Raw genomic sequence first — 56,894 nt, 5'->3', positions numbered from 1 at the left:
CGTGTGCGATGCGCGGGCCGAGGTCACGAGCCGGGTTGATGGCGTAGCCGGTCGGACCACCGAGGCTGGCGCCGATGCCGATCACCAGGAGGGCGACGGGCAGTGCGCCGAGCGCGGCGAGCCCGGCCGCTGCTCCGGGCTGGTGGCCGAAGGCGATCACGACGAAGACCAGCACGAAGGTGCCGATGATCTCGGTGACCAGGTTCCAGGCGTAGCTGCGGATGGCAGGACCGGTGGAGAAGACGCCGAGCTTGTTGCCCGGGTCCGGCTCCTCGTCGAAGTGCTTCTTGTACGCCAGGAACGTCAGCACGGCGCCGATGATGGCACCGACCAGTTGAGCCAGAATGTACAGGATCACTGTCACGAAGTTGACCGGGACCAGTGTGTGCGCGGCAGCGCTGCCGAACGCCTTGGCCCCGTTCGCCACCAGACCGAGCGTCACCGCCGGGTTGAGGTGCGCACCGGAGTTGTAGGCGACCACCACGCCGGAGAACACCGCGATGCCCCAGCCGATGTTCACCATCAGGAACCCGCCGTTGAAGCCCTTGTTCTTGATGAGGGCGACGTTCGCGACCACACCAGTACCGAGAAGCACCAGCATTGCGGTTCCGCACAACTCTGACAGGAAATCAATACCGATATTGTCCACGTTGACCTTCCAATTGTTCAGTTGACCCGCACCCTGTTGTGCGTTGAGTGTCCTCACAGGGTGGGCCATTGAACGCTATTGCCGTAAGGCCCACCCGGGCAAGGACCGTGTTATGCACGTTCGTGCATTATCGGAGCGCCGCGGCTTCGCTCCCGTCCCCCGACTCCAGGTTCACCCGGTGGGCGGCTGCCAGTTCCGCTTGGAACGCATCTTCCTCCTCCGACCGACGATTTGGCGACCATCCGAGGGCGTTTGCGACGATTTCGCCGATCTCGTGGATCAGGGCGACCGAGATCGCACCGGTGAAGGCGAGGCTGGTGCGGCGCAGGAAGACGTCCGAGAGGTGGGCGACGTGCTCGGCGCGGACGAGGTGGTCGATCTCGGCACGGGAGTACGACGGTGCGGCCGCCAGCGGCGCGTCGTCGCCGTCCCAGCCCGCGATGGCGTCGATGACGAAGGTCGCCTTCGTGCCGTAGCGGTTCAGCAGCACAGCCGCCCGCTCGGCGCCGACATCTGCGCCGTATCGGGCGATCCAGTCGCGCTCGGCCTGCTGCGTCGTCGGGAAGCCGGCGCCGCCACCGATCGGGAGGCCGAGCGTCTGCACCGTGCGGGTCATGCCCAGCGCCTCCAGAGCCTCGTTCGCGAGGTGCTCGCTGAGGGCGCGGAACGTGGTCCACTTGCCGCCGACCAGGCTGAGCACGGTCGTGCTGCCGAGCCCGGGCACCGTGCCGGGCACGATACGGTAGTCACGCGATACGAAGCCGGGTGCGGTGTCGTCGTGGTGCGGCAGCGGACGGACGCCGGAGAAGCTGTAGACGATCTGCTCGCGGGTCACCGGGATCGTTGGGAAAACGTGCGAGACCAGTTCGATGAAATAGTCGATCTCGTCCTCGGTGATGACCGCGGGCACCGACATGTCGGCCTCGAGGTCGGTCGTGCCGACCATGACGCGGCCCTTGAGCGGGTAGATGAGGACGATGCGGCCGTCGTTGTTCTCGAAGAACATCTCGCGGCCGCGGCAGGCTTCGAGCAGTTCGGGATTGTCGAGCACGATGTGCGACCCCTTGGTGCCGCCCATGTAGCGGGTGGTCTCGCCGAGCGCGGCGTTGGTGAGATCGGTCCACGGCCCGGAGGCGTTGACCACGACATCGGCGGCGATGGTGAACTCCTCGCCGGTCTCGCGGTCGCGCACCAGCACGCCGCCGTCGCGGGCGCCGACGGCCTCCAGATAATTGGCGGCACGGGCGTGCGGGCCGGCGGCGAGGCCATCGGCGAGCACGTCGAGCGCGAGCCGCTCCGGGTCGTGCACGGAGGCGTCGAAGTAGGTGGCCGTGTACTTGAGGCCCGGGTTGAGCTGCGGCAGCTCCTCCAGCGAGCGCTTGCGCCCGTGGAAGCTGTGCCGCGGGACCGAGCCGCCGTCGCGCGAGAATGCGTCGTAGATCGTGAGGCCGGTCTTGATGAGGAAGGCGCCGCGCTCCTTCGGCTTGCCCTGCTTGTGGGTGAGGAAGCGCAACGGAGCGGCGAGGATGCCCGAGAAGGTCGAGTAGATCGGGATGGTGGTCTGCAGCGGCTTGACGTAGTGCGGCGCGATCTTCAGCAGGCCGTTGCGCTCGGTCACCGACTCCTTCACGAGACGGAACTCGCCGTTCTCGAGGTAGCGGATGCCGCCGTGGATCATGTGGCTGGAGGCGGCAGAGGCGCCGGAGACGAAGTCGCTGCGCTCGACGAGCACGACGTCGACGCCCTGCAGAGCGAGGTCGCGGAAGGTGCCGAGGCCGTTGATGCCGCCACCGACGATGACGACCTGGGCATTGGGGCGCTCGCGCAGCAGCTGGATCTCGGCGCGGGTGTTCGACTTCGTCGTCACTTCGGACTCCTGGTTTCTTCTGTACGGCTGTAGGTGCAGCTATAGTCTTCGATGCCGGTACAACTTCGATCAAGCCGAATGCACATACGTGCAGCGCCCTGTCATCCCAAAAGACGGAGTACCCGAGAAGGCGAGCACCCGATGCCCGAGTCAGACACCCAGAACCTCCCCGAGAAGGTCCGCGACGCGCTCAAGGCCGGGCACCTGTATTACATGCAGGACCTGACGATGGAGGCCATCGCGCACGAGATGCACACCTCGCGGTCCAGCGTCTCCCGGCTTCTCTCCTACGCCCGGGCCTCCGGGCTGGTCACGATCCAGATCGCCCAGCCCCACGAAGGCGCCACCCGCGTTCAGCAGGAGCTGCACTCCCGATACGGCATCGGCGCACACATCGTGCCCATGCCGACCGCCATCAGCGACGTCGACCGGCTCGAGCGAGTCGCCATCTCGGCTGCACGGATTCTCGACCGCTTCATCGACTCCAACACCACCGTGGGCATCGCCTGGGGGTCGACGATGAGCGCCCTGAGCCGCCACCTCATCCCCAAGGACCTGCACAACGTCGAGTTCGTGCAGCTCAACGGAGCGGGCAACACGTACACCACCGGCGTGCTCTACGCCTCCGAGATCCTGCGGCGGTTCGGCGACACCTACTCCGGGACCATCCAGGAGTTCCCCGTTCCCGCGCTCTTCGACGACCCGCAGACGAAGGTGGCGATGTGGCGCGAGCGCAGCACCCGCCGCATCCTCGACATCCAGGAGCGCATGGACGTCGCGATCTTCGGGCTCGGCTCCCCCTTCTCGGAGGTGCGCTCGCACGTGTACGCCGGCGGCTACCTCGACACGGCCGACTACGCCTCCCTGGACGAATCGGGTGTCGTCGGCGACGTCGCCACGGTGTTCTTCCGCGCGGACGGCAGCCACCACGGCATCCCGCTGAACGAGCGGGCCAGCGGGCCGGACATCGACCTGATCAAGCGGGTGCCGCGGCGCGTGTGCATCGTGTCGGGTCCGTCGAAGGTGCACAGTCTGCGCGGCGCCCTGGCCGCCGGGCTCATCACCGACCTGATCGTGGACGAGGGCACCGCGCGCGCCCTGGTCGACCTCGTCGAGCCGCAGGAGCCCGTGGCCGACGCCGCCTGATCGCCGAAGGCGTCACAGAGCGTCGGGAATAGAGCGCAGCAGTACGCGTTGATCTAGACTCGACAACAGAAAAACGTGCTCCGGGGTCGGTGAGAGTCCGAACCGGCGGTGAGAGTCCGCGAGCGGGAGGCCCAGCCTCCTGCTGAGCCGGTGGAATTCCGGCACCGACGGTAATGCGTGCAGGCGAGAGCCTGGGCGCTCAGTCCGGATGGGAGGCGCACGTCTTGCGGTCGGCGACGGCCGCGAGCGAATGCGAGCGTTCCGCTCCAGCGACCCCGGCATCACGTCTCACGGCATGAGAGACAGGACGACGCCCGGATGACCCGGACTGGAGAATGGGATGCGGCGATGCGCACGGCGCTCCGCCTCGCCGAGGGCGGCCCGGCCACGGGCGTGAACCCCCGGGTCGGATGCGTCATCCTCGACGCCGAGGGGCGCACGATCGCCGAGGGCTTCCACCGCGGAGCAGGCACGGCGCACGCCGAGGTCGACGCGCTCAGCGCCCTGCCCGAGGGCGCGGCCCACGGAGCAACCGCCGTCGTCACTCTCGAACCGTGCAACCACTGGGGGCTCACCGGCCCCTGCTCGGAGGCGCTCATCGCGGCGGGCGTCGCGCAGGTCGTCTACGCGGTCGCCGACCCCGGGCGTCACTCATCCGGCGGGGCCGACCGGCTCCGGGAGGCCGGCGTCGCCGTGACGGGAGGCGTGCTCGCCGACGAGGCCGAGGCGTTCCTCGACGACTGGCTCACCGCCGCGCGACTCGGCCGCCCCTACATCACCGTGAAGTGGGCGAGCACGCTCGACGGACGCGCTGCGGCCGCCGACGGCACCAGTCGCTGGATCACCGGCGCTGCCGCCCGCCAGCGTGTGCACGAGCAGCGGGAGGCCTCCGACGCGATCGTCGTCGGCACCGGCACCGTGCTCGCCGACGACCCCAGCCTGACCGCCCGCGGCGACGCCGGCGAACTGCTCGCGACGCAACCGACCCCCGTCGTCGTCGGCACGCGCGCCGTTCCCAACGACGCTGCGATCTTCCGCCACCCCAACCCCGTGATCTTCGAAGGCACGCACGACCTCCACGAGGTCGTCGCCGATCTGCGCCAGCGCGGCTTCCGTCGGGTGTACGTCGAGGGCGGCCCGACGCTCGTGAGCGCGTTCGTGGCGGCCGGCCTGGTCGACGAGTACGCCATCTACCTCGCCCCGTCGCTGCTCGGCGGCCCGCGCCTCGCGATCGGCGACATCGGCGTCGCGACCATCGGCGATCAGCGGCGGCTGCGCATCCTCGACGTCGAACGGCTCGGCGGCGACCTGTACCTGCGGGCCGTGCCCGTCCCGACCCCCACGACCGCTCACCAGAGCGGCACCACCCACCAGGAGGGCTGACCGTGTTCACCGGAATCATCGAAGAGCTGGGCGAGATCACCGGCGTCGAGCGTGTCGCGGACGCCGCGAGGATCACCGTCCGCGGGCCTCTCGCGGTCAGCGACGCCGCACACGGCGACTCCATCTCGGTCAGCGGCGTCTGCCTCACCGTGATCGGGCAGGACGCCGAGAGCTTCACCGCCGACGTGATGGCAGAGACGCTCGCGATGAGCACCCTCGACGACGTCCAGCCCGGACGCCGTGTGAACCTCGAGCGCGCAGCGCAGGTCGGCGACCGGCTCGGCGGCCACATCGTGCAGGGCCACATCGATGGCACCGCGACCGTTCTCTCGGTGGAGGACGGCAGCGCGTGGCGCGTCGTGCGGCTCAGCCTCGACCCGGAGCACGCGCCGCTGGTCGCGCGCAAGGGCTCGATCGCGATCGACGGCGTCTCGCTCACCGTCAGCGAGGTCGGCGGCGGACGCGAGGACGGCTGGTTCGAGGTGTCGCTCATCCCGGAGACGCTGACCGCCACCACGCTGGGCGACCGCGTCCCCGGCGACCGCGTGAACATCGAGACCGACATCCTGGCACGGCACGTCGAGCGGATGCTCGCCCTGGAGCCGTCGCTGACCGAACGGCAGACGCTGACAGAACGGAGTGCGTCATGACCCTCGCCACCATCCCAGAGGCCCTCACCGAGCTGCGAGCGGGGCGACCCGTCATCGTGGTCGACAACGAGAGCCGCGAGAACGAGGGCGACGTGGTCATCGCCGCCGAGCTCGCCAGCCAGGAGTGGATCGCCTGGACGGTCAAGAACTCGTCCGGCTTCATCTGTTCGCCGATGACGAACGAGATCGCCGACCGCCTCGAGCTCCCGGTGATGGTCGCGAACAACGAGGACGCCCGCGGAACGAATTACACGGTGAGCGTCGATGCGGCGAACCGGCTCTCGACGGGTATCAGCGCGGCCGACCGCGCCCACACGCTGCGGGTGCTCGCCGACGCAGAGTCCGTCCCGGCGAGCCTGCACCGGCCCGGTCACATCCTGCCGCTGCGCGCGGTGGACGGCGGGGTGCGCGAGCGCGACGGCCACACCGAGGCGGCGGTGGACCTCCTGAAGCTCGCCGGCCTCACCCCGGTCGGCGCGATCTCCGAGATCGTCGCCGACGACGGCGAGATGATGCGGCTCCCCGGGCTGCTCGAGCTCGGCGAGCGCGAGGGCGTCCTGGTGATCACCATCGAGGCGCTGATCGCGTACCTGCAGGAGTTCCACTGCGACCAGCAGCTCGCCTCCCCCGCGCCGATCCCCGAGTCGTCGCGCGTCATCTTCGAGGTGGAGACCACGGTGCCGACGGTCAACGGCTCATTCCGGATGCGCGCCTACCGCGACCGCATGACCGGCGCCGACCACGTCGCCATCGTCTCGGGCCACCCGAGCGCCGAGGGCACCCTCGTGCGCGTGCACTCCGAGTGCCTGACCGGTGAGGCGTTCGGCTCGCTGAAATGCGAGTGCGGGCCGCAGCTCGACGCGGCGCTGGCCACCATCCAGCGCGAGGGCGGCGTCGTCGTCTACCTGCGCGGCCACGAGGGCCGGGGCATCGGCCTGATCAACAAGCTGCGCGCCTACAAGCTGCAGGAGGACGGCCTCGACACTCTCGACGCCAACCTGGCACTCGGCCTGCCGATCGACGCCCGCGACTACGGTGCGGCAACGGCCATCCTGCAAGACCTGGGGATCGAGTCGGTGCGACTGCTGACCAACAACCCCGAGAAGGTGCGCCAGCTGGAGGAGCACGGCATCGCCGTCGACGAGCGGGTGCCGCTCGTCGTGGGTGTCGGCGTCTTCAACGAGGGCTACCTGGAGACCAAGCGCGACCGCATGGGTCACGTGATCGACGACATCGACCCGGACGACGGGTCGGACGGCACGGCTGCGGTGGCAGCGGAGAGGACAGCACGATGAGCGGAGCGGGAGCCCCGAAGACGACGGAGGCCGTGGACGGCCGCGGACTGAAGGTCGTGATCGTCGCGGGCGCCTGGCACGAGCTGATCGCCGACGGCCTGATCGCCGGGGCGACCAGGACGCTGGAGGCCGCGGGGGCGGACTACTCACTGGTGCGGGTTCCCGGCAGCTTCGAGCTCCCCGTCGTCAGCAAGGCGGCCCTCGAGGCCGGCGCCGACGCGGTGGTCGCCCTCGGCGTGATCATCCGCGGCGGAACCCCGCACTTCGAGTACGTGTCGGCGGCCGCGACCGACGGCCTGACCCGCGTCGCGCTCGACACCGGCAAGCCGGTGGGCTTCGGCGTGCTCACGCTCGACGACGAGGCCCAGGGCATCGACCGGGCCGGCCTCCCCGGCTCGAAGGAGGACAAGGGCGAGGAGGCCGCGCACGCGGCGCTCGCCACGGCCGTCGCGCTGCGCGAACTGCGCGGCTGAGGCCCGGCTGGTGGTCTGGAGGCTACGGCTTCCAGACCATCAGCACCACCACGGCGACCAGCAGCAGGCTGGCGACACCCGAGCCGGCGGCGATGGCGGGGTATTTCGAGGGCGCTGCCTCCGAGCCCTGGCCGCCGCGGATCGCCTCCGCGGCCCGGCGCATCGTCGGCACCACCAGGAACAGCGTCAGCGCGAGCGCGACGACATACAGGATGATCGACCACAGGATCCACGGCGTCGTGACCGACAGGTCGTATTTCTTGTCGGCCAGCCCCATCACGCCGAAGCCGAAGAACACCACGAGCAGCGACAGCAGCGAGATCAGGTTCGTCGACTTGGCCAGGACCTCGACCTGCCCGGCGTTGCCGGCGCGGACGGCGCGCATCGCCGTCATCGGGAGGATGGCCATCGGCCCGACGATGAACACGGCGGACACGACATGCAGCACGGCGAAGAGGGTTTCCATGCCCTCAGCCTAGCGATCGCCCGATTCGGCCGACTCACTGCGGGCGCATAGGGTGGAAGGGCGCCACAAGCGCCCCCGTCATTGCCACCGCCCGCGCGACGCCCGACCGACGCCCACGCTCTGCGGCTCTTCGTCACGTCACCGGAAGTTCTTCACGCATGTCCACGACGGCCTCCGTCATCCCCTCCGCCGCGCCCGCCAACACGCGCGGCCGTGTCATCCTCGCCAGCCTCATCGGCACCTCCATCGAGTTCTACGACTTCTACGTCTACGCCACCGCTGCGGTCCTGGTCTTCCCCGCACTGTTCTTCACCAACGAGGACCCGACCACCGCGCTGCTCTCGTCGTTCGCCGTATTCGGCGTCGCGTTCATCGCCCGTCCGGTCGGCTCGATCCTGTTCGGCCACTTCGGCGACCGCCTCGGCCGCAAGGGCACCCTCGTCGGCTCGCTGCTGACGATGGGCATCGCCACCGTCCTGATCGGCTGCCTCCCGACCGCGCAGGTGCCCGGCTGGGAGTTCTGGGCGCCCTTCCTCCTCGTCGTCATGCGCTTCTGCCAGGGCCTCGGCCTGGGCGGGGAGTGGAGCGGCGCCGCGCTGCTCGCCACCGAGAACGCGCCGAAGGGCAAGCGCGCGATCTACGGGACGTTCCCGCAGCTCGGCGCGCCGATCGGCTTCATCGTGGCGAACCTGCTGTTCCTCGTGCTGAGCCTCACGATCAGCGCCGACCAGTTCTCCGCCTGGGGCTGGAGGATCCCGTTCCTGCTGAGCGCGGTGCTGGTCATCGTGGGCCTCTACGTGCGGCTCAAGCTGGTGGAGACCCCGGCCTTCCAGAAGGTGGTCGACACCGGCGAGGTGGCCAAGCTGCCGATCGCGCGGGTGTTCCGCACCAGCTGGCGGCAGATCGTGCTCGGCACGTTCATCATGCTCGCGACCTACGTGCTGTTCTATCTGATGACCGCGTTCACGCTCACGTACGGCACCGCCGCCGCGACTCCGGAAGCCGCGCGGGCGGCGGCCGAGAAGGCCGGAAAGACCTTCGACCCCGGAGCGTTCGTCGCCGGTCTCGGCTACTCGCGCAACGCGTTCCTGGTGATGCTCATCGTCGGTGTCGTGTTCTTCGGCGTCTTCACGCTCGTCGCGGGTCCGCTCGCCGAGCGGTTCGGGAGGCGCAAGACGCTGATCTGGGTGACGATCGGGATCATCGTCTTCGGCCTCCTCTTCGTGCCGCTGTTCGCGGGCGGGACGGTCGGCGCGATGGCGCTCCTCATCGTCGGGTTCACCCTGATGGGCCTGACGTTCGGCCCCATGGGCGCGGAGCTGCCGGAGCTGTTCCCGACCAATGTGCGTTACACCGGCTCCGCGGTCGCCTACAACCTGTCGAGCGTGCTCGGCGCGGCGGTCGCGCCGACGATCGCGGTCTGGCTGTGGACGATCGGCGGGGGCAGCACGGTGTGGGTGGGCGTCTACCTGTCGCTCGCCGGCGTGCTCACGCTCATCGCCCTCCTGCTCTCGAAGGAGACGCGAGACGTCGACTTCGCCGACAACGTGAGCTGAGCAGGGTCAGCGCGTTCGCACCACGGACCGTCCGGCGGGCATGCCAACGAGCAGGTTACGGGTAAACCGACTCACGTCTTCGGCGACCGCCGGATGGGCTCGTGGATCGGGTTGATGTTCGGCGGCCGCGTCCGAGATCTCTTCAAGGGTCGATGCTATGAGCCGCTCAGCCGAAGCGAGACCCCACGAATCGACCTCGGCGACGAGATCGGCCGCAGTCAATTCCGCATGGAGGTAACGGTCGTTGATCGCAAGGGCCATCTCGCCGTCGTTGTTCTCGTGTGCCTGGGGAACCACATCGTAGGCGGGAGCCAACGACACCCGCCCGTCCGGGTGATGGACCATACTGATGTTCTTCGCATGAAGGTCGAGATTGCCCGTCGCCACCGAGAGGGTGACGAGGCGCGCTAGCCGGCTGAGAGAGTCGACATCCTGGCGCGAGCGGAAGAGTCGCGCGATTCGCGCGAACGTGACCTTGCCACCGAGCCGCTGATACTTCTGGTTACCCCGAGCTCCCAACGCTTGGTTCATGTCCTCCTGATGCAAGCGGCCGTCGGGGAGCGTCAGAACGCGGTCGTAGCGTTCGATCACGAGGGCGCTCACCCCTACGAAGTCGTGCAGTGCGACGTCGTATTCGAGTAGACCGAGCGCGCGGGCCAGGCCCGAACCATACGCCTCGTCGTAGATTGTCGTCGGGTGGCCGTCCGGTACCGGCTTGAGAATGTGGGTCGATGGGTATCCGTCCTCCACCCCGTTCCACCGACCGTCGACATATGCCAAGACCGCTTTCGGCTGGACACCGACCAGACTCGACTTGCCGCCCCCGGGGACGTTTCCGAGGGGCATCGCCCGCCGCTCGCGCAGGACGACGGCGACCCCGGTTTCATCGAGCGGTCGAAGACGCGGATTACGCGGCTCTCCCGGATCGTCGAGATCCCAGAGCTGCACTGCGCCCGCGACGTCGCGGCCGAACGCGGCCAGCAAGGACAGGTGCTGCCAGTTCCGCAGATTCGCTTCCGCGGCCAGCCAATCGAGGAGGTCCCCTTCTGGCAGGAGCTCGATGAAGTAGTTCTGCCGGCGTCGCCACCCAGTGCGGGACGTCACCGCATTCAGCGGCACGGACTCGGACAGCACAGTACTGCCGAGCCCGAATCGCTCGAGCGCAGATCGTTCAGGCTCGAAGTCGAAGCGCCGGTCATCTCCGGCGAGCGTACCGACTCGTTCGCCGTAGAGTTCGACGGCCAACCTCCTTGTCCCGCTCACCGGCCTTCGCCGCCCTCGTCGACCTCCGCGATGAGGGTCACGTTCAGGAGATCGGCGGCTTTCAGCAGTCGTTCGATGGCGATCGTCGAGTTGCCGTTCTCGAGCCCCCACACGTATCTCTGGTCGGTGGCGAGCAACTTCGCAAGTTCACGCTGCGACAGACCGCGCAGCAGTCGTGCCTGCTCGATCACTCGCCCCAGGGACTCGGGCGAGTCGATTCGTGCTTTCAGGGTCATCACCAGGCTCCTTGACGCATATATTCCCGTCAGGTTACCTGACGGGAATATTGCCGTCAAGCCAGTTGACGGGAATAATACCGTCACCCGGCTCGACGGGAATATCGCCGTCGAGAGAGGCGACGCTGGATGGAGTTGTCATCCCAGCGACCGCCAGCCTGCGTCAATCGAGAAAGAGCGCCCGAAGGCGGCGCGTGGTGAGGATCAGGCCGAGCACGATCATGACCGCGAAGTACAGCACATGCCACAGCATCCCGAGGTCGACCGCGCCGGTCGTGAGGCCGCGGACCAGCTCGACGCCGTGCCAGAGCGGCAGCGCCATGATGATCTTCTGGATCCAGTCCGGATAGACCGTGATCGGGTAGAACGTCGCCGAGAGGAGGAACATCGGCAGCAGGATGAAGTTGATCCAGTCCATCTGCTGAAAGGTCTTCATGTAACTGGTGATGCCCATCCCGAAGCTGGCGAAGCCGAACGCGATCAGCAGCACCGCCGGGAGGGCGAGGAGGGCCCACCACGACAGGTTCAGCCCCAGCACCTGCATGACGATCATGAAGCCGGCTGCATACAGCGCGCCGCGCAGCAGAGCCAGCAGGATCTCGCCGAGTGCGACGTCGAGCGGGCCGAGGGAGGTCGACAGCATCCCCTCGTACAGCTTGGCGAAGTGCATCTTGAAGAAGACGTTCCAGGTCGAGTCGTAGACCGCACCGTTCATCGCCGCTGTGGCGAGCAGGGCGGGCGCGATGAACGCGGCGTAGGGCACCTGATCGCCGCCGGCGGTGGTCAGGTCGCCGACGAGCTTGCCGAACCCGATGCCGAGCGAGAGCAGGTAGAAGATCGGCTCGAAGAAGCCCGAGACGATGACGAGCCAGTTCGTGCTGCGGGTCGCCGACCAGCCGCGTTGCATCACCGAGCGGGCGTTGCCCGCGTAGAGCGCGCGGAGCGGGCGCGCCCGGCTCACGGCGGCGACGAAGGGATCGCGCGTGGTGGTCACTTGTTCAACCTCCTCGCAGCGACCCGCCGGGCCCACAGCCAGAAGACGATGAACAGCGCGGCCAGGTAGACCACGTGCACGACCGTCAGCCAGAGCGGCTCGGCGTACCCGTACGCGAAGACGCGCGAGAGCTCGGTGGAGTGCCAGAGCGGCGAGATCCAGCCGATCCATTGCAGGTACAGCGGCATCGACGAGAGCGGGAAGAACGTGCCGGAGAACAGCGTCATCGGCAGCAGCACGAACCGCATCAGCATCGCGATCTGGCCGGTGTCCTGCTCCAGCGTCGCGACGTACGCCATCACCGGGGCGCCGAACGCGAGGCCGCCGAGCGTCGCGACCAGGATCGCGAGCCAGCCCCACGGGCTCGGAACCGCGCCGAACAGCAGCATGAAGGCGTAGTAGACGATGCTCGTGCCGAGCAGCCGGGCCACCACCGAGATGACGACGCCGTCGATGATCTGACCGGCCGAGATCGGGGAGGCGCTGATGCCGATGAAGGTCGGGTTCCACTTGAAGCCCAGCATCACCGGGTACGTGAACTCCTCGCTCGCAACGGTGACGCCGGCCGTGCAGAGCAGCGCGGGCGCGACGAACGCCAGGTAGCTCACGCCGTTGACCGCCGTCGGCCCCATGTTCGCGCTGACCAGGCTGCCGAGACCGACGCCCATCGCGAAAAGATAGAGGAACGGATTGCCGAAGCCCGTGACCAGCAGGGTCTGCAGGTACGCTCGCATGACCCGGAACCGGTGCTCGGCCACGTACCAGGCGCCGAACCGCCGCGGGCGCCCCGCACCCTCGAGGGCCGCTCTCGTGCCCTCGCCCGCCGCTGCGGTGGTGCTCATTCGATCAGGCTCCGACCGGTGAGCCGCAGGAACACGTCCTCCAGGCTCGACCGGCGCACGAGACTTGTGAGCGGGTGGAGGCCGCGCTCCGTCAGTCGCGCGAGTTCGGCCTCCCCGTCGTCGCTGTAGACCAGGATGCGGTCCGGGAGCACCTCGACCCGCTCCCCGATGCCGTCGAGACGCGGGGCGACCTCCGCGTTGCGGTCGGAGCCGAACCGGACCTCCAGCACCTCGCGCGTCGAGTACTCGCGGATCAGCGAGGCGGGGGTGCCCTCTGCCATGATCATGCCCTTGTCGACCACCACCAGGCGATCGCAGAGCTGCTCCGCCTCGTCCATGTAGTGGGTCGTCAGCAGCAAGGTGGTGCCCTGCTCTTTGAGCCGGAACAGCCGGTCCCAGAGGATGTGCCTGGCCTGCGGGTCGAGCCCCGTGGTCGGCTCGTCGAGCAGCAGGATGCGCGGGTCGTTGATGAGCGCCCGCGCGATGGTCAGCCGTCGCTTCATGCCGCCCGAGAGGTCGTCGACCTTCGCCTTGGACTTGTCCTCCAGCTGCGCGAACGCCAGCAGCTCGTCGGCGCGCTGTCGTACGTGCGCCGAGGGGAGGCCGAAGTAGCGCCCGTAGACGATGAGGTTGTCGCGGACACGCAACTCGGTGTCGAGGTTGTCGGATTGCGGCACGACACCGAGCTGCGACCGGATCTCCGGCCCGTGCTGGTCGGGGTCCAGCCCAAGGATGCTCAGCTCGCCGGCGGTACGCGTCGAGACGGCGCCGATCATGCGCATGGTCGTCGACTTGCCCGCGCCGTTCGGGCCGAGAAGACCGAACGACTCGCCCGCCTCGACCTCGAAGCTGATGCCGTCGACGGCCGGGAAGTCTTTGTACTTCTTGACCAGGTCGGTGGCGGTGATGACAGACGTCGGCATAGTTCAGCACTGTATCCCCGTCGACCGACATCGCCGGAGACCGGCCGCCGCCGGAGTTTCAGCAAACAGGCAGTCCACAGGAAGTACGGTCGAATCAGCACCCCGCCACCCTTTCGAAGGAACCCCCATGAGCACCCAGACCAGCGCGAGCACCGAGACCAGCGCTCCCCCGCGTCGTCGTTCGCCGTTCGCCCGTCGGGAGGCGGACTCCGGGCCGCGCGCCCGGTTCAGCCAGCTGCTCCCCTACCTCCTCGAGCATCGCGCGGTGCTATCGGTCGTCGTCGTGCTGAGCGTGCTGGGGGCGGCGGCGAGCCTGGCCCAGCCGCTGCTCGTCAGCCAGGTGATCACGCTGGTGGGCAACGGCGACCCGCTGAACGGCATCGTCTGGGGGCTCGTGGCCCTGGTCGTCGTCTCCGCGCTGATCTCGGGTTATCAGCACTACCTCCTGCAGCGCACGGGCGAGGGCGTCGTGCTGTCGTCGCGGCGCAAGCTGGTGGCCCGACTGCTGCGGCTGCCCATCAGCGAGTTCGACACCCGCCGCACGGGCGACCTGGTCTCGCGCGTCGGCTCGGACACCACGCTGCTGCGCGCAGTGCTCACCCAGGGGCTCGTGGAGGCCATCGGCGGCGCGCTCACCTTCATCGGCGCCCTCATCGCCATGCTCATCATCGACCCCGTGCTGCTGGGGCTGACCGTGCTCGTGGTGGCGGTCTCCATCGTCGTGGTGACGCTGCTGTCGGGGCGCATCCGCGTCGCCAGCCAGAAGGCGCAGACGAAGGTGGGCGACCTGGCCGCCGCGGTGGAGCGGGCGATCAGCTCGGTGCGCACGATCCGGGCCGCCAACGCCACCGACCGCGAGATCGCGGCCGTGGACGACGACGCGACCGGCGCCTGGAGGATGGGCATCCAGGTCGCGAAGATCTCGGCTCTGGTCGTCCCGGTCGCCGGGATCGCGATGCAGGTCTCGTTCCTCGTGGTGCTCGGCGTCGGAGGCTTCCGGGTCGCGAGCGGGGCGATCACCGTCGCGAACCTGGTCGCCTTCATCCTCTTCCTGTTCATGATGATCCTGCCCCTCGGCCAGGCCTTCGGCGCCATCACCGCCGTCAACTCGGCCCTGGGGGCGCTCGGCCGCATCCAGGAGATCCTCGATCTGCCCACGGAGGACCAGCACGACCGCGAGATCGCCCCGCTGGCACTGACCGTCGGCGTGGCCAACGAGGGCCTCGCGCCCGACGCCCCCGCGATCGAGTTCGTCGACGTGAAGTTCGCCTACCCGTCGGCACCGGAGCGCGACGAGACCGCTGTGCCGGCCGGCACGGCGCCGGGAACGGAGGGCATCGCCCTCGGCGCGCTCGGCGGCGTGGACGTCGTGGCCGAGGCGGAGGCCGCGGCCGGGCTCGGGGACGACGCACCGGCGTCGGCCCTCGGCGGCGTGCTGCACGGCGTCAGCTTCCGCGTGCCGCGGGGCAAGCGGACGGCGCTGGTCGGGCCGTCCGGCGCGGGCAAGTCCACGATCCTGGCGCTGATCGAACGCTTCTACGACCCGGAGAACGGTCAGGTGCGCTTCGGCGGCATGGATGTGCGCACGCTCGACCGGGTCGCCCTCCGCTCGAACATCGGCTACGTCGAGCAGGATGCGCCGGTGCTCGCCGGCTCGCTGCGCGACAACCTGCGCCTGGCGACGCCCGAGGCAACCGATGAGGAGTGCGTCGACGTCCTCCACGCGGTCAACCTCACGGAGGTGCTGGAGCGCAGCGACCTCGGGCTCGACGCCCCGGTCGGTGAGGACGGCATCATGCTCTCCGGCGGCGAGCGCCAGCGGCTCGCCATCGCCCGCGCGCTGCTCGCGGCCCCGCCGGTGCTGCTGCTCGACGAGTCGACGTCGAGCCTCGACGGCCGCAATGAGCAGCTGATGCGGGAGGCGATCGACGCCGTTGCGGAGGACCGCACCCTGCTGGTGATCGCCCACCGGCTGTCGACCGTGGTCGACAGCGACCAGATCGTCGTACTCGATCACGGCCGCGTCGTCGGCGTCGGAACCCACTCCGAGCTCGTCGAGACCACTCCCCTCTACCGCGATCTCGCGAAGCATCAGCTGCTGGTCTGATCCACAGCGGCTACGCCCACCGCCGAGTACGAACAGAATCCACGAAAAACCGCCGGGTACGCAGACGGCCTGCGTACCCGGCGGTAGCCCGCGGTCAGGCGCGGGGGCCGGAGGCTTCGCTCAGGCGCGGAGCTGGTAGCGGAGGGAGGCGAGCTCGGCTCGCAGAGCAGCCGGCACGCGGGTGCCGAAGCGCTCGAAGTACTCCTCCGTCAGGTCGCACTCGGCGAGCCAGCTGTCGCGGTCGACCTCGAAGAGCTCCTCGACGTCGGCCGCCGGGAGGTCGAGGCCGTCCAGGTCGAGCTGGTCGACCTTCGGAAGGCGGCCGATCGGCGTCGACACGGCGTCGGCCGTGCCCTCCACCCGGCGCGCGATCCACTCGATCACGCGCGAGTTCTCGCCGAAGCCCGGCCACAGGAACCGGCCGTCGTCGCCCTTGCGGAACCAGTTCACCTGGAACACGGCGGGAGCGTTCTCGCCCAGCTTCTCGCCGACCTCCAGCCAGTGGCCCCAGTAGTCGGCCATGTTGTAGCCGCAGAACGGGAGCATCGCGAACGGGTCGCGGCGCAGCTCGCCGACCGTGCCCTCCGCCGCCGCCGTCTTCTCGGACGAGACGGTCGCGCCGATAAAGACGCCGTGCTTCCAGTCGCGCGCCTGCGCCACGAGCGGCACGTTGGTGGCACGGCGACCTCCGAACAGGATCGCGTCGATCGGCACGCCGTCGAAGGCGTCCCAGTCGTCGGCGATGGACGGGCACTGCGCGGCGGACACGGTGAACCGGGAGTTCGGGTGCGCGGCCGGACGCCCGCTCGCGGGGGTCCAGTCGTTGCCCTGCCAGTCGATGAGGTGCGCGGGAGGCTCCTCCGTGAGGCCCTCCCACCACACGTCGCCGTCGTCGCGCAGCGCCACGTTGGTGAAGATCGTGTTGCCCCAGAGGGTCTCGACCGCGGTCTTGTTGGTGAGCTCGCCCGTGCCCGGCGCGACACCGAAGAATCCCGCCTCGGGGTTGATGGCGCGCAGCTTGCCGTCCGGCCCCTCGCGCAGCCAGGCGATGTCGTCGCCGATCGTCTCCACCGTCCAGCCGGGGATAGTCGGCCGCAGCATCGCGAGGTTGGTCTTGCCGCACGCCGACGGGAACGCCGCCGCGAAGTGGAAGGCGCGGCCCTCGGGCGAGGTGACCTTGACGAGCAGCATGTGCTCGGCGAGCCAGCCCTCGTCGCGCGCCATCGCCGAGGCGATCCGCAGCGCGAAGGCCTTCTTGGCGAGGATGGCGTTGCCGCCGTAGCCGGAGCCGTACGACCACACCTCCCGCGTCTCCGGGAACTGCACGATGTACTTGGTCTCGTTGCACGGCCAGGTCACGTCGTCGTGGCGCACGCCCGCATCGTCGATCAGCGGAGCGCCCACGCTGTGCACGGTCGGCACCCACGGCCGCCCGGCCTCGATCAGGTCGAGCACGGCACCGGTCACGCGGGTCATCTTCGCCATGCTGACGGCGACGTACGCCGAGTCGGTCAGCTCGACGCCGACCTGGGAGATCGGGCCGCCCACCGGTCCCATCGAGAACGGGACGACGTACATCGTGCGGCCGCGCATGCTGCCCGCGAAGACGTCGCGCAACTCCGCGCGCATGGCCTCCGGCTCACGCCAGTTGTTGGTCGGACCTGCGTCCTTCTCGTCGACCGAGCAGATGAACGTGCGGTCCTCCACGCGGGCCACATCACCGGGGTCGGTGCGGGCCAGGAAGCTGTTGGGGCGCCACTCCGGGTTCAGGCGGATCAGCTTGCCCTCGGCGACGAGCTGCTTGGTGAGGCGGTCCTCCTCGCCCGGGGTGCCGTCGCACCAGACGATCGACTCCGGCTGGGTGAGGTCGGCGATGCCGGCGACCCAGGCCCGGAGGCCGTCGAGACCGGTCAGGCCGGCGATGCGTCCCGCGTCGTCCGTGTGAGCCTTGTCGGTGTCGGCCTGGTCGGTCTGTTCCCGGTCGCCCTGGGCCTGGTCGCCCTCAACCTGATCGGTTCGGGCCTTGTCGGTCCGGGGAAGCTCGGCGATGCTCATTCCGGCGGTCCTCTCGTTCGGAAAGATCGTGGTGTGAAACCAGCATCGGACAGGATTCGTGGTCTTGGGCGAGAATTCTGACGTAAAGAATCAGGATTCTTTCGCTATCGTGAAGGCATGGACTCCCTCGCCTCCGAGTCGGTGACCGCGGACGTCGCCACCCTCGGCCACCGCATCCGGCACTTCCGCACGCAACGCGGTCTGACGCTCGACGAGCTCGGAGCGGCGGCCGGCGTCGCGGCCAGCCAGCTCTCGCTGATCGAGAACGGCAAGCGCGAGCCGCGCATCTCGCTGCTCGGCACCCTCGCGTCCGCGCTCGGGGTGCAACTCGCCGACCTGCTCTCTGCCGAGCCGCCGGACGAGCGCGCCGCACTGGAGATCGAGCTCTCGCGGGCTCAGCGGGGCACCCTCTACGGCTCCCTCGGCCTCCCCGCCGTCAAGCCGACGAAAGGCACCCCGACCGAGACGCTGGAGGCCCTGGTCGGGCTGCACCGCGAACTCGCCCGCCGGGCGAGCGAGGCCATCGCGACGCCCGAGGAGGCGCGGAGGGCGAACACCGAGCTGCGGGAAAGGATGCGCGGACAGGACAACTACATCCCCGAGATCGAGGTGCTCGCCGAGGAGCGCGTGCGCGCCTCCGGTCATGTCCGCGGCGCCCTCACCCACCGCGAGGTGAGCGTGATGGCGGAGCAGTTGGGCTTCGAGCTGATCTACGTCGACGACCTCCCCCGCTCCACCCGGTCGATCATCGACCTCGAGAACGGGCGCATCTACCTGCCGCCGGCCTCCATCCCGGGCGGCCACGGCCTCCGATCGATGGCGCTGCAGGCCATGGCGCATCGTCTGCTCGGCCATGAGCGGCCCGCCAGCTACGCCGACTTCCTCCGCCAGCGGCTGGAGATCAACTACTTCGCCGCGTGCTGCCTGATGCCGGAGGCTGCGGCCGTCGCGTTCCTGCAGCAGGCCAAGAAGGAGAAGGACCTGGCCGTCGAGGACTTCCGCGACGCGTTCGGGGTGACCCACGAAGCCGCGGCGCTGCGCCTGACCAACCTGGCGACGCAGCACCTCGACATGCCCCTGCACTTCTTGCGCGTCGGCGACGACGGCACGCTCTACAAGGGCTACGAGAACGACGGCCTGCCGCTGCCGACCGACGTGACCGGGTCGATCGAGGGGCAGGTGGTCTGCCGCAAGTGGGGCGCGCGCAACGCCTTCGCGCGCACCAACCGGACGACCGAGTTCTATCAGTACACCGACACCCCGGCCGGCACCTACTGGTGCTCGACGCAGACGGGCAGCACCGCCGACGGCGGCTTCTCGATCAGCGTCGGCGTGCCCTTCGACCAGGCCAAGTGGTTCCGAGGCCGGGAGACGACCGAGCGGGCGGAGTCGCGCTGCCCCGATGAGTCGTGCTGCAAGCGGGCGCCGGCCGAGCTGACCGGGCACTGGTCGGGCAAGGCGTGGCCGAGCGCGCGCCTGCACGCGCACATCCTGTCGCCGCTGCCGTCCGGCTCCTTCCCCGGCGTCGACGACTCCGACGTCTACACGTTCCTGGAGGCCCACTCGGGGGTGTGAGTTTCGTCACGAATCCAGTGATTCGTGGCACGAATGTGCGGATTCGTGACGAATCTCGCGGCTATTTGGGCTGCATGCGGATGGCACCGTCGAGGCGGATCGTCTCGCCGTTGAGCATCGGGTTCTCGACGATCGAGCGCACCAGCTGCGCGTACTCGGCCGGGCGCCCGAGGCGCGACGGGTGCGGCACCTGCGCGGCGAGCGAGTCCTGCGCCGCTTGCGGCAGCCCGGCCATCATCGGCGTCTCGAAGATGCCCGGCGCGATGGTGACCACCCGGATCAGGCTGCGCGCGAACTCCCGGGCGAGCGGCAGCGTCATCGCGGCGACGCCGCCCTTGGAGGCCGAGTAGGCCGTCTGCCCGATCTGCCCGTCGAACGCGGCGACCGAGGCGGTGTTCACGATGACGCCGCGTTCCCGGCCGCCCGGCACGTCCTCTCCCACCGACTCGGTCTCGACCATCGCGGCCGCGGCCAGCCGCACCACGTTGAAGGTTCCGATCAGGTTGACCCGGATCACCCGCTCGAAGCTCTCCAGCGGGAGGATGCCGTCGCGGCCGAGCACCTTCTGGGCCGTCGCGATGCCGGCACAGTTGACCGCGATGCGCAGGGGCGCGAGGGCGCTCGCGGTCTGCACGGCCTCCTGCACCTGCTCGACGTCGGTGACGTCGGCCGCGACGAACCGCGCGTGCGGGCCGAGGGCGACAGCGGCCTTCTCACCCTCCGAGCTCGGGAGGTCGAGGATCACGACGCGCGCGCCGGCCTCCGTCAGCGCTCGCGCGGTGGCGTTGCCGAGTCCGCTGGCGCCTCCGGTGACCAGGGCGGAGCAACCGTCGATCTGCATGAGTGTCCTTTCGTCGCAGGAGCAGAGGGGTACAGAAGAGCAGTGGTCAGAGCAGCTCGATGAGGGTGGCGTTGGCGGTTCCTCCGCCCTCGCACATGGTCTGGAGGCCGTAACGGCCGCCGACGGCCTCCAGCTCGTTCAGCAGGGTGCCCAGCAGCCGCGTCCCGGACGAGCCGAGTGCGTGGCCCAGCGCGATGGCGCCCCCACGCGGGTTCAGCCGGGCCGGGTCGGCGCCGAACTCGCGCTGCCACAGCAGCGGCACCGGAGCGAAGGCCTCGTTGACCTCGTAGGCCTGGATGTCGTCGAGCTTCACGCCGCTGCGGTCGAGCAGCTTGCGGGTCGCCGGGAGGATTCCCGTGAGCATGAAGAGCGGGTCGCTGCCGGTCACGGCGAAGGAGTGGAACCGCGCCCGCGGCTTCAGCCCGAGTCGCCTCGCCGCCTCCGCGCTCATGATCAGCGCGGCCGAGGCGCCGTCGGTGAGCGGCGACGAGTTGCCGGGAGTGATCCGCCAGTCGAGCTGCGGGAAGCGTGCGGCGAGCTTGTCCGTGCGGAACGACGGCGCCAGCGTCGCGAGCTTCTCGACCGTGGTGCCCGGCCGGATGGTCTCGTCGGCCTCCACGCTGCCGCTGTCGGGTGTCGGCACGGGCACGAGCTCACCCTCGAATGCTCCGGAGGCGGCCGCTGCCGCTGCGCGCCGGTGCGACTCGGCCGCGAACGCGTCCAGGTCGTCGCGCGCGATGCCCCAGTGCTCGGCGATCAGCTCGGCGGCCACGCCCTGGTTGACCAAGCCCTCCGGGTAGCGCGAGTGCAGCAGCTCGCCGCCGAGGGAGGCTCCGCCCACGTTCGACCCCATCGGCGCACGGCTCATCGACTCCACCCCGCAGGCGATGACGATGTCGTACGCACCGGCGATCACGCCCTGCGCGGCGAACGCCGCCGCCTGCTGGCTCGAGCCGCACTGCCGGTCGATCGTGACGCCGGGGACGCTCTCCGGGAACCCTGCGCTGAGCACGGCGGTCCGGGTGATGTTGCCCGCCTGCTCGCCGGCCTGGGTGACGCAGCCGCCGATGACGTCGTCGACGAGCGCGGGGTCGAGTGCGTTGCGGTGCAGGAGCTCGGCGAGCACGCCGGCGAGGAGGTCTGCGGGGTGGATGTCCGAGAGTTCCCCTCCCGGCTTGCCGCGGCCCGACGGGGTGCGGACGACGTCGACGATGACGGCTTCGGTCGGCATGGTGGTGCTCCTCGGTTCAGACCGTGAACGGATCGGGCGTCAGGGTGTACTTGGTGCTCAGGTACTCGTGGATGCCCTCCGGGCCTCCCTCGCGGCCGAGCCCTGACTGCTTCACACCGCCGAACGGCGCCGCCGCGTTCGACACGACGCCGACGTTGAGCCCCATCATGCCGGTCTGCAGGCGTTCGATCATCCGCTGGCCGCGGGCGAGGTCTTTCGTGAACACGTACGAGACCAGGCCGAACTCGGTGTCGTTGGCGATGCGCACGGCTTCGTCTTCGTCGCGGAACCGCACGATCGACAGCACAGGGCCGAAGATCTCCTGCCGCAGGATCTCGCTGCCTGCGGGCACGTCGGTCACGACGGTCGGCTCGAAGAAGGTGCCGGCTCCGGAGACGCGCGAGCCGCCGGTCAGCACCGATGCGCCGCGGGCGACCGCGTCCTCCAGCAGCTCGGCGGCCTTGTCCACGGCGTCCTCGTTGATCAGCGGGCCGATCGTGACGCCGTCCTCGGTTCCGCGGCCGATCTTCATGGCGTCGACCTTGGCGGTGACGCGGCGGGCGAACTCGTCGGCGACGTCCTCGTGCACGATGAAGCGGTTGGCGGCCGTGCAGGCCTCGCCGATGTTGCGGAACTTCGCGAGCATCGCGCCGTCGACGGCACGGTCGAGATCGGCGTCGTCGAACACCACGAACGGCGCGTTGCCGCCGAGCTCCATGGAGGTGCGCAGCACGTTCTCGGACGCCTGCTGCAGCAGCTTCCTGCCCACCTCGGTCGAGCCGGTGAACGACAGCTTGCGCAGCCGCGGGTCGGCGATGATCGGGGCCGAGACCTTTCCCGAGGTGGAGGTCGTGATCACGTTGAGCACACCGGCGGGCAGCCCGGCGTCCTCGAGCAGGCGGGCGAAGTACAGGGTCGTCAACGGCGTGAGCTCGGCCGGCTTCACGACGACCGTGCAGCCGGCCGCGAGCGCCGGCGCGATCTTGCGGGTCGCCATCGCCAGCGGGAAGTTCCACGGGGTGATCAGGAAGCACGGGCCCACAGGATGCTGCGACACGATCATCCGGCCGGTCCCCTCCGGGTTGGTCGCGTAGCGTCCGGCGATGCGCACGGCCTCCTCCGAGAACCAGCGCAGGAACTCGCCGCCATAGGTGACCTCCCCGTTGGACTCGGCCAGCGGCTTGCCCATCTCGAGCGTCATCAGCAGCGCGAAGTCATCACGGCGCTCCTGCAGCAGGTCGAACGCGCGGCGCAGGATCTCCCCGCGCGTCCGTGGCGGGGTCGCCGCCCACGCGTCGGCCGCGGCGACGGCAGCGTCCAGCGCGCGGGCGCCGTCCTCTTCGGAGGCGTTCGCGATCTCGCGGATGAGGTCGCCGGTCGCCGGGTCGAACACCTTCAGCGTCCCGTTGGCTCCCGGCAGCCATTCGCCGCCGATGAAGAGGCGGTCGGGCACGCGTTCGAGCAGGCTCTCCTCGGTCAGTGCCGTCTCGGTCATGGTGTCTCCTCCTGCTCGGTCCTGCTCACTCTTCGACCGCCGCCTGCACCAGCGGCACGCTGCGGCTCTCGATCTTGGTCTCCAGCGCGATCACCGTCGAGGTGCGGCTGATCCCCGGGTCGCCGAGGATGCCGTCGATCACGCGCTGCAGATCGGCGTTGGATCGGGCGACCACCCGGATCAGCAGGTCGCCGGTCCCGGTGACGGTGTGCACCTCCAGCACCTCGGGGATGCCGCGGAGGTGCTCGACGACCGTGAGGTCGCTCTGGGTGATCTCGGCCGTCACGAACGCGGTGACGGGAAAGCCGAGGCGGTGGTTGTCGATCGTCGGGGCGAAGTCTTTGACCACTCCGGTGCGCTGCAGGCGGTCGAGCCGGGCCTGCACGGTGCCGCGCGCCACCCCCAGGCGTCGGGAGGCTTCGAAGACCCCCAGCCTCGGCTCCTCCGTGAGCAGCGCGATGAGGTCGGCGTCCAGCCTGTCGATCATGCGCTCTCCTTCGCTCCTCGCACATCGTACGACCCCGTCGACGCCGCTCCTACAGGCTGACCGAAGCTCCCAGGAACGGGAGCGCAGCCTGCTTGAAGGCGCGCGCGCTGAGCGTGGTGATGTGATTGCGGCGCGGCAGCACCACCAGTTCGGCGCCGAGGAGGCGCGCTGCCTCGTCGGCATCCTGCGCGACGGGGTCGGCGTCGCCGACGACCACCAGGGTCGGCACGCACGAGGCCAGCGGGAGCGGATGCTGCGCCATCCCGGCGGCGCACGCGGCGAGCGCCTCGCGGTCGACGCCGGGGGCCTCGCGCAGCGACGACAGCAGCGGCGCCAGCGGATTGTCGGCCGGGAGCGTGTCCGCCCCCTCGAGGATCGCCTGCCGCACGGCCTCCACACCCCAGTGCCCGAACTGCTCGACCGTGCCGATGCCGCCGACCACGAGCCGCCGCACGCGCTGCGGCGCCAGGCCGACGAGCGCAAGCGCCACCCAGCTGCCCATCGAGTACCCGATGACGTCGACGCGGTCGAGACCCTGCTCGTCGAGCGCGACGATCAGGTCGGCGGCGAGGAGGTCGGGCGAGTAGGCGGCCGAGTCGTGCGGTGCTTCGCTGCCACCATGCCCGCGCAGGTCGGGCACGATGGTGCCGCGCCCGGCCTCGGCGAGTGCGGCCACCCACCCCGTCGCCTCCCAGGTGAGGGCGCCGGTCGTCGCGAAGCCGTGGACCAGCAGGACGGGGTCGGCTCCTGCGTGCCGTTCGACGTGGAGGCGCATGGCTCCATCCTCCCCGATCGCCCAGCGGTGCGGCAGGTTCAGACGCCGGCCAGCACGCGGGCGCGCATCCGGTCGGCCAGCGCGTCGGCGGTGTCGGCGATCTCGGCGAAGTAGTCGTCGTCGACGGTGCCGGTCGCACGGAGACGCTGCTCGCAGACCACCAGCGGGTCGCGGGCCGGCCAGGCCGCCGGCTCGGGCAGCACGGCGTCGATCAGTATCGGTCCGCGGCCGGCGCGGGCGTGCTCGAGGGCCTGTCGCGTGGCGTCGTGAACCGCGAGGGCGTCGGAGCCGTCGACCAGCAGCACCGGCATGGAGGCGCTGCCGGAGCGGCCGGAGCTGGAGAGGAAGACGACGGGAAGCGCGGCCGCGCGGGCCGTGCCGACCGCCGTGCGCAGCTCGGCGGGGCTCCCGGCGCCCGCCCCGACCGGAGCGAGCGCGCACGCACCGGTGCGGTCGAGCTTGGCGCCCAGGGCCCAGCCGACCGCGTGCGTCACCGATCCGTCGAGTGCGGCGCCGAGCGCGCCACGGCGCGCGCTCAGCACGGCTGCCGGGTCGGCGCCGAGGGCGATCGCGACACCGGGCTCGCGAGCCGCGGGGAACGCCCGGTCGCGGGCGGGGTCGAGAGCCGTCGCAGCGCCGACGTGCACGGCCTCGCGGCCGCGCGAGTCGACATGTGCCGGGAGGATGCCACGACCGCGCAGGACGACCGCTTCACGGTCGAGTCTGCGGACGGTCGCCATCGTCCGGTAGAGCCGTCGGAGCAGCGCGGCGACGTCGTCGCGGGTTCCGATGACCGGCTCGAGGATCGTGGAGGTCATATGTTCCACTCTCGCCGACCCCCGCGGCGTGCGGCAATGAACGTGGCGACGGACGCGCATGCTGCTCAGCACCAGCCGACGACGACAGCGATCCGTCCTACAGGGTGCGCAGCAGTGCCGTCGTCGCCATCAGCGCGGCGGAGCGTTGCGCCACAGCTTCGACGGCCACCAGATCGCCCGTCCGATGTCGTAGGACACGGCGGGGACGAGCAGCGAGCGGACGAGCACCGTGTCGAGCAGCACGCCGAAGGCGACGATGAAAGCGATCTGCACGAGGAACAGGATCGGGATGACCGCAAGGGCCGCGAAGGTCGCCGCGAGCACGACCCCGGCGGAGGTGATGACGCTGCCGGTCATCCCCAGGCCGCGCAGGATGCCCGGCCGGGTGCCGATCCGCAGCGATTCCTCCCGCACTCGCGTCATCAGGAAGATGTTGTAGTCCACCCCCAGCGCCACCAGGAAGACGAACCCGAAGAGCGGCACGCTGGCGTCGGCGCCGGGGAACCGGAACAGATGGTCGAACACGAGGGCGGACACGCCCAGCGCGGCGGCGTACGAGAGCACGACGCTGGCGATCAGCAGCACCGGCGCGACGATCGACCGCAGCAGCAGCATCAGCACCACCAGGATGACGAGCAGCACGATCGGGATGATCTTCATCAGATCGCTCTGGGCGGTGTCGTTGGTGTCGAGGGCGATCGCCGTCACTCCGCCGACGAGCACGCTCGAGTCGGTGCTCGGGAGGTCGTGGCGAAGATCGCGGACGACCTGTTCGGCCGCCGCCGAGTCGGGCTGCGCCTTGAGGGTCGCCTGGATGAGCACCCGCCCGTCCTTCACCACCGGCGGTGCCGCCGTGCCGCCCGCCGACGCCGGGCGCCCTCCACCCGTGTAGAGGGCCGCGGTCGTGATGCCGTCGTTCTTCTCGGCGGCCGCGCGCACCGCGTCGCCGTCGGCCTCCTTCGCCACGATGAGCACGGGCGCGCCCGAGCCGGCATCGAAGTGCTTCGCGAGGACCTTCTGGCCGTCGGCCGCATCCGATTGCGACAGCACCAGGTCGGTCTGCTCGACGCCGTTGGCCTTGAGCTGGGTGAGTCCGAGCGCGCAGGCCGCGAGCAGCACGAACGACACGATCCAGGTGACCCGCGGCCGGTGCGCGATCAGGGCGCCCACGCGCCGCCAGACACCCCGGATGCCGTCGAGCCCGGCGATGGCCTCCTCGTCGGTGTGCTTGTGCTCGTGCGGCTGGTCGCCGGCGTAGACGGGACGGAACGGCCAGAACGCGGCGCGCCCGAACACCGCGAGCAGCGTCGGCAGCAGGGTCAGCGCCGAGAGCAGCGAGAACACGATGCCGATGGCGGCGATCGGGCCGAGGCTCTTGTTGGAGTTGAGGTCGGAGAACAGCAGGCAGAGCAGCGCGAGGATCACGGTGGCCCCGGAGGCGACGATCGGCTCGAACGCCGCCTTCCACGCTTTCAGGATCGCCGTCCACCGCGACTCGTCGTGCTGGAGGGCCTCCCGGTAGCGCGCGACGAGCAGGAGCGAGTAGTCGGTCGCCGCGCCGATCACGAGGATCGAGAGGATGCCCTGGCTCTGCCCGCTCAGCTTGATCCAGCCCCACAGCGCGAAGAGGTAGACGACGAGGATGGCGGCGCACAGCGCGAACACAGAGGTCAGCAACACCAGGAACGGCAGCAACAGCGCACGATAGACCAGCAGCAGGATGACGAACACGGCGCCGACCGCGACCAGCAGGAGGATCCCGTCGATGCCGCCGAACGCGTTGACCAGGTCCGCGGTGAGCCCTGCCGGGCCGGTGACCCATCCCTGCGTGCCCGACGGCAGCTCGCCCTTCACGACGCTGCGCAGGTCGGCGACGACCGTCTTGACGTTGTTCGTGTCCGCGACCGGCACGATGAACTGCACGGCCGTGCCGTCGTCCGACGGGATCGGCCCGGCGACGCTGGTCGTCGCCCCGGACTCCGGAGCCTGGACGCCCTCCACGTCCCCGAGCTTCGTGGCGAGCCGGGAGTACGACGCGAGATCGCTCTTCGGGATCGTCGAGTCGGACTGCACGACGACGATCGCGGGCACGGCGTCAGAGTCGGTGAACCGCTTCTGCCAGTTCTGCACCTCGGTCGACTCCGCGCTCGCGGGCAGGAAGGCCGCCTGGTCGTTGCTGGAGACGCTCGAGAGCTTGCCGAAGGTCGGGCCACCGATGCCCGCCACCACCAGCCAGATCAGGATGAGCGCAGCCGGCACCACGATCCGCAGCCACAGCGACGGCTTGCCCGACATCACGCCTCCAATTAGCTAGCCAAGTTAGCAATCAGCATAGTGCGTAATTCGGCCGGCCTCTACTCGGTGGCGATGAGCTCCGCTCCCGCGTGGGCGAGCTCGGCCAGGGCGGCGTCCGACGACTCGGCCGCGACACCCGCGACCAGGTCGGTGAGGACCCGCACCCTCTGCCCGTGCGCGAGCGCGTCGAGGGCGGAGGCGCGCACGCAGTAGTCGGTCGCGATGCCGACGATGTCGACGGTATCGATCCCGTGCTCGTCGAGCAGGTTGTGGACCGTCGACCCGGCGTCCGTGCGCCCCTCGAAGATCGAGTAGGCCGGCACGCCCTGCCCCTTGCGGATGTGGTAACCGACGCGGGAGGTGTCGAGCGCGGGATGGTAGTCGGCGCCGGCCGTGCCCGCGACGCAGTGCGCGGGCCACGTTGTCACGAAGTCGGGGTCGGCGTCGGTGGCGAAGTGGCCGCCGTTGTCGTTGTCCGCGTCGTGCCAGTCGCGGCTCGCGAGCACGATCGCGTAGTCGCCTGCGTGCCCGCGCAGGTGCTCGCTGATCGCCGCAGCGACGGCCGCTCCCCCGTCCACGCCCAGAGCGCCGCCCTCGGTGAAGTCGTTCTGCACGTCGATGATGAACAGCGCCTTGCCCACCGCCGCCTCCTCTGCTCAGCCGTTCATGAGGTTGTCGCCGCACTTGTAGAAGCCGGTGACGAGCGTGTCGATCGCCTGCTTGGCATTGTCGCTCACCGGGCCGAGCGCGAAGACCGCGAAGGTGAGCGGCGTGCCGTCGGCGGCGTCGACGATGCCGGAGAGCGTGTAGCCGTTGTCGATCCAGCCGGTCTTGGCGTGCACGGCGCCGCGGGCGACCGCGTTGGCGCCGGTGAAGCGGCTGTAGCCCGCGCCGAGCGTGCCGGACTGACCGGACACCGGGAGGCCGTCGTAGACGACGCCCAGCCCGTTCTGGCGGTTGAGCACCTTGATGAACAGCTGCGTCAGGTACGCCGGCGGCACAGCGTTGTCGGCGCTGAGGCCCGAGCCGTCTGCGATGTGGATGCCGCTGGTGTCGATCCCGTAGCCCTTCAGCCCCGCGAGCACACCGGCGTTCTCGGCCTCGAACGTGTTTCCGGCGCCGGCCTTGATCGCCACCAGGCGCGCGAGCTCCTCCATGATCGTGTTGTCGGAGTACTTCATCGCCTGCTTGATCAGCGTGGTGACCGGCTGCGACTGCACGGCGGCCAGCTGGCGGACTCCCGCCGGCGCAGCGCCGGAGCTGACGGGGACGTTGGTGCCGAGGTACTGCTGGAAGTACTGCACCGCCCGGCCGACGGGATCGGTGCTGCGCGGCGACTCCACCGCTCCCGGGTCGTTGCGGTCGCCGTCGACCATCAGGGCCGACATGTAGGGCGTGGAGCCCTCGACCACGCGCTCCTCCTGCTCGTCCCAGCTCGGCTGCCACAGCGGGCCGCCGAACAGCGACGCGTCGACCACGATCGAGGTGACCGGCTGACCGCCGAGAGCCTGCTTGGTCTGGTTCGCGAGGTCCTGGATGGAGGGCGCTCCCGTATAGAAGGCGCCCCGGCCTCCGGGGAGTCGCGAGAGCGTCACGTCGCCGCCGCCGACGATCACGACCTGGCCGGGGGTGCTGCCCGCGACGACCGACGTCTGGACGCGGTAGTCGGGGCCGAGTGTCGCGAGTGCGGCCGCCGACGTCAGGGTCTTGAGCACGGAGGCAGTGGGGCCGGGCTTGCCCCCGTTGCGGTCGAACAGCACCGCGCCGGTCTTGGCGTTGACGACCTGGGCCTCCAGGTTGCCGAGGCGGCCGTCTTGAGCGAGGGAGGCCACCGAGCAGGTGCGGATGCGGCTCGCCGCCGGCTGAGCGGCGGGCACAGGCCGCGCCGGGTCGACGATCGGGGTGGGCGTGGGGGTCGGCGTGCTGCTGGCCGAACGCGTCGGGGAGGGCGCGACCGCCGCTTTCGCTGGCGCCGTGCCCATCGTCGCGCCGAGCGCGACACTGCCGGTGCCCAGGATCACGAAGGCGACCGCCGCTGCCGCCGCCATCCAGGCCTTGGGGTGGGTGCGGATCGCGGAGAGGACTCCCGCCGCCGCTGCCGCCACCGCGCCTCCCGGTGCACCGCCTCGGGGCGGGGCCGCGGCCGCTCGGCGGCCGGAACGGGTCGCCGCTTCGCCGGGCTCGCTCGTCGCAGAGGAGTCGCCGGCTGGGGGAACAAGCGGGGCAGTGTCCATCGAAGCTGGGTTCGTCGATTCAGACTCGGTGCCGTCGGGCAGACCGGAGTCGCGCTGGTCCGATTCGCGCATCCGGGTATATTACCCACGTTCCCTGAGAGCACCAATCGCCACCGTCCGGCCGCTCGATGGAACCTTTCTCACCGACCGGACATGAGGGGATATGGAAACAGGGAGTTTCGACGAGGCCGACGCCTGGTCGAGCGTGCGCAGCGGGGATTCCGCCTCGTTCGCCGCGCTCTTCGACCGGCATCGCGACCGCGTCTTCGGGCAGGCGCTGCGCCTGCTCCGCGACCCGCATGACGCCGAGGACGCCACCGCGATGGTGTTCCTGGAGGCCTGGCGCCGCCGCGACGCCGTGCACGTCGTCGACGGGTCGATCCTCCCCTGGCTGCTGGTGACGACCAACAACGTCATCCGCAACCAGACGCGCAGCGCGCGCCGCTACCGCCTGGCGCTCGGGCGCCTCCCGAAGCCCGAGACCCAGGGCGACCACGCCGTGGACGTCGACGCGTCGATCGACAACGGCCCGCGCGAGAAGCGCGTGCGCGACGCCTTCGCCGCCCTGCCGCTGCGCGACCAGGACGTCATCACGCTCTGCGTGCTCGAAGAGCTGCCGCTCACAGAGGCCGCGGCGACCCTCGGGGTGCCGGTCGGCACAGTCAAGTCCCGGCTCTCCCGTGCCAAGCGCAAGCTCGGCGACCTCACGCTCGGCAGTGCCGAACCCGTCCTCGAAGGAGGTGCGCAATGACCACCAGCAACCCGACCCCGGCGTTCGACGCCGCCCGCAGCGCCGCCATCCGCGAGCTCCTCATCGAGACGGTGGAGGCCGCACCCTCCCGCCGCCCCACCCGGCGCTTCGCGATGGTGGCAGTGCTGACCGGTATCGCGCTGGCCCTCGCGGGCGGAACGGCGGCGCTCGCCCTATCGGGCGTCCTCCGCTTCGGGGAGCCGGCGCCGGCGCCCGCGCCTGTCATCACGTCGTCGGCCACGCCGACGCCGACGCCCACACCGACGCCCACACCGACGGTGGCCCCGATCGTGCAGTCCGGTCCGATCCTGCCCCACGACGTGGACACCCTCCCGGCGCAGCCGCGCTGGACGCTCGATCTCCCCGGCGCCGACGACGGCTGCAATCTGACAGAGTCCTACTCGCTCTCGGACGGCCGTGCTCTCTTCGTGACCGGCCTCCGACCCAAGGAGTACGAGGGCTCGGACTGCTTCAAGGAGACTCACGAGGACATCGCCCTCACGCTCGTCGACACGTCGAACGGCACGAAGCTCTGGTCGCGCGAGTGGACATTCGATGTGCCGCAACTGGAAACATTGGAGACCGACGTCTTCGTTCTCGGCACCTCCGGCCGCGCAGTCATCGCCTACGGCATTCCGCACGTCGGGCCACACGAGGTCCTCGACCTGCGCACCGGCGCGATGGTGGCGCCGTTCGAGCCGGACCTGCGGGGTTCCAGCCCGCGTGCCGACGCGGTCGCTCTCCCTGACGCCTCCGGAGACCTGATCCTCGTTCGGCACGACAAGAACGCGGACGGGCAGAGCCTCTCCGGCGACGTCCTCACGCGCGTGGACCCGCGCGACCCTTCGCATCCGGAGTGGTCTGTCAGCCTGCCAGCCCGGGACTCGGTACTGGACGCACAGGCCCTCCCCTTCGGACTCGTGGGGTTCTCAGGCTTGGGCGCCGACCCCGCCCGGTCGACGGACGGCCTCGTGGACGTCGCCACCGGGCAGCTCGTTCCGATCGACCAGTCGTGGCGGATCCGGTACTTCATGCGGGACGTCTTGGTCATGGATGTCTCCCCGACCGACGTCACTGCGCTGAGCGGTTACGACTTCCAGGGGCACAATCTGTGGAACCGGACGTTCGCTTCGCCGTCGCGGGTGCTGGAGGTAACGATGCCCGGCCTACGCCCCGGCTCGTATACAAACGGCGGCAACACGGAGCCCGGTGCCGGATGGTTCACAGTCGTGACAGCGACGGAGGTCGTCCTGGTCGACGAGACCACCGGTCAGGATGTCTGGCGCGCTCCGCGCACGGACTGCGCAAGCGGCGACCTTCAGCTCTCCGCCGTGCCGCAGTTGGATACCGTGCGCGACGCGATCGTCATCCCGTTCGCGTCGGGTGCCACCTGCAGCTACGCCGCGGAGACGGGCGCGGTCATAGGCACCGCCGACCTTCCCGATCAGAGAAATACACAGACCATCGTCGGCGACCGCCATCTCTACAGCTACCTGGACTATCCGTACGACGGCGACCCGGGACCGGGCTCCGCCTACGATCTGGTCACGGGCAAGCGCCTCTGGACGCTTCCCCGGAGCAGCATGCAGGAGCGCTGGGGCTTCGTGGGCGGGTATCTGGTGAGTCAGAAGGGGACGCACCTCACCTCGATCGGCTGAGCGCTCCTCCGCTCACATCCACGTCACGGAACGGCGACCACCCCGTAGTTCGCGAACTTCACGGTCACGGGCGACGGGCTGGCCGCGCCCGACAGGTACGCCTTCAGTCCCACGTTGCCCGCGGCCTGCAGTGCGGCCGTGGAGTCGGTGGTGCTGACCTGCCAGTTCGCGGGCTGGGCCTGTGTCGCCGGCCAGAGCTTCGCCTGGATCGTCGTCGGCGAGGTGCCGAAGACCTGCACCCGCAGGTTCAGCTGCATCCCGGGCGTGTAGGTCACGCCGCCGACCACGGCCGATTGGATGGTCGTGCCGCTCTGCAGCAGCTGCACCTGCACGGCGCCGCTCGCGCTGATCCACGCCCGCCCCTCATAGGCCACCGAGCCGACCTGCCGGCCGACCGCCGAGAAGAAGGCTCCGCCTCCGGTCGGCGCGATGTCGGTGGTGAGGGTGACCGTCGTGTCGGTGCGGCTGGACGAGACCGACTTCAGCAGCTCCGTCGCGGTCGTGCCGGCCGCGTCGGCGATGTTGCCCGTCCCGTTCACGGAGTACTGCGTCCCGCTCCCCGAGCCCGTCCACGCGCCTCCGGTCTGTGCGCTGCCCCAGCCTCCGCTCACCGTCCGCTGGAACGTGTCCTGGGCGATCGTGCTGCCGGAGTTGGCGGTGACGGTCACGGACTTCGACGCCGAGTTCGTGGCGCCCTGGTTATCGGTCACCGTCAGCGTCACGGTGTACGTGCCGGCCGCCGCGTAGGCGTGGCTCGCCGTCGCGCCGGTCGCGGTCTTGCCGTCGCCGAAGTTCCAGGCGTACGACGCGATCGTGCCGTTGGGGTCGCTGGAGGCTGTGCCGTCGACACTGATCGTCAGCCCGTTCTGCCCGACGGTGAAGGATGCGACCGGCGGCTGGTTCGGGCCCCCTCCCGCGATCACCACCTGGTTGCCGGTGCGCGAGATCGTGTTGCCGTCCGGGTCGGTGACCCTGAGGGAGTACGTGTGCGCGCTGCCGGGCACCAGACCGGTGTCGGTGAAGCTCATCGCCGATGTGTTCCAGAAGTTGTTGCTCTTGGTCGTGGTGTAGACCGGGCTCGCCGTGTTGCCGTCGCGCGAGAGCGCGTAGGTCAATTGGAAGTTGTCCTTGTCGTACGTCGACGTCCACGCGATCCTCGCCTGTCCGCTCGTGCTCGAGGTCGCCGTCGGCGTCAGCGCGGTGTTGTTGTTCGGCCCCATCGTGCTGCGCGAGACGCTGTCCATCGCGAACCGGGTGAGACCGTACTGCGCCTTGCCGTTCACGGTCGGGAACTCGCCTCCAGCGACGAGGTAGTTGCCGTTGCCGGAGAGGCTCCAGACCGCCTGGCCCTGGCCGGTGAACGAACCCGTGTCGAAGTCCGGGTAGTAGACCAGCGGGTTCGGCGACGGCTGACCGGAGAAGTTGAAGTACGACCTGTTGCCGTCGTTCGTCAGCTTGCCCGTCACGGCTTTCGAGAAGGCGAGCAGGTGATGGTAGGTGCGCGGATTGGTCTCGGGGAACCCGCCGACGTTGCTGCACATGTGCGCATGGCCGGTCGCGTAAAGCACGTTGCCGATCGGCATGACCGAGTAGGTGTCGCCGTGGCAGTCCTCCATCCAGACCAGCGCTCCGGTGACCGCGTCAGACGAGAAGGAGCCCTCGAAGTTGCCCCCGGAGCCGAACACGTAGCCCGAACCGTAGACCCGGTCAGCTGTCGCGACGAGGTCGGTGATCCCGGCGTTGACCCCGGCGTCGCGGACGATCTTGTTCGTCGGGAACGGCAGGACCGCACCTGTCGTGCCGTCGAGCATCGCGAGGCCGTAGTTGGCGGTGCCGTTCATGTTCTGGAACCGGCCCCCGGCGTAGACGCGGGTGCCGTCGGGGCTGACCGCGAGCGCATCGACGACGTAGTCTGCCGAGCCTTTCCACGACGTGTCCAGCGACCCGTTGGACGGGTTGATCTTGGCGATGTAGCCGGTGGCCGTTCCGTTGACGCTGGTGAAAGTGCCGCCGGCGTACAGTGCCGTGTTCGTCGCTGCCAGCGCCCGCACCTGGCTCGCCATGGCCGGACGGAACGAACTGATGATCTGGCCGGTGGCCGTGCTGATGGCGACGATCCGGTAGTAGGTGGAGCCTCCGGCGGTGGTGAAGTCACCGGCGAGGTAGACACGCGATCCGTCGGGCGATGCCGCGACGGCCAGAGCCTGTGCGTTCAGCGGCACGTTGATACTGGTGATCAGGGCGCCCGTCGTGATGTTGTACGCGAGGAAGTTGCTTCGCGAGGTGGTATTCGAACCCGCAGGCGAACCGGAGGGCCGAGCCGCCGTGAACTTGCCCGCGACGTACACGGTGTTCCCGACGACCGCTTGCGCCCACGCGACGCCGTCCATCTGGGTGGTAGGCAGGTTGCTGCCGCCGACGGTCGGAGGCGTCGCCGGATTCGTCGGATCGACGGGCATGGTATCGGCGGATGCGGCGCCGCCGATGCCCAGCCCTCCCCCGATCAGCAGCAGCGCGCTCGCCACCGCGGTGAGCATGCCGAGCACACGCGCCCGGCCGGACTTCGACATTGCATCCATGACAGCCCCAGGCCAAACTGAATAATCCTCAAAACGAGGGCCAGTCTACGCCGAGTGGGCTGCGGACGCACGGAAACCGTGGCGTCTTCGAAGAGGGAGTCGAAGTCTCGAGGACGACGGAGGGACGATCAGCTGGAGCCGCCCAAGGGAATCGAACCCTTGACCTTCTCATTACGAGTGAGATGCTCTGCCGACTGAGCTAGGGCGGCGTGGCCGGACTCGCGCCCGGGCACAGTCAGATAGCTTACCCGATCCGGGAGGGTGCTCTCGACCACAGCGACCAGCGGTCCCGGTCGCTCAGGCCTGCTGCGCGCCGAGCGCCTGCAGCTGCGCGAACGAGCTCCGGAGCCGTTCGGCGAGCGGCTCGACGCCGCCGTGGTCTGCCCAGCACGACCACGCGTGCCGCATTCCTGCGAACGCGACATACGTGACGAGACGCGCACGCTGGTGCAGCGCCTCCACGTCTTCGGCGAGCTGCGGGTCGTCGTGGGCGAGACGGCGCTGCACGACCGCGCTCAAGGCGTCCTCGAACTTGTGCATGCTGGCCATCCGCTGCGCGAACAGCTCGGGGTTGTCCTTCAGCAGCGAGCGACGCAGCACGTGCAGCTCCTTCGCGCTGGCACCGGTCTCGGCAGGGAGCCCGCCCTCCAGGTCACCGTCGAGGTCGCCTGTCTCGATCGCCGCGATGAGCAGCTTGCCCATCCCGTCGAGGATGGGCTCTGCCGGTCCGGCGCCGATGAAACGCTCGATGCTCTCTTCGTCGGGCAGTTCGGGCAGCTCGCCGATGATCGCCGATTCTTTGGAGGGGAAGTAGTTGAAGAACGTGCGCGGCGAAACATTGGCGGCGTGGCTGATCTCGTCGACGGTCACCCTGTCGAAGCCGCGCTCGCTCGCGAGCTCGAGCGCTGCCAGCTGGATGGCACGTCTGGTCGCGATGCGCTTGCGCTCACGCAGGCCCAGCTCGCCGTCCGTCGTCCCGGTCGCCACAGTCACGAGTCGATTATTTCACCGTCTGCAAAATTGCACCACTCACCGGACGGAGCTTGAACGTGAGTCGGTGCTCAGCAGGTCTTGCCCTTCGGCGGAATCGTGCCGTCGACGAGGAACGAGTCGACCGCTCCGTTCACGCACGAATTGGACTTGTTGTAGGCGGTGTGGCCTTCGCCCTTGTACGTGAGGAGGTGCCCGTTCTCGAGCTCCGACGCCATGTTCTTCGCCCACACGTACGGTGTCGCCGGGTCGTTGGTGGTTCCCACGACGAGGATGGGCGCGGATCCGGCCGCGCTGATCGGCCCCCGCTGCACCGTCGTCTTGTACGGCCAATTCGCGCAGCCGATCTCGCCGTAGGCCATGTAGGGCCCGATCACCGGCGCGGCCTTGGCGAGCTCCTGAGCCTGCGTGCGCATCGTCGCAGGGTCGTCGTCGTAGTGGTAGTCGAGGCAGTTGATCGCCATGAACGCCTCGGTGGAGTTGTCGCTGTACGTGCCGTCGCTGTTGCGGCTGTTGTAGCCGTCCGCGAGGGTGAACGCGATCCGCGCGCTGCCCTTCATGACGTCGGCGAACATGCTGCTCAGGTACGACCAGGCGGTCGCGTCGTACAGCGGATAGATGATCGCCGTCATCAGCGTGTTGGCGCCCAGCTCGCGGCCGTCGGAGTTGCGGATCGGGCTGGCCTCCACAGCGGCGAGCAGTTGCGAGATCGTCGTCATCCCGTCCTCGACCGTGCCGCTGAACGGGCAGTCTTTCTTCGTGAGGCAGTTCTTGAGGTAGGCGCGCAGCGCGCTCTCGAAGCCTTGGGCCTGCACCTTGGTGATGTCGAAGTTGCTGGCGGCCGGGTCGAGCGCCCCGTCGAGCACCAGCCTGCCCGTCTTGCCCGGGTACAGGCCGGCGTACACGGCGCCGAGGTAGGTGCCGTAGGAGTAGCCGAGGTAGTTGAGCTTCTTGTCGCCGAGCACAGCGCGCAGCAGGTCGAGGTCGCGTGCCGCGCTCACCGTGTCGACGTGGTCGAGCAGCGCCCCGGTGTTCTTCGCGCAGGCGGAGCCGAAGTCCTTCGACTGCGTGACGTTGCTCGCGATCCATGCGTCGGAGCCGCGCTGACCGGGTGTGATGCCGTAGAGGTAGTTGTCCATCTGCGCGGCGTCGTAGCACTTCACCGCCGTCGAGCGGCTGACTCCGCGAGGGTCGAACCCGACGACGTCGAAGTGGTTCTGGAGGGTCTTGTCGGTGGCGTAATTCACCGAGTCCTTGACGAAGTCGTAGCCCGAGCCTCCAGGGCCGCCGGGGTTCACCAGCAGCGACCCCTGCTTGCTGCCCGTGGCCTGCTGACGGATGAGGGCCAGTTTCACCTCGCCTGCCGAGGGGTCGTTCCAGTCCAGCGGCGCTTTGGCCGTGGTGCACTGCTTGCCCTGCGCGCACTCGCTCCAGACGAGCTTCTGGGAGTAGAAGGGCGTGAGCGCGGCCGCGACCTTCTCGGGCGCAGGGGTGGAGGTGCTCGACGTCTTCGCCGGCAGGAACCACGTGACGCAACCCGTCAGCATCAGTGCGGCGACCGCCACGATCGCGACGAAGACGGTGCGAGCGGCCCGCCGGCGAGCCGGACGGCTCAGTCGGGTGGTCACAGGTCGGTCCCCTTTCGCGCGGCGCCGCCGCGAAGGATGGTGATGAGCATGGCCTCCAGAGCCAGGGCGGGTGCGACGTTGCCGTCGATCCGCTCACGGGCGGTCGCGATCGCATCCATCGCGGCGAGCGTAGCGGCAGGAGTCGTGTGCGCGCTGAGAGCGGACAGGCGGCCCTGGAGCTCGATGTTGACGAGCTCGCTCTCGCTGCCGAGCTGGAGCATCATCACATCGCGGTACAGGGAGAGCAGATCGGTGAGGATGCGGTCGATGCCATCGCGGAGGCTGCGGGTCGCCCGCCGCTTCTGGTCCTCCTCGAGTTGCCGGAGCTGGCCGCGGAGCGCCGGCGGGATGGCGCCCCCCGGCTCGATGCCGAGCGAGCGCAGGGCGTGCTCGCGCTCCTCCGCGTCGCGCTCCTCCGTGATCGCCTTCGCGTCGGCGCCCGCGACCTCCAGCAGCGTCGCGGCGGCCTGGACGGCGTCGGAGACCGAGCGGATGCTCAGCGCGAGCGCGAGGGTCTGATCGCGGCGGCGGCGGGCCTCGTCGTTCGTGGCGAGCCGGTGCGCCATGCCGATGTGGCTCTGCGCGTGCCGGGCGGCGCGCTCGGCGACCGCGCGTTCGACGCCGTCGCGGCGCTCGATCAGCCGAGCCACGTCGGCGACGTCGGGGACCTTGAGCCGCACGGTGCGCACACGGGAGCGGATGGTCGGCAACAGGTCGGCGTCGCTGGGGGCGCAGAGGATCCACACGGTGCGCTCCGGCGGCTCCTCGAGGGCCTTCAGGAGGACGTTGGAGGTGCGCTCCGTCATGCGGTCGGCGTCTTCGATGACCATCACCCGGTATCGGCCGACCGACGGTGCGAATTGCGAGCTGGAGACGAGGGACCGCACTTCTTCGATCGAGATGATGACGCGTTCGGTGCTGAGGACGGCGAGGTCGGGGTGCGTGCGTGCCTCCACCTGGCGCTGGGTCGCGCGGTCGCCGTCCGGCGTTCCCGGGCTGAGCAAAGCGGTCGCGAAGGCGTAGGCGAGGTTGGACCTGCCCGAACCGGGAGGGCCGGTGATGAGCCAGGAGTGCGTCATACCGCGCGCGGCGGCGGCAGCCGGGCCGGACGCGGTGGCCGACTCGGCGGCGGCGCGGACGACGGCGATCGCGTCGTCCTGACCCGTCAGGTCGTCCCACACCGCCATGTGCTCCAGGCTAGCGGCCACGGCGGACAACTCGTCTGCGGCGGGACTGGCGCCGTGGGCCGCGGACGCGGGTGTCAGACCCGGTCCTCGAGGCGGCGGCGGATGTCGGCCGCTATGTCGTCCACGGGCTGCGACGCGTCGACCACCAGGAACCGTTCGGGCTCCGCCTCGGCGAGTGCGAGGTAGGCCGCGCGCACGCGGGCGTGGAAGTCGGACCGCTCGGCCTCCAGCCGGTCGTAGCGGGTGCGCGCGGTGTCGAGGCGTGCGCGCGCCGACGTCTCGTCGAGGTCGAGCAGGATCGTCAGGTCGGGGAGGAGGCCCTCCGCCGCCCAGAGCGACAGCTCGCGCACCTGGTCGGCGTCGAGGACGCGGCCGGCGCCCTGGTAGGCGACCGACGAGTCGATGTAGCGGTCCTGCAGCACCACGTCGCCTCGTTCCAGCGCAGGTCGCACGACGGTCGCGACGTGGTGTGCGCGGTCGGCGGCGTAGAGCAGCGCCTCCGCCCGCGGTGCGATGTCGCCGCGGTGGTGCAGCACGATCTCGCGGATCTCCACCCCCGCGTCGGTGCCGCCCGGCTCCCGCGTGCGCACCACCGTTCGGCCGCGGCCTCCCAACCACTGCTCGAGCAGTGCGGCCTGGGTCGACTTGCCGACACCGTCGCCGCCCTCGAGCGTGATGAACAGACCGGGCCGCGCCTTTTCGGTCACTCGGCGGTCTTCTTCGCGGCGGCGCGCGTCGACGTCGTCTTGGGCTTGGCCGCAGCCTTCGTCGTCTTGGCTGCCGTCGTCTTGGCTGCCGTCGTCTTGGCTGCCGTCGTCTTGGCTGTCGTCGTCTTGGCTGTCGTCGAGCGCGTGGTGGTGCGCTTCGCCGCCGGCTTCTTGGCCGGGCCCTTGGCCCGCTTGTCCGCGAGCAGCTGCACTGCGCGGTCGAAGTCGACCTCGTCCACGGTCTCTCCGCGCGGGATGGTGGCGTTGGTCTCACCGTCGGTCACGTAGGCGCCGAACCGGCCGTCCTTGATCTTGATCGGCTTGTCGCTTACCGGATCGGCGTCGAATTCCTTGAGCGCACTGGAGGCGCGGCGGTTGCCGTACTTCGGCTGCGCGAAGAGCTCGAGCGCGCCGGCGAGGTCGATCCCGAAGATGTCGTCCTCGGTCGGCAGCGACCGCGTGTCAGTTCCCTTCTTGAGGTACGGCCCGTATCGGCCATTCGCGGCCTGGATCTCGGCGCCGCTCTCGGGGTCGGCGCCGACGGTGCGTGGCAGGTCCAGCAGACGCAGCGCGGTGTCGAGATCGATCGTCGAGAGGTCCATCGACTTGAACAGGGACGCCGTGCGCGGCTTGGCCGCGGTCTTCTTGGCGGTCTTCTTGACCTCGACGACCTCACCGGTCTGCGGGTCGACCGCAGGCTCATCCTCCGGGTCGGCCTCGGTCACGTAGGGACCGAATCGGCCGTCCTTGGCGAGCACGAGCTTGCCGGTCGCGGGGTCGGAGCCCAGAACACGATCGGTCTGCACCGGCGCCTCGATGAGTTCCTTCGCCTTGGCGGGTGTCAGCTCATCGGGAGCGAGCTCCGGCGGCAGGTTGACACGGCGGGGCGTGGCGTCCTCCGCCGCGCCCTCCTTCTGGACCTCCAGGTATGGCCCGTACTTGCCGATGCGCAGCGTCACGCCGTCGTCGATCGCGATCGAGTTGATGCTGCGCGCGTCGATCTCACCGAGGTTGTCGATGACGCGGCGAAGGCCCTTGTGCTTGTCGCTTCCGAAATAGAAGCTGTTGAGCCAGTCGACTCGCTCGGCCTCGCCGTCGGCGATGCGGTCGAGGTCGTCCTCCATCTCGGCGGTGAAGTCGTACTGCACCAGATCGGCGAAATAGTCCTCCAGCAACCGGACCACCGAGAACGCGACCCAGCTGGGGACCAGCGCCTGACCGCGCTGCGTGACGTATCCGCGATCGATGATCGTGGAGATGATGCTCGCGAAGGTCGAGGGGCGCCCGATGCCGAGTTCTTCCAGCGTCTTCACCAGGCTGGCCTCGGTGTAGCGCGGCGGCGGCGTGGTCTCGTGACCGTCGGCGGTGACGTCCTCGACGGCGAGCGCCTGGCCCTGCGTCAGTGGCGGCAGCTTGGCGTCGCCTCCGGCGTCGGCGTTCCGCTCCTCGTCACGGCCCTCTTCGTAGGCGTTGAGGAAGCCGCGGAAGGTGATGACGGTTCCGCTCGCGGTGAACTCGGCGACGGTGCCGTCGAGCGAGCCTTCCGTGATCTTCGCTTCGACCGTCACAGACGCAGTCTGGCCCTTGGCGTCGGCCATCTGCGAGGCGACCGTGCGCTTCCAGATGAGGTCGTACAGACGGAACTCGGGTCCGCGGAGGGACTTCTCCAGCTCCGCCGGGGTGCGGAAGACCTCACCGGCGGGCCGGATCGCCTCGTGGGCCTCCTGGGCGTTCTTGCTCTTGGACGCGTAGACGCGCGGCTTCTCGGGCACCGTCTCGGCGCCGTACAGCTTCGCCGCCTGGGCGCGCGCCGCGTTGGTCGCCTGCTGCGACAGCGACGCGGAGTCGGTGCGCATATACGTGATGTACCCGTTCTCATAGAGCGTCTGGGCGACGCTCATCGTCTGCCGGGCAGAGAAGCGCAGCTTGCGCGCCGCCTCCTGCTGCATCGTGGACGTGGTGAACGGCGCCGCGGGGCGGCGGGAGTAGGGCTTGGAGTCGACCTTCGCGACCGTCACGGTCGTGCTCGACAGGCGCACCGCGTCGGCGAGCGCCTGTGCTGCGGATTCGTCGAGCGTGGTGGCACCGGAGGTCAGACGGCCGTGGTCGTCGAAGTCTCGTCCGGTCGCCACCCGCTCGCCGTTCAAGCGGGCGAGACGGGCCTCGAATGCCGCAGCCTCTTCGGGGGCGAGCTGCGCGGTGAGTCCCCAGTAGGAGGCGGCGACGAACGCGAGGCGCTCGCGCTCGCGGTCGACGACGAGGCGGGTCGCAGCGGACTGGACTCGACCGGCGGACAGCCCGGGGCCGACCTTGCGCCACAGCACCGGCGACACCTCGTAGCCGTACAGACGGTCGAGGATTCGGCGGGTCTCCTGTGCGTCGACGAGGGCGGTGTCGATCTCGCGCGTGTTGTCACGCGCCTTCTCGATCGCCTCCTTGGTGATCTCGTGGAACACCATGCGCTTGACCGGTACCTTCGGCTTGAGGACCTCGACCAGGTGCCAGGCGATGGCCTCTCCCTCGCGGTCTTCATCCGTCGCGAGTAGGAGCTCGTCGGCGTCTTTGAGCGCGCGCTTCAGGTCGGCGACCGTCTTCTTCTTCTGGTCGGACACCACGTAGTACGGCGCGAACTGGTTCTCGACGTCGACCGAGAACTTGCCGAGCGACCCCTTCTTCAGCTCGGGAGGCAGGTTCTTGGGCTCGATCAGGTCGCGGATGTGGCCGACGGATGCCATCACCTCGTAGCCTTCGCCCAGGTACTGGGCGATGGACTTCACCTTGTTCGGCGACTCGACGATGACGAGCTTCTTCGTGCCAGGCACTTGACTCCTCTTATATAGCTGCTGTGTTCAGACGGACCTCGCCGGCCCGAAATCGCTCCCCCGAGCGCCGCACAGAGAGCGGCGAGCGTGAGCCGTGCGGCCCAACAGGCAAACCATACACACCTAGGCCGGTTGTGTGCCTAATCGCCTCCCGGGTCGACACGGGCGTTCGCCGCAGGCGCACCTCCACGGATGGCCGGCCCTGTTGCGGTGTGGAGACCGGGAGGACAATGGCGTCATGGCAACGACATCAATGACGACGTACACCGCCAAGCTCATCGACGGTCCCCTGGAGGGCAAGACCATCTCCACGTCCTTCCTCGACTCCGGCGACCCCCGGCCGCGACTGGAATTGGCTGCTCCGTCCGGCGGCAAGCACTACCTGTACGTGCGCGGCTCGGCCTCCGAGACGGAGTACGCCTCGGACGACCCGAGCGCCTCGCTCCCGAGCGCCGTGGCCTACCGTTACGTGGAGACCGTGTTCGACTGAGCAAGTCATCCATCACGGGGTGCCGGGCGGGCCTGCACGAGCGGCGACCGACGCCTGCCATCCCGCGTACGGCACCACGGCGGTGACTCGCGCCACGACGCCCGTGACGGCGCATTCTGAGATCGCGGCTCCGTTGGCTCGTGCCACGAGTTCCGCCCGGCTGCACGGTTCCCCGTCGACCCGACCGACGGCGACGTCTGCGGCAGCCAGTGCTGCGGCATCTGCGGCGACGGCCGCGCTGTGCCGCGCCGTCCACGCTCCGCTGACGAGCATCACCATCGTCGTCACTGCGGCGACGACGGCGACCGTCATCAGCGCCAAGACGGTTCCCGAGCCGCGATCCGCGGAGCTGCCCGACGCCATCAGCCCGTGGCGGGACGGCGCCCGGCTCATTCCCGCCCCGCATCGTCGAGGACGCACGACCGCGCCGACGCAGTCACGCCAAGCGCCCCCAGCCCTGCGGCGCCGCTCGGAGCGGAGAGCGTGACGCACACCAATGCACCCTCGAAGCCGACCGTCCGCGACGCTCCCACGGGCGGCTCAGGAGGCGGATCGCCGCGTCCGATCAGCCGCGCGGCCGCTGAGGCGTGATCGAGTAGCCGCGCCTGCTGCCCCGCAGCCTGCACCGCGCCGACGCACAACCCCAGGCATAGGACCACCGCGGGCAGTGCGGTGGCGAACTCCGCTGTCACGCTGCCGCGCTCCCGGCTCCTCGCGGACGTCGCGACCTCCATCGCCCTCTCATGCACGACCTCCTCCCTCAGCCATCGACGGTCAGCGCCCGACGCACCAGATCTGCGAGCACCGACCGGACCTCGTCGCCGCGCAGCAGCATCAGCAGCGCGCCCGCGAATCCCACCGCCGCCATCGTCGTGACGGCGTACTCCGCAGTGCTTGCTCCGCGATCCTCCCAGCGCAGTCGCTGGAACAATGACCGCGGCTCACAACCGATCTCGCCCATGTTTTCCCCTCTTCCATCTGTGCCACGAGGCTTCGTGGCCCGCTTCCGATCGTGCCCCGCGCCGCCGCCGATCGGGCGTTCGCGGGCGAATCTGTGGACAGCTCACATCAGCCCCGTAAATGTGGAGGACATCATCGCGAGGATGACGGGGACGACCCCGAGCAACACGAATGCCGGCAACACGCACAGCCCCAACGGGAGCAGAAGACGGACCGCGAGGAGCTCGGCCCGCGTGCGGCCGTTCGCTCTCGCGATGCGGCGTTGCTGCCGCGCCTCGGCGGACAGCAACTCGATGGCCGGCGCGCCCGCCCGTTCTGCGACGCGGAGAACGCGATCGACGGCACGCCCGCCGTCCTCATCAATGCGCAGTCCGAGACGTTCTCGAGTCTCGGCGATCAGCAGCCTCGCGTGCCCAGGCGACATCCCGCCGGCCAGGGCGATCGCCATCGACTCGGGTTCCGCGCCCGCGACAGGGCCGGCTCGCGCTGCCGTGCGGACGAGTCGGGCCGTCCAGGCGCGACCCGCCAGCATCAGAAAGACGCCGACACCGGCCGCGCCCCACCCGAGAGGGCCGCCCACCAGCGCCCCCACGACATCGACACCGATGGTGTACGCCATGACGACGCCGACCAGCGGCAACCAGGCCATCAGCCGTGCCGTCGCTCGCGGCCCGGCGAGGGAGGTGCCGACATCGCGCGCCGTCTCGGCCCGATCGCGTAAGGCGGTCGCCGCGCCGCGCAACGCCGGCGCCAGCGCCGCTCCGGCATGCTCCGCGACGATCCATGCCGCCGCCACCGAGGCCATGCCGTGATCGAGCCCGTCCGACGCCCTGTTCCCTACTCTCCCCCGCACCGATCTCGCCGGCTCTCCCTCTTTATGTCCTGTCTGTCGCCGCCGCGCCGCGTCGGCGAGCGCCTCCGACGGCGGCAATCCGGCGGCGATCCGTTCCGCCGCGCCTCGCAGCGCAGGATGCTCGGCGTCCTCGGCGAGGTAGGTCCAGACCGAGACCGGGGAGATGCCCGCATCGAGGAGCACCGCCAGCGCCTCGACCGACCGGGCAAGGAGGTCGTCGCCGGCTACACCGCGAACCGCCGCCTCAGGCATCGCCGACCACCCCGAGCCGCCCTTGGGCCGTCGCGGTGAAGCGCCCGAACCCGCTGATCCTGCGACGCTCGCCCGCTCTCTCGACGTGGATGATGAGGCCGATGGCGGAGAGCGCCTGCCGTGCGATGGCGATCTCGGTCATCCCTGCCAGCGCGCCGAGCGCCTCCATTCGCGCCGGCACGTCGGCGAGCGAATTGGCGTGCAGCGTTCCTGCGCCGCCGTCGTGACCCGTGTTCAGCGCGGCGAGAAGGTCGACGACCTCCTCACCTCGGCACTCGCCGAGGACGAGTCGGTCGGGCCGCATTCGAAGCGCTTCGCGCACCAGCCGGCGCAGCCCCACACCTCCCGCGCCCTCCAGGTTCGGCTGGCGGGTCTGCAGCCCCACCACATGCGGATGCGGGATGCGGAGCTCCGCGACGTCTTCGATGAGCACGATCCGCTCGCGGGGCGGCGCCTGCGCCAGGATCGCGCCCAGAAGTGTGGTCTTGCCTGCTCCGCCCGCACCGGTGACGAGGATGTTGGTGCGCGCGGCTACCGCCTCGCGCAGTCGTTCCGCGTCGGCGGACGTCACCGACCCGGCGCGTACCAGGTCGTCGATCCCGAGCGCGACGGCGGACGGCACCCGGATCGAGATCACGGCACCCGACGTGGAGATCGGGGCGAGGACCGCGTGCACACGCACCCCTCCCGCGAGCCGGACGTCGGCGAAGGGCGTCGCTTCGTCGAGGTGCCGGCCGCCGCTGGCGATCAGCCGCGTAGCAAGGCGTCGAGCCTCCTGCGCATTCGCGCGCCAGCCGTCGACTCGATGCAGGCCGCGCGGACCGCCATCGGACCACAGCGCCCCGTCGCCAGTGAGAAAGACGTCGGTGACGCCCTCGCGCATCAGATAAGGCGTCAAGGGGCCGAACGTCTCCCACGGCCCCGGTTCGTCGCGTGCGGTTGCACCTGGTCGCGGCAGCGCTGGAGGAGCGGTCGAGATCGTCATGTGCCGACGCTACGAAGAACAGCGTCGGCCCGGACACCGATCACCCGAATCTGTGGAGAGATCCACTCATCCACCCCCGGAGGTGGAGAAACAACACCTACCGCCGGTTAAAAAAGGGGGGCCGCACCTATTGGGGGGAACAGGTGCGGCCACTGCGGCGCAGGATTGGGGGGAATCGATTGCGCCGCACGCCAGAATTATCATTCGGCCGCTGACTAGTTTACGCACAATCAATGCAAACGCAAGTCTGATCGGAGGCCGTCACCGGCACGTTGTAGAGTCAGGCATTGTCGCGCCACGACTCGAACATCCGCATCGCAAAGGAGCGAAAAGACTCCCCATGAGCAACACAATCGACAACCTGCTCCACGAATCCCGGCGGTTCGCGCCCACCGAGGAGTTCGCCGCGAACGCGATCGCGACGGCTGACCTCTACGAGCGCGCAGCGGCCGACCGGCTCGCGTTCTGGGCCGATCAGTCCCGCGACCTCGTGCACTGGCACACGCCGTTCACCCGCACGCTCGACTGGTCGAACCCACCGTTCGCGAAGTGGTTCGACGACGGCGAGCTCAACGTCGCCTACAACTGCCTCGACAGGCACGTGCTCGCCGGCAACGGCGACCGGGTCGCGATCCACTGGGAGGGCGAGCCCGGCGACTCCCGCTTAATCACGTACGCGGAGCTCACCGCCGAGGTGAAGAAGGCCGCCAACCTGCTCACCAGCCTGGGCATTCAGGCAGGTGACCGCGTCGCGATCTACCTGCCGATGATCCCGGAGGCCGTCATCGCCATGCTCGCGGTGGCGCGAATCGGCGCCGTGCACTCGGTGGTCTTCGGCGGGTTCAGCGCGGAGAGCCTCCGGTCGCGCATCGACGACGCCGAGGCCAAGCTCGTCATCACCGCCGACGGCGGCTGGCGCAAGGGCCGCGTCTTCCCGCTGAAGGACGCGGTGGACGCCGCCCTCGCGAACGGCGAGTCCACCGTCGAGCACGTGCTCGTGGTCAAGCGGGGCGAGAACGAGGTGGCGTGGACCGAGGGCCGCGACCTGTGGTGGCAGGACGAGATCGCACTCGTGGACGCCGATCACGTCGCCAAGGCGTTCCCCGCGGAGAACCCGCTGTTCATCCTCTATACGTCAGGCACGACGGGTAAGCCGAAGGGGATCCTGCACACGTCCGGCGGCTACGTCACCCAGGCCGCTTTCACGCACAAGAACGTCTTCGACCTCCACCCCGAGTCGGACGTCTACTGGTGCAGCGCGGATGTGGGCTGGATCACCGGCCACACCTACGTCGTCTACGGGCCGCTCGCCAACGGCGCCACCCAGGTGCTCTACGAAGGCACGCCCGAGACGCCGCACCCGGGTCGCTGGTGGGAGATCATCGAGAAGTACAAGGTCTCGATCTTCTACACGGCGCCGACCGCCATCCGTTCGTTCATGAAGATCGGCCGTCAGCACCCGCAGAAGTTCGACCTGTCGAGCCTCCGCGTGCTCGGGTCGGTGGGCGAGCCGATCAACCCTGAGGCGTGGATGTGGTACCGCGACGTCATCGGCGGAGGCGGCACCCCGATCGTGGACACCTGGTGGCAGACCGAGACCGGCGCCATCATGGTCTCCGCCCTGCCCGGCGTGACGACCCTCAAGCCCGGCAGCGCGCAGGTACCGCTGCCCGGAATCTCCATCGACATCCTCGATGAGGCGGGCGTCCCGGTCGGCAAGGACCAGGGCGGCCTGCTGGTCGTCACCGAGCCGTGGCCCAGCATGCTGCGCGGCATCTGGGGCGACCCCGACCGTTTCGTCGAGACATACTGGTCGAAGTTCGGCGACAAGTACTTCGCCGGCGATGGTGCACGCTACGACACGGACGGCGAGATCTGGCTGCTGGGTCGCGTCGACGACGTCATGAACGTCTCCGGCCACCGCCTCTCGACCGCGGAGATCGAATCGGCGCTGGTCGCGCACCCGCTCACGGCGGAGGCCGCGGTCGTGGGCGCCGCCGACGAGACGACCGGCCAGGCCGTCGTCGCGTTCGTGATCATCAAGCAGAACCAGCTCGAGACGGCGGAGTCGATCGACGTCGCAGCGGAGCTGCGCAAGCACGTCGCGGAGCAGATCGGCGCCATCGCGCGCCCGCGTGACATCTTCATCGTCACCGAGCTGCCGAAGACCCGATCCGGCAAGATCATGCGGCGCCTGCTCAAGGACGTCGCCGAAGGCCGCGAGGTCGGCGACACGACCACCCTCGCCGACACGGCCGTGATGAGCTCCATCCAGGCCAAGCTCACCTAGCGAGTCGCCTCAGAGAGGCTCCCGCCCAGCACAGAACCGTCGCGAATCCACTCGATTCGCGACGGTTCTCCGGTTCTCGGGCCTGATCCCGGAGGCCTACTCGTAGGCGACGATGAGCTCGACCTCGACAGGCGCGTCGAGCGGGAGCACCGCGACGCCGACCGCGGAGCGAGCGTGTACTCCGGCGTCGCCGAAGATGTCGCCGAGCACCTCGGAGGCGCCGTTGATGACACCCGGCTGACCGGTGAACGACGGGTCGGACGAGACGAAGCCGACGACCTTCACGACGCGCGTCACCCGGTCGAGCGAGCCGATCACGCTCTTGACCGCTGCGAGCGCGTTGAGCGCGCAGATGCGTGCGTACTCCTTGGCGTCGTCCGGCTGCACGAGACCGTCACCGTTGCCGACCTTGCCGGTCGCGGGGAGGGCGCCGGAGACCATCGGAAGCTGGCCGGAGGTATACACGCGCCCCGCGTCGACGACGGCGGGCGTGTAGGCGGCGACCGGAGGCACGACGGCGGGGAGGTCGATGCCGAGCTCTGCGAGGCGCGCTTCGATCGCGGCCATCAGGCGGTCTCCTCGCTCTGCACCGGGCGCTTGAGGTAGGCGACCAGGCCGCCCTCCGGACCGGTCACGACCTGCACCAGTTCCCACCCTTCCGAGCCCCAGTTGTTCAGGATGGCGGCGGTGTTATGGATCATGAGAGGAGTCGTAAGGTATTCCCAGCGCAGCATGGTGCTCTTTTCATTCGGGGGGTTTATCAGGTTCATCGCCTACTCTGATCCTATGTCTGCGCAAAAACCACAGGCTAGAGGTGTGCTCGGAGCTGTCGGCGCTTTCGTCGGCATGAGTGCCGTGGCCGGTCTTCTGGTCACCGCTGCCGTCACCCCCGCCATCGCCGTGACCGGCATGGCCGCCAACAACGGCATCGGCGTGTTCGAAGGCCTTCCGGAGTACCTCCAGATCGGCCAGCTCGCCCAGCCGACCACCATCTACGCGAAGGCGTCCGACGGCTCCGACGTCGCGCTCGCGACCTTCTACTCCCAGAACCGCCTCCCGGTCGGCTTCGACCAGATGTCGCAGGCGGCCAAAGACGCCGCGATCGCCGGCGAGGACCCTCGGTTCTACAGCCACGGCGGCGTCGACATCCAGGGCACCGTGCGCGGTGTCCTGTCGACCGTCTCCGGCGGCGGCGTGCAGGGCGGCTCCTCGATCACCCAGCAGTACGTCAAGAACGTACTGCTGCAGAAGTGCGAGGCCATGCCGGTCAAGACCAAGGAGCAGAAGGCCAAGTACCAGAGCTGCGTCGACGACTCGACCGGCGTCACTCCCGACCGCAAGGTCAAAGAGATGAAGTACGCCATCGGCCTCGAGAAGAAGTACACCAAGGACCAGATCCTCGAGGGCTACCTCAACATCGCCGGCTTCGGCGGCTCGGTCTACGGCATCGAGGCCGCTGCCCGCTACTACTACAACGTCACGGCCGCGGCGCTGACTCCTGCACAGGCGGCGAGCCTCGTCGCGATCGTCAACGAACCGACCGGCCTCAAGATCGACAACCCTGCGTCGACCGCGAACGGCGCAGCCAACGGCTACGCCAAGAACAAAGACCGGCGTGACTACATCCTCGGCAAGATGTACGAGTACAAAAAGCTGACCAAGGCGCAGTACGACGAGGCGATCAAGACCCCGATCACGCCTGTCATCACGCCGTCCCTCCGCGGATGCCAGACGGCCGGTTCGGCCGCGTACTTCTGCGATTACGTGCAGAAGATCATCCTCAACGACGAGTCGTTCGGCGCCGACGAGGACACCAGGGCCGCCAACTTCAACCGCGGCGGTTACAAGATCTACACGTCGCTCGACATGGACCTCCAGAAGGTCGCGACGGACACCCTCGACTCGTATGTGCCGAAGGAGTACAAGTTCGACATCGGCGGCGTGTTGGTCGGCGTGCAGCCCGGCACCGGCCGCGTGCTCTACATGGCGCAGAACAAGGACTACAGTCAGGACCCCGAGGTCCTGAACACCAGCCCGAAGTACACGAGCATCAACTACGCGACCGATTACCAGTTCGGCGGGTCGGGCGGATTCCAGGTGGGATCGACGTACAAGACGTTCACGCTGGCGGAGTGGCTGAAGGAAGGCCACTCGCTGTACGAGACGGTCAACGCGAACATTCGCACCTACCCGTCCGGAACCTTCAAGGGCTACTGCTACCCGGGTGGCGCCTATGGCCCGACGGGAGCCCGCTGGCCTACGAACGACAGCTCCGGCGAGGAGGGCACGCGCAGCGCCATCCAGGCGACCCAGCTCTCCATCAACACCGCGTTCGTGTCGATGGCCTCCCAGCTCGACATGTGCAAGATCCGCGACACCGCCCAGGCCTTCGGAGTGCACACGGCGAAGGGCGAGGAATTGGGGACCAATCCCGCGAGCGTCCTCGGCACCAACGAGATCGCCCCGCTGACCATGGCGACCGCATTCGCGGGAATCGCCAACGGCGGCGTCACCTGCTCGCCGATCGCCATCGACAAGATCGTCGACGGCGGCGGCAAGGAGGTCAAGCCTCCTGCGACCAAGTGCCAGCAGTCCGTCGACCCGGCCATCGCGGCGGGCATGGCCTTCGCGATGCAGAAGGTCACGCAGGGCGGTGGAACCGCCTCGGGCATGAACACGACCGGCAAGGACATGCTGGCCAAGACCGGTACGACCGACGGCAATGAGCAGCTGTGGCTCGTCGCCGCGACGACGAAGGTCGCAGGTGCTTACTGGGTCGGAAACGTGACCGGCCATCAGGACATGCGCAAGACCTATCCGACCCACGGATCCTCCCCCGCGAGCGCCCGAACGGTTGTGCAGCGCACCATGATGTCGGCGGCCGTCGGCAAGTACGGCGGCGACTCCTTCCCCTCGCCGAACAGCAAGCTCGTGCAGGGTGCGCAGGTCACCATCCCCGATCTCGCCGGCAAATCGCCCGATGAGGCGAAGTCCATCCTCACGGGCCTCGGTCTCGACAGCACCGACGGAGGGCCGCAGGACTCGGCGGCCCCCGCCGGCACGGTGGCTTCGAGCAACCCGGCCGCGGGCTCGTCCGTCGGCAAGGGCACGGTCGTGACGCTGTACACGAGCAACGGCTCCCTCGTCGCGATCCCGAACGTGGTCGGGCAGAAGCTCTCCGACGCGCAACAGGCTCTGGCTGCTGCCGGGTTCAGCGCGAAGGTCAACGGGGGTGGCGCCTCACCCAACGACATCGTCCAGGCGATGGATCCGGGCGCGGGCACGCCCGCGAAGGCCGGCACCCAGGTCACGCTCACTCTTCAGAAGAACACGCCGACTCCCGGTCCGGGAGCGGGCGGCTAGTGCCGCGCTCGTCGGGCTTCCGTCCGGTGGGCACCGCCCTCGCGGTGCTCGCCGGAACGGGTGCGGCCGCGTTCGCGTACGGGTCGCTCGTCGAACGCCGCGCGTTCACGCTGCGCGAGGTGAGCGTGCCGGTGCTCCCGGCCGGAGCCGCTCCCATCCGGGTGCTGCACTTGTCCGACCTGCACATGGCGCCGTGGCAGCGTGACAAGCAGCAGTGGGTGCGTGAGCTCGCGCGGTTCCAGCCCGATTTGATCGTCGACACCGGCGACAACCTCAGCCACGAGAACGGCCTGGAGGGCATCCGCGCCGCGTTCGACGCGTTCCGTGGCGTTCCCGGGGTGTTCGTGCACGGCTCGAACGACTACTACGGCCCCCAGCTGAAGAACCCGCTCAAGTACTTCCGGGGCCCGTCGAAGCGCCATTCGACGACGGCTCCGCGCCTCGACGACAAGGCCCTCACCGCCTACTTCGACAGCCTCGGCTGGCTGAACCTCAACAATGCCGCCGGCGCCCTAGACATCAACGGCACGCACCTCGAGTTCTTCGGTGTGAACGACCCGCACATCCAGGCCGACCGGCTGGAGGCCATCCCCGGCGCGCTCGATGAGCTGCGCGAGGACGACCCCTACTCCGACGACGCCATGTGGCCGGAGGACGCACCACGGAGCGAGCGCCCGACGGTCACGCTGGGCGTCGTCCACGCGCCGTACCGCCGGGTGCTCGACGCCTTCGTCACCTACGGCGCGTCGATGATCTTCGCCGGCCACACACACGGCGGCCAGGTCTGCGTGCCGGGATTCGGTGCTCTGGTCACCAATTGCGATATCCCGCGCCAGCAGGTCAAGGGCCTGAGCATCTGGCGGCATGCGTTCCGGGCAGCCTATCTGAACGTCTCGGCGGGTCTCGGCACGTCGATCTACGCGCCGGTGCGGTTCGCCTGCCGGCCGGAGGCGACGCTGGTGACGTTGACGGCGTCGGAGTAGCCCGCATCGCGCTTCGGGTGAGCGCTAGCAGAATTGAAGGAGGGCCCGGCTCGCTGCGCGAACCGGGCCCTCTTATTTTGGGTCGGGGTGACAGGATTTGAACCTGCGGCCTCTTCGTCCCGAACGAAGCGCGCTACCAAGCTGCGCCACACCCCGGTGGCCCGAAGGCCTCATCTAGGATACACGAGCGCGAGGGTGCGAATGACCACCTGCGGTCGGGCTGGACCCCTCCGGTCGCCCTAGAACGCGTCCGGCCGCGCGAAGTCCACCGTCGCGTAGATCGACTCCGGGTCGATGTGCGAGCGGATGAGCGGGAGCGTGCGCGAGACCGCCGTGTTGATGCGTTCGCGGAGGTCGTCGGAGGTGATCGCGTAGTCCTTGAAGTCGGACTCGCTCGCGTAGATGCCGAGTGGGAGCGTGAGGGACTGGAAGAAGCCGAAGAGGGGCCGCATCTGGTGCTCCACGAGAAGGGCGTGCCGGTCGCTTCCGCCGGTGGCGGTGAGGACGATCGGCTTGTCGATGAGGGCGTACTGGCCGATGTGGTCGAAGAAGAGCTTGAACAGGCCCGTGTACGTCGCCCGGTAGGCCGGCGAGCCGACCACGACCACGTCGGCCGACTCGACCGTCTCCAGGGCCGCCTGCACCCGCGCGCTCAGGCCGCTGCGGAACGGAGCTGCCCCGAGTTCGGCGAGCAGCGGCGCGAGCTCGATCGTGGTCGCGGTGCCGCCGGTCGCGTCGGCGAACGAACGCGTGACTTCGTCGACGAGCACGGTCGTGCGAGAGGGCGCGGTCGGGCTGCCGCTCACGCCGACGACGTGGGGTGCGTGTGCCATACGGGTACCGCCTTCACTGAGGGGGGTCGGGGTGGGCCCAACGCTACCCCCGGGTGTCGGCGAACGCCCGTGCGGCCGTCACGCGCCGTCATGGAGCGGGGTACAGCTCCGCGACGACCTCCAACGACCGGATGCGGCCCTCCACGGTCGCAGCACCCGACGACACCATCAGCTCGTCAACACCGGTGGAGGCGATGAGCGAGTCGAGGCGCGCCTTCACCTGGTCGGGCGTGCCGATCGCCTGGCGAGCGTTGCGGGCGGCGATGAACTCCTCCTCCGCCGGGCTGAACTCGTAGGCGAGCGCCTCCTCCATGCTCACCGGCTGCGGCTTGAGGCCGCGGCGCATCCGGAGGAACGAGAGCTGCCCGGGCAGAGAGAGCGCACGCACCTGGGCGGGGTCGTCGTCGGCGATCACGTTGACCGCGATCATCGCGTGCGGCTCGCTCAGCTGCTCCCCCGGCTCGAACCGCGACCGGTACAGGTCGAGCGCGGCCTCGGTGTTCTCGCCGGCGAAGTGGTGGGCGAAGGCGAACGGGAGGCCGAGAGCGGCGGCGACCTGAGCGCTGTAGCCGCTCGAGCCGAGCAGCCACACCTGCGGAGCGTCGCCGAGGCCGGGCACGGCCGTGATGGTGTGCAGCGGGTTCGCGTCGCTCATGCCGCCGTAGAAGAAGCCGAACAGGTCGAGAAGCTGCTGCGGGAAATCGTCGACGCCGAGGCCCTCCGCGCTCCGCCGAAGCGCCATGGCGGTCGCGCCGTCCGTGCCGGGCGCCCGGCCGATGCCGAGGTCGATGCGGTCGCCGTAGAGCGCGCGGAGGGTGCCGAACTGCTCGGCGACCACGAGGGGGGCGTGGTTGGGCAGCATCACGCCCCCCGACCCGACACGGATGCGCTCGGTCGCCGCAGCGATGCCGGCGATGAGCACGGCCGGGGCGCTGGAGGCGATCGCGGGCATGCCGTGGTGCTCGGCGACCCAGAAACGACGGTAGCCGAGACGCTCCGCCTCTCGTGCGAGGCGGATCGTCCCGGCTACGGCGTCGGCGTTGCTGCCGCCGGCGGGTCTGCTGGCGAGGTCGAGGACGTTGAGGGGGATGCCGGTGGTCACAGGGAGGGCAACCGCTGTCGCCCTCCCTGCATTCCTAGACCGAGGTCAGGACGACCGGACCTTGCGCATCCACGCCGCCACCGCGACGCTCACGAGTCCGATGGCCAGGAGGCCGGCGCCCGTCCAGATCGCCCACTCCGCGATGACGGAGCCGGTGTCGGCGAGGCCGGAGCTGCCCGGGTCGTTGATGGTCGATGCGGAGGCATCGGCCGGAACGACCGTCAGGGATGCGGAGCAGACGTGCCCACTGGTCCCTCCGGTGCCGGTGATGGTGTAGCTGCCGGTCGCGTCGGCCGGGAGCGTGACGTGCAGGACGTCGCTTCCGTCGGAGTTGGCCTGCTTCGAGAACGTCACCGAGCTCGCCATGACGATGCTCGCACCATCGGAGCCGCTGGCGACCCAGGTGATCGTCTCACCGTCGCTCCAGGTGCCCGGCACGCAGGTGAGCGTGGCCGAGTGGCCTGCCTGGGTGGTGCTCACGTCGAATGTGCAGGGAGCCCCACTCGGGTAGTCCACTGCGTTCGCGGCCGCAGGTGCCGCGAGCAGCAGCGCTGCGGTGACGGCTGCCGCCGCCAGGATCTTCTTCAACATCGGGTTCGCCTTCCCCTCGACCCGGCCACCTGTCGGGTTAGTGATTAATGCTCACTTTACGCTGGCTGTGCACGGGACAGCAATGGTTCCCACGGCGGTCCGTGCCCCCACATCGGGGGTGGTCCCGTCCCCCTTCAACGTCGGCGTGACCGCTACCGTCAGCCCGGACGCCTTCTGGACCGTGCCCAGGAACTCGACGTCGACGGACGTCGACTCCCCCGGCTTCAGCTGGACCTCCACCACCGCGACCGGCCGACCGTCGTCGGTTCCGGCGATCGACCTCACGTCGACGCCGTTGCTCTTCGCACTGGCGAGCAGGCCCTTCTGCGGCCCGTAGAACGCGATGCGCGTACGGATCTGGCCCGCGGGCACCCCGTACGACCCGTTGCCGGTCACGTAGGCGGGCAGCGACTTCGCCGCGTCGGCGGGCGCGTTGTTCTTCAGCGTGACATGCACGATCGAGGTGATCTTGTCATCCAGCCGGCACACGGCTGCCCCCGCCGAGACCGATGTCTGGAGGTAATAGTCCATCTTCGAGCCGGTCGCGTCGTTGAAGTACACGCCGAGCGCGGTCGTCTGCGGATCGGACACCGGCAGGTTGCCCGCGAGCGTCGTCGACTGCAGCACGGACTGCTCCGACGGACGGGAGCTCCAGATCCGGAGCCTGTCGGATGAGCCGGCTGCGGTGAGCGAGGAGGCGAGCGCCTTGCCGTCGACCGCCCCGCTCGCGATCTTGCTGAAAAGCGCGGTCGTCGCGGAGGAGAAGAACGTGTCCTGGAGGCTCGGCTGGTCCGGGTAGCGGGCGTAGATGCCGCTGAGCAGCAGCGAGACCGCGTTCGACGAGGTGAGCACGTCGCCCGAGGGTAGTTTCACCGGGCCGGTGGCGCGCAGCAGCGTGCTCAGCACGACAGGATCGACCGTGATGACACCATCGACGACCCCGCCGTGCGTCTTCACCCACATCGCGGACGCCGTGCGGGCGGCGAGCGGGAAGTCCGGCGTGAAGTTGACGTCCTGCAGATAGCGGCCGACGAGCGGGCCGTAGAGGTCGGTCGTAGCGGCGGGCACGTCGAACACGGGCTCCGGCCACGGGCCGATGGAGGTGCCGGCCTCCTGCGAGGTCAGCGCGATGGCGCCCTTGTCGGTCGTGACCAGCGCGACCGAGCCGATGAGGCCTCCGGTCGCCCGCAGTTCGGCCGGGTTCTGCGCCACGATCAGGTAAGAGCGAGGGCCCGTGGCGCCGAGCATGCCCGGCAGCAGCCGGGCCGTGTTGCCCGCGGCCTCCAGGTCGGGGGCGACCGCCGTCATCGCGCCGCGCATCTTGTCGACGGCCGTCGCGATCGGCACGATCACACTGCGGTCGTCGATGGAGGCCAGCTGCTGCTGCGCGGTCTCGAACGCGGTCTGCGCCCTCTCCACGACCGGCTGGGCGGTGAGCAGCGGCTTCAGGTCGATCTTGCCGTTCGACAGCTTCAGGTCGCGGGGATCCACCGATCCCGCGACGGAGACCAGAGGACGCACCACGTCGGTGGCGAGCGTATCGGTGGCCGCCGCGACGGTCCGCACGGCCGCGAGGTTGGGGCCGATCCACGGGATGATCTCCGCCGTCTGCCACACCGGATCGCTCGTGAGCGACGCCGCGTGGTGCGCGCGCTTCTGGAGGTCGGCGGCGGCCGCGGCGGCACGGGAGGTGTCGCCGGACTCGACCGCTGAACGCACGGTCTGCACGTCAGGTGCGGCCGCGGCGAGCTCCTGGTGGGCCAGGTACGCACGCGCGCCGATCCATGCGACAGCGAACAGCAGCAGGATCCCGACGATGATCAGGGTGAGCCCGAGGGCTCCACGGCGTCGGCGGCGCGGCTCAGGAGGCGGTGCCGCTGGCCGCGGCGGCGCTTCTTCGTGCGAGAGACCGGTCGCCATGAGGATAAAGGTAACAAATCCTCAGTTTCAACCCCAGTCCCCAACTGACCCCCAAAGGAGGGCGAGGGCGCCGCCCGCGCCGGTCGGTCAGCGGCCGAGGCCGCGGAATCGCCAGCCGGCGGTGCGCCAGGTGTCGGGGTGGAGGGCGTTGCGGCCGTCGATGATGACTTTGTGGGTGACGAGGTCGCCGAGGTGGTGGGGGTCGAGGCCGGTGTATTGCGGCCATTCGGTGATCAGGACCACGATGTCCGCGCCGTGGGCGGCTTCGGCGGCGGAGTCGACGTAGGTGAGTTG

General features: G+C 69.4%; 50 protein-coding genes, 2 tRNA genes and 1 riboswitch (1 of these 53 running past the window's edge). Of the genes, 14 read left to right on the top strand and 38 right to left on the bottom strand.

The genetic code is table 11. The features are described from left to right. Positions 1 to 601: the 5' portion of an MIP/aquaporin family protein gene (locus tag AC0HS0_RS11910; RefSeq protein WP_472964237.1), read on the bottom strand. Its footprint begins 131 nt before the window's first position; only the first 601 of its 732 coding nucleotides appear in the window; the start codon lies at positions 599 to 601; the stop codon falls past the left edge of the window. 175 nt (positions 602 to 776) lie between these two features. Further along, positions 777 to 2,516: a glycerol-3-phosphate dehydrogenase/oxidase gene (locus tag AC0HS0_RS11905; RefSeq protein ID WP_472964236.1), complete on the bottom strand. Its 1,740-nt coding sequence runs from the start codon at positions 2,514 to 2,516 to the stop codon at positions 777 to 779. Positions 2,517 to 2,657: 141 nt separating this feature from the next. Here AC0HS0_RS11905 and AC0HS0_RS11900 point away from each other — a divergent pair, with 141 nt between their 5' ends. From AC0HS0_RS11900 to ribH, 5 genes are all read left to right on the top strand, one after another. After that, on the top strand, positions 2,658 to 3,662 hold the full coding sequence (locus AC0HS0_RS11900) for a sugar-binding transcriptional regulator (protein WP_472964235.1): 1,005 nt from the start codon (positions 2,658 to 2,660) through the stop codon (positions 3,660 to 3,662). 72 nt (positions 3,663 to 3,734) lie between these two features. Further along, positions 3,735 to 3,886, top strand: a riboswitch (FMN riboswitch). A gap of 94 nt (positions 3,887 to 3,980) precedes the next feature. Continuing rightward, the gene (ribD, locus tag AC0HS0_RS11895; protein ID WP_472964234.1) at positions 3,981 to 5,045 is read left to right on the top strand and encodes a bifunctional diaminohydroxyphosphoribosylaminopyrimidine deaminase/5-amino-6-(5-phosphoribosylamino)uracil reductase RibD; all 1,065 of its coding nucleotides are present in this window, start codon (positions 3,981 to 3,983) and stop codon (positions 5,043 to 5,045) included. 2 nt (positions 5,046 to 5,047) lie between these two features. Next, a complete protein-coding gene (locus tag AC0HS0_RS11890; RefSeq protein ID WP_472964233.1) occupies positions 5,048 to 5,695 on the top strand; it encodes a riboflavin synthase in 648 nt (215 codons plus the stop codon). Next, positions 5,692 to 6,990, top strand: coding sequence for a GTP cyclohydrolase II (ribA, locus tag AC0HS0_RS11885; protein WP_472964232.1), 1,299 nt, complete (start codon positions 5,692 to 5,694; stop codon positions 6,988 to 6,990). The genes AC0HS0_RS11890 and ribA overlap by 4 nt, the downstream gene beginning before the upstream one ends. Further along, positions 6,987 to 7,463, top strand: coding sequence for a 6,7-dimethyl-8-ribityllumazine synthase (gene ribH, locus AC0HS0_RS11880; protein WP_472964231.1), 477 nt, complete (start codon positions 6,987 to 6,989; stop codon positions 7,461 to 7,463). The genes ribA and ribH overlap by 4 nt, the downstream gene beginning before the upstream one ends. A gap of 22 nt (positions 7,464 to 7,485) precedes the next feature. Here the strand turns inward: ribH and AC0HS0_RS11875 are convergent, their stop codons facing one another. Next, positions 7,486 to 7,929 carry a DUF2269 family protein gene (locus tag AC0HS0_RS11875; protein WP_472964230.1) on the bottom strand — a complete coding sequence of 148 codons (444 nt, stop codon included), beginning with the start codon at positions 7,927 to 7,929 and terminating at the stop codon, positions 7,486 to 7,488. Between the two features lie 158 nt (positions 7,930 to 8,087). On the opposite strand from AC0HS0_RS11875, the gene AC0HS0_RS11870 reads away from it, so the two are divergent. Continuing rightward, complete coding sequence (locus AC0HS0_RS11870; protein ID WP_472964229.1) at positions 8,088 to 9,485, top strand: MFS transporter; 1,398 nt, start codon at positions 8,088 to 8,090, stop codon at positions 9,483 to 9,485. A gap of 6 nt (positions 9,486 to 9,491) precedes the next feature. On the opposite strand, the gene AC0HS0_RS11865 is transcribed toward AC0HS0_RS11870, so the two are convergent. From AC0HS0_RS11865 to AC0HS0_RS11845, 5 genes are all read right to left on the bottom strand, one after another. Next, positions 9,492 to 10,730 (bottom strand): type II toxin-antitoxin system HipA family toxin, encoded by a 1,239-nt coding sequence (locus AC0HS0_RS11865; RefSeq protein ID WP_472964228.1) that lies wholly within the window; start codon positions 10,728 to 10,730, stop codon positions 9,492 to 9,494. Positions 10,731 to 10,744: 14 nt separating this feature from the next. Next, positions 10,745 to 10,984, bottom strand: a complete 240-nt coding sequence (locus AC0HS0_RS11860; RefSeq protein ID WP_472964227.1) for a helix-turn-helix domain-containing protein — start codon at positions 10,982 to 10,984, stop codon at positions 10,745 to 10,747. A 163-nt stretch (positions 10,985 to 11,147) separates the two neighbouring features. Further along, entirely contained in the window at positions 11,148 to 11,978 is an 831-nt protein-coding gene (locus AC0HS0_RS11855) for an ABC transporter permease (protein ID WP_472964226.1), read from the bottom strand. After that, complete coding sequence (locus AC0HS0_RS11850) at positions 11,975 to 12,820, bottom strand: ABC transporter permease (protein WP_472964225.1); 846 nt, start codon at positions 12,818 to 12,820, stop codon at positions 11,975 to 11,977. The genes AC0HS0_RS11855 and AC0HS0_RS11850 overlap by 4 nt, the downstream gene beginning before the upstream one ends. Further along, positions 12,817 to 13,743: an ABC transporter ATP-binding protein gene (locus AC0HS0_RS11845; RefSeq protein ID WP_472964224.1), complete on the bottom strand. Its 927-nt coding sequence runs from the start codon at positions 13,741 to 13,743 to the stop codon at positions 12,817 to 12,819. Before AC0HS0_RS11845 ends, AC0HS0_RS11850 begins: the two co-directional genes overlap by 4 nt. 127 nt (positions 13,744 to 13,870) lie before the next feature. On the opposite strand from AC0HS0_RS11845, the gene AC0HS0_RS11840 reads away from it, so the two are divergent. Continuing rightward, complete coding sequence (locus AC0HS0_RS11840) at positions 13,871 to 15,850, top strand: ABC transporter ATP-binding protein (RefSeq protein ID WP_472964223.1); 1,980 nt, start codon at positions 13,871 to 13,873, stop codon at positions 15,848 to 15,850. Positions 15,851 to 15,970: 120 nt separating this feature from the next. Here AC0HS0_RS11840 and AC0HS0_RS11835 read toward each other — a convergent pair whose 3' ends face one another. Then, positions 15,971 to 17,905 carry a phosphoenolpyruvate carboxykinase (GTP) gene (locus AC0HS0_RS11835; protein ID WP_472964222.1) on the bottom strand — a complete coding sequence of 645 codons (1,935 nt, stop codon included), beginning with the start codon at positions 17,903 to 17,905 and terminating at the stop codon, positions 15,971 to 15,973. Positions 17,906 to 18,022: 117 nt separating this feature from the next. On the opposite strand from AC0HS0_RS11835, the gene AC0HS0_RS11830 reads away from it, so the two are divergent. Then, a complete protein-coding gene (locus tag AC0HS0_RS11830; protein WP_472964221.1) occupies positions 18,023 to 19,480 on the top strand; it encodes a helix-turn-helix domain-containing protein in 1,458 nt (485 codons plus the stop codon). A gap of 61 nt (positions 19,481 to 19,541) precedes the next feature. Here AC0HS0_RS11830 and AC0HS0_RS11825 read toward each other — a convergent pair whose 3' ends face one another. The 9 genes from AC0HS0_RS11825 to AC0HS0_RS11785 all read right to left on the bottom strand — a co-directional run bounded on the left by AC0HS0_RS11825 (position 19,542) and on the right by AC0HS0_RS11785 (position 29,527). Then, positions 19,542 to 20,321 carry a 3-hydroxyacyl-CoA dehydrogenase gene (locus AC0HS0_RS11825; protein WP_472964220.1) on the bottom strand — a complete coding sequence of 260 codons (780 nt, stop codon included), beginning with the start codon at positions 20,319 to 20,321 and terminating at the stop codon, positions 19,542 to 19,544. A 46-nt stretch (positions 20,322 to 20,367) separates the two neighbouring features. Next, positions 20,368 to 21,552, bottom strand: a complete 1,185-nt coding sequence (locus AC0HS0_RS11820; protein WP_472964219.1) for a thiolase family protein — start codon at positions 21,550 to 21,552, stop codon at positions 20,368 to 20,370. Positions 21,553 to 21,568: 16 nt separating this feature from the next. Further along, the gene (locus AC0HS0_RS11815) at positions 21,569 to 23,047 is read right to left on the bottom strand and encodes an NAD-dependent succinate-semialdehyde dehydrogenase (RefSeq protein ID WP_472964218.1); all 1,479 of its coding nucleotides are present in this window, start codon (positions 23,045 to 23,047) and stop codon (positions 21,569 to 21,571) included. Between the two features lie 25 nt (positions 23,048 to 23,072). After that, positions 23,073 to 23,534 carry an Lrp/AsnC family transcriptional regulator gene (locus AC0HS0_RS11810; RefSeq protein WP_472964217.1) on the bottom strand — a complete coding sequence of 154 codons (462 nt, stop codon included), beginning with the start codon at positions 23,532 to 23,534 and terminating at the stop codon, positions 23,073 to 23,075. 49 nt (positions 23,535 to 23,583) lie between these two features. Then, complete coding sequence (locus AC0HS0_RS11805; protein WP_472964216.1) at positions 23,584 to 24,309, bottom strand: alpha/beta fold hydrolase; 726 nt, start codon at positions 24,307 to 24,309, stop codon at positions 23,584 to 23,586. A gap of 38 nt (positions 24,310 to 24,347) precedes the next feature. Continuing rightward, positions 24,348 to 25,127 (bottom strand): thiamine pyrophosphate-dependent enzyme, encoded by a 780-nt coding sequence (locus AC0HS0_RS11800; RefSeq protein WP_472964215.1) that lies wholly within the window; start codon positions 25,125 to 25,127, stop codon positions 24,348 to 24,350. Between the two features lie 129 nt (positions 25,128 to 25,256). Then, positions 25,257 to 27,422, bottom strand: a complete 2,166-nt coding sequence (locus AC0HS0_RS11795) for an MMPL family transporter (protein WP_472964214.1) — start codon at positions 27,420 to 27,422, stop codon at positions 25,257 to 25,259. Positions 27,423 to 27,481: 59 nt separating this feature from the next. Then, positions 27,482 to 28,063: an isochorismatase family protein gene (locus AC0HS0_RS11790; protein WP_472964213.1), complete on the bottom strand. Its 582-nt coding sequence runs from the start codon at positions 28,061 to 28,063 to the stop codon at positions 27,482 to 27,484. 15 nt (positions 28,064 to 28,078) lie between these two features. Then, positions 28,079 to 29,527, bottom strand: coding sequence for a D-alanyl-D-alanine carboxypeptidase/D-alanyl-D-alanine-endopeptidase (locus AC0HS0_RS11785; RefSeq protein ID WP_472964212.1), 1,449 nt, complete (start codon positions 29,525 to 29,527; stop codon positions 28,079 to 28,081). A 292-nt stretch (positions 29,528 to 29,819) separates the two neighbouring features. Between AC0HS0_RS11785 and AC0HS0_RS11780 the strand changes: the two genes are divergently transcribed. Together AC0HS0_RS11780 and AC0HS0_RS11775 are read left to right on the top strand one after the other, a co-directional pair. Then, entirely contained in the window at positions 29,820 to 30,407 is a 588-nt protein-coding gene (locus AC0HS0_RS11780) for an RNA polymerase sigma factor (protein ID WP_472964211.1), read from the top strand. Further along, on the top strand, positions 30,404 to 32,065 hold the full coding sequence (locus tag AC0HS0_RS11775; RefSeq protein ID WP_472964210.1) for an outer membrane protein assembly factor BamB family protein: 1,662 nt from the start codon (positions 30,404 to 30,406) through the stop codon (positions 32,063 to 32,065). The genes AC0HS0_RS11780 and AC0HS0_RS11775 overlap by 4 nt, the downstream gene beginning before the upstream one ends. A gap of 23 nt (positions 32,066 to 32,088) precedes the next feature. Here AC0HS0_RS11775 and AC0HS0_RS11770 read toward each other — a convergent pair whose 3' ends face one another. From AC0HS0_RS11770 to topA, 7 genes are all read right to left on the bottom strand, one after another. Next, positions 32,089 to 34,635, bottom strand: coding sequence for a PKD domain-containing protein (locus tag AC0HS0_RS11770; protein ID WP_472964209.1), 2,547 nt, complete (start codon positions 34,633 to 34,635; stop codon positions 32,089 to 32,091). Between the two features lie 142 nt (positions 34,636 to 34,777). Further along, positions 34,778 to 34,853 (bottom strand) — tRNA-Thr (locus tag AC0HS0_RS11765). Between the two features lie 88 nt (positions 34,854 to 34,941). Continuing rightward, positions 34,942 to 35,637 (bottom strand): TetR family transcriptional regulator, encoded by a 696-nt coding sequence (locus AC0HS0_RS11760; protein WP_472964208.1) that lies wholly within the window; start codon positions 35,635 to 35,637, stop codon positions 34,942 to 34,944. Positions 35,638 to 35,705: 68 nt separating this feature from the next. After that, positions 35,706 to 37,262 (bottom strand): alpha/beta hydrolase, encoded by a 1,557-nt coding sequence (locus AC0HS0_RS11755; protein ID WP_472964207.1) that lies wholly within the window; start codon positions 37,260 to 37,262, stop codon positions 35,706 to 35,708. Beyond that, positions 37,259 to 38,449, bottom strand: a complete 1,191-nt coding sequence (locus AC0HS0_RS11750) for a DNA polymerase III subunit delta' (protein WP_472964206.1) — start codon at positions 38,447 to 38,449, stop codon at positions 37,259 to 37,261. Before AC0HS0_RS11750 ends, AC0HS0_RS11755 begins: the two co-directional genes overlap by 4 nt. A gap of 74 nt (positions 38,450 to 38,523) precedes the next feature. Further along, positions 38,524 to 39,156 (bottom strand): dTMP kinase, encoded by a 633-nt coding sequence (gene tmk, locus AC0HS0_RS11745; protein WP_472964205.1) that lies wholly within the window; start codon positions 39,154 to 39,156, stop codon positions 38,524 to 38,526. Next, a complete protein-coding gene (gene topA / locus AC0HS0_RS11740; RefSeq protein WP_472964204.1) occupies positions 39,153 to 41,978 on the bottom strand; it encodes a type I DNA topoisomerase in 2,826 nt (941 codons plus the stop codon). Before topA ends, tmk begins: the two co-directional genes overlap by 4 nt. Positions 41,979 to 42,216: 238 nt before the next feature. On the opposite strand from topA, the gene AC0HS0_RS11735 reads away from it, so the two are divergent. Then, a complete protein-coding gene (locus tag AC0HS0_RS11735; protein WP_472964203.1) occupies positions 42,217 to 42,468 on the top strand; it encodes a hypothetical protein in 252 nt (83 codons plus the stop codon). Between the two features lie 12 nt (positions 42,469 to 42,480). Here AC0HS0_RS11735 and AC0HS0_RS11730 read toward each other — a convergent pair whose 3' ends face one another. From AC0HS0_RS11730 to AC0HS0_RS11710, 5 genes are all read right to left on the bottom strand, one after another. After that, on the bottom strand, positions 42,481 to 42,861 hold the full coding sequence (locus tag AC0HS0_RS11730) for an Rv3654c family TadE-like protein (RefSeq protein ID WP_472964202.1): 381 nt from the start codon (positions 42,859 to 42,861) through the stop codon (positions 42,481 to 42,483). Continuing rightward, positions 42,858 to 43,202, bottom strand: coding sequence for a TadE family type IV pilus minor pilin (locus AC0HS0_RS11725; RefSeq protein ID WP_472964201.1), 345 nt, complete (start codon positions 43,200 to 43,202; stop codon positions 42,858 to 42,860). The genes AC0HS0_RS11730 and AC0HS0_RS11725 overlap by 4 nt, the downstream gene beginning before the upstream one ends. A gap of 26 nt (positions 43,203 to 43,228) precedes the next feature. Next, complete coding sequence (locus AC0HS0_RS11720; protein ID WP_472964200.1) at positions 43,229 to 43,429, bottom strand: DUF4244 domain-containing protein; 201 nt, start codon at positions 43,427 to 43,429, stop codon at positions 43,229 to 43,231. Positions 43,430 to 43,531: 102 nt separating this feature from the next. Then, a complete protein-coding gene (locus AC0HS0_RS11715) occupies positions 43,532 to 44,533 on the bottom strand; it encodes a type II secretion system F family protein (RefSeq protein WP_472964199.1) in 1,002 nt (333 codons plus the stop codon). Further along, positions 44,526 to 45,518 carry a TadA family conjugal transfer-associated ATPase gene (locus AC0HS0_RS11710; protein WP_472964198.1) on the bottom strand — a complete coding sequence of 331 codons (993 nt, stop codon included), beginning with the start codon at positions 45,516 to 45,518 and terminating at the stop codon, positions 44,526 to 44,528. The genes AC0HS0_RS11715 and AC0HS0_RS11710 overlap by 8 nt, the downstream gene beginning before the upstream one ends. Before the next feature lie 340 nt (positions 45,519 to 45,858). Between AC0HS0_RS11710 and acs the strand changes: the two genes are divergently transcribed. After that, positions 45,859 to 47,808, top strand: coding sequence for an acetate--CoA ligase (acs, locus tag AC0HS0_RS11705; RefSeq protein WP_472964197.1), 1,950 nt, complete (start codon positions 45,859 to 45,861; stop codon positions 47,806 to 47,808). Between the two features lie 96 nt (positions 47,809 to 47,904). On the opposite strand, the gene AC0HS0_RS11700 is transcribed toward acs, so the two are convergent. Next, positions 47,905 to 48,375, bottom strand: a complete 471-nt coding sequence (locus tag AC0HS0_RS11700; protein ID WP_472964196.1) for a RidA family protein — start codon at positions 48,373 to 48,375, stop codon at positions 47,905 to 47,907. Beyond that, positions 48,375 to 48,542, bottom strand: coding sequence for a DUF4177 domain-containing protein (locus tag AC0HS0_RS11695; protein ID WP_472964195.1), 168 nt, complete (start codon positions 48,540 to 48,542; stop codon positions 48,375 to 48,377). The genes AC0HS0_RS11700 and AC0HS0_RS11695 overlap by 1 nt, the downstream gene beginning before the upstream one ends. Before the next feature lie 82 nt (positions 48,543 to 48,624). Between AC0HS0_RS11695 and AC0HS0_RS11690 the strand changes: the two genes are divergently transcribed. Next, a complete protein-coding gene (locus tag AC0HS0_RS11690) occupies positions 48,625 to 51,171 on the top strand; it encodes a transglycosylase domain-containing protein (protein ID WP_472964194.1) in 2,547 nt (848 codons plus the stop codon). Beyond that, a complete protein-coding gene (locus AC0HS0_RS11685; protein ID WP_472964193.1) occupies positions 51,171 to 52,154 on the top strand; it encodes a metallophosphoesterase in 984 nt (327 codons plus the stop codon). Before AC0HS0_RS11690 ends, AC0HS0_RS11685 begins: the two co-directional genes overlap by 1 nt. Before the next feature lie 82 nt (positions 52,155 to 52,236). On the opposite strand, the gene AC0HS0_RS11680 is transcribed toward AC0HS0_RS11685, so the two are convergent. The 6 genes from AC0HS0_RS11680 to AC0HS0_RS11655 all read right to left on the bottom strand — a co-directional run. After that, a tRNA-Pro gene (locus tag AC0HS0_RS11680) sits at positions 52,237 to 52,310 on the bottom strand. An 83-nt stretch (positions 52,311 to 52,393) separates the two neighbouring features. Then, positions 52,394 to 52,987: an FMN reductase gene (msuE, locus tag AC0HS0_RS11675; protein ID WP_472964192.1), complete on the bottom strand. Its 594-nt coding sequence runs from the start codon at positions 52,985 to 52,987 to the stop codon at positions 52,394 to 52,396. Positions 52,988 to 53,075: 88 nt separating this feature from the next. Further along, positions 53,076 to 54,089 (bottom strand): LLM class flavin-dependent oxidoreductase, encoded by a 1,014-nt coding sequence (locus AC0HS0_RS11670; protein ID WP_472964191.1) that lies wholly within the window; start codon positions 54,087 to 54,089, stop codon positions 53,076 to 53,078. Positions 54,090 to 54,134: 45 nt separating this feature from the next. Next, entirely contained in the window at positions 54,135 to 54,680 is a 546-nt protein-coding gene (locus AC0HS0_RS11665) for a hypothetical protein (RefSeq protein ID WP_472964190.1), read from the bottom strand. A 51-nt stretch (positions 54,681 to 54,731) separates the two neighbouring features. Further along, entirely contained in the window at positions 54,732 to 56,600 is a 1,869-nt protein-coding gene (locus AC0HS0_RS11660) for a DUF4012 domain-containing protein (RefSeq protein ID WP_472964189.1), read from the bottom strand. An 87-nt stretch (positions 56,601 to 56,687) separates the two neighbouring features. Beyond that, positions 56,688 to 56,894, bottom strand: a 207-nt coding sequence (locus tag AC0HS0_RS11655) for a UDP binding domain-containing protein (protein WP_472964188.1), incomplete at its 5' end; no start/stop codon positions are given.

The sequence above is a fragment of the Leifsonia sp. PARNA 1/14 genome (assembly GCF_055720965.1).
The sequence above is the reverse complement of the archived record's forward strand: the minus strand, read 5'-3'. Positions and strand labels throughout refer to the sequence as shown.

Bases quoted from the DNA above. Each gene is read 5' to 3' on its own strand.
- AC0HS0_RS11900 (WP_472964235.1), top strand. From the start codon at position 2,658: ATGCCCGAGTCAGACACCCAGAACCTCCCCGAGAAGGTCCGCGACGCG.
- ribD (WP_472964234.1), top strand. From the start codon at position 3,981: ATGACCCGGACTGGAGAATGGGATGCGGCGATGCGCACGGCGCTCCGC.
- ribA (WP_472964232.1), top strand. From the start codon at position 5,692: ATGACCCTCGCCACCATCCCAGAGGCCCTCACCGAGCTGCGAGCGGGG.
- ribH (WP_472964231.1), top strand. From the start codon at position 6,987: ATGAGCGGAGCGGGAGCCCCGAAGACGACGGAGGCCGTGGACGGCCGC.
- AC0HS0_RS11875 (WP_472964230.1), bottom strand. From the start codon at position 7,929: ATGGAAACCCTCTTCGCCGTGCTGCATGTCGTGTCCGCCGTGTTCATC.
- AC0HS0_RS11870 (WP_472964229.1), top strand. From the start codon at position 8,088: ATGTCCACGACGGCCTCCGTCATCCCCTCCGCCGCGCCCGCCAACACG.
- AC0HS0_RS11860 (WP_472964227.1), bottom strand. From the start codon at position 10,984: ATGACCCTGAAAGCACGAATCGACTCGCCCGAGTCCCTGGGGCGAGTG.
- AC0HS0_RS11850 (WP_472964225.1), bottom strand. From the start codon at position 12,820: ATGAGCACCACCGCAGCGGCGGGCGAGGGCACGAGAGCGGCCCTCGAG.
- AC0HS0_RS11845 (WP_472964224.1), bottom strand. From the start codon at position 13,743: ATGCCGACGTCTGTCATCACCGCCACCGACCTGGTCAAGAAGTACAAA.
- AC0HS0_RS11840 (WP_472964223.1), top strand. From the start codon at position 13,871: ATGAGCACCCAGACCAGCGCGAGCACCGAGACCAGCGCTCCCCCGCGT.
- AC0HS0_RS11835 (WP_472964222.1), bottom strand. From the start codon at position 17,905: ATGAGCATCGCCGAGCTTCCCCGGACCGACAAGGCCCGAACCGATCAG.
- AC0HS0_RS11830 (WP_472964221.1), top strand. From the start codon at position 18,023: ATGGACTCCCTCGCCTCCGAGTCGGTGACCGCGGACGTCGCCACCCTC.
- AC0HS0_RS11825 (WP_472964220.1), bottom strand. From the start codon at position 20,321: ATGCAGATCGACGGTTGCTCCGCCCTGGTCACCGGAGGCGCCAGCGGA.
- AC0HS0_RS11820 (WP_472964219.1), bottom strand. From the start codon at position 21,552: ATGCCGACCGAAGCCGTCATCGTCGACGTCGTCCGCACCCCGTCGGGC.
- AC0HS0_RS11815 (WP_472964218.1), bottom strand. From the start codon at position 23,047: ATGACCGAGACGGCACTGACCGAGGAGAGCCTGCTCGAACGCGTGCCC.
- AC0HS0_RS11810 (WP_472964217.1), bottom strand. From the start codon at position 23,534: ATGATCGACAGGCTGGACGCCGACCTCATCGCGCTGCTCACGGAGGAG.
- AC0HS0_RS11805 (WP_472964216.1), bottom strand. From the start codon at position 24,309: ATGCGCCTCCACGTCGAACGGCACGCAGGAGCCGACCCCGTCCTGCTG.
- AC0HS0_RS11800 (WP_472964215.1), bottom strand. From the start codon at position 25,127: ATGACCTCCACGATCCTCGAGCCGGTCATCGGAACCCGCGACGACGTC.
- AC0HS0_RS11795 (WP_472964214.1), bottom strand. From the start codon at position 27,422: ATGTCGGGCAAGCCGTCGCTGTGGCTGCGGATCGTGGTGCCGGCTGCG.
- AC0HS0_RS11780 (WP_472964211.1), top strand. From the start codon at position 29,820: ATGGAAACAGGGAGTTTCGACGAGGCCGACGCCTGGTCGAGCGTGCGC.
- AC0HS0_RS11775 (WP_472964210.1), top strand. From the start codon at position 30,404: ATGACCACCAGCAACCCGACCCCGGCGTTCGACGCCGCCCGCAGCGCC.
- AC0HS0_RS11770 (WP_472964209.1), bottom strand. From the start codon at position 34,635: ATGTCGAAGTCCGGCCGGGCGCGTGTGCTCGGCATGCTCACCGCGGTG.
- AC0HS0_RS11750 (WP_472964206.1), bottom strand. From the start codon at position 38,449: ATGGCGGTGTGGGACGACCTGACGGGTCAGGACGACGCGATCGCCGTC.
- AC0HS0_RS11735 (WP_472964203.1), top strand. From the start codon at position 42,217: ATGGCAACGACATCAATGACGACGTACACCGCCAAGCTCATCGACGGT.
- AC0HS0_RS11730 (WP_472964202.1), bottom strand. From the start codon at position 42,861: ATGAGCCGGGCGCCGTCCCGCCACGGGCTGATGGCGTCGGGCAGCTCC.
- AC0HS0_RS11725 (WP_472964201.1), bottom strand. From the start codon at position 43,202: ATGGAGGTCGCGACGTCCGCGAGGAGCCGGGAGCGCGGCAGCGTGACA.
- AC0HS0_RS11720 (WP_472964200.1), bottom strand. From the start codon at position 43,429: ATGGGCGAGATCGGTTGTGAGCCGCGGTCATTGTTCCAGCGACTGCGC.
- AC0HS0_RS11715 (WP_472964199.1), bottom strand. From the start codon at position 44,533: ATGCCTGAGGCGGCGGTTCGCGGTGTAGCCGGCGACGACCTCCTTGCC.
- AC0HS0_RS11710 (WP_472964198.1), bottom strand. From the start codon at position 45,518: ATGACGATCTCGACCGCTCCTCCAGCGCTGCCGCGACCAGGTGCAACC.
- acs (WP_472964197.1), top strand. From the start codon at position 45,859: ATGAGCAACACAATCGACAACCTGCTCCACGAATCCCGGCGGTTCGCG.
- AC0HS0_RS11700 (WP_472964196.1), bottom strand. From the start codon at position 48,375: ATGGCCGCGATCGAAGCGCGCCTCGCAGAGCTCGGCATCGACCTCCCC.
- AC0HS0_RS11695 (WP_472964195.1), bottom strand. From the start codon at position 48,542: ATGCTGCGCTGGGAATACCTTACGACTCCTCTCATGATCCATAACACC.
- msuE (WP_472964192.1), bottom strand. From the start codon at position 52,987: ATGGCACACGCACCCCACGTCGTCGGCGTGAGCGGCAGCCCGACCGCG.
- AC0HS0_RS11665 (WP_472964190.1), bottom strand. From the start codon at position 54,680: ATGTTGAAGAAGATCCTGGCGGCGGCAGCCGTCACCGCAGCGCTGCTG.
- AC0HS0_RS11660 (WP_472964189.1), bottom strand. From the start codon at position 56,600: ATGGCGACCGGTCTCTCGCACGAAGAAGCGCCGCCGCGGCCAGCGGCA.